Raw genomic sequence first — 52947 nt, forward strand, 5'->3', positions numbered from 1 at the left:
GCCGGACAGAACAACCGGAGGACAGCCCAGCAGGGCGTCAGTCAGTGGTGGAGCCACGACCACCGGAACCCGGCTACGAGTATCAATGTCAGTGGTCGGGGATAGGGTCGCCAGACATCGGTACGGACCGGCGATCGGGAGGTGGGGGACGGATGACCGGACAGAACTGCCTGGTGACGAACGACTGGATCTGCGGCGAGTATCTCCGTTCCCGTAGCCAGGAGTTGACCGATGCGACTGTTCAGCACATCTGGCTCACCGCTGTCTCGGTGGTGATCGGACTCCTGGTGGCATTTCCGCTGGCGCTGCTCGCGCGCCGCAGCCGGCGTATTGCGGGGCCGGTGCTCGGACTGACGACGGTGCTCTACACCGTGCCGTCGCTGGCGATGTTCTCGCTGCTGCTGCCGCTGTTCGGGCTCTCGGCCGCGCTGGTCGTCACCGGACTGGTGCTGTATTCGCTGACCATTCTCGTACGGAACATCCTGGCCGGGCTCGAAGCCGTGCCGCAGGAGGCGAAGGACGCCGCGAAGGGCATGGGATACGGGCCGGGCCGACTCCTGTGGGAGGTCGAACTCCCGCTCGCTCTGCCCGCGGTGATGGCAGGGATCCGGATCGCCACCGTCTCCACCATCGCGCTGACCACGGTCGGCTCGATCGTCGGCAGAGGCGGCCTCGGCAACCTCATCGAGGACGCCCTGCCGAGCTTCTTCAAGGCACAGGTGCTCACCGCTTCGGTGCTCTGCGTGCTGCTCGCGGTGGTGGCGGACCTGCTGCTGCTCGGGGTGCAACGGCTGCTGACGCCCTGGACCCGCATACGCACGACGCGCGACGCCGTGGGTGCGGTCGCCAAGGTGAAGGCGGTCTGACCCATGGGAGTACTCGGCGAGGCCTGGACCTGGCTGACCACCGGCGCCAACTGGTCGGGGGAGAGCGGGGCGGGGCACCGGCTCGGCGAGCATCTGTACGTCAGCGGGGTGTCACTCGCGTTGGCCTGCGGGATCGCGCTGCCGGTCGCTCTGTACCTGGGGCACATCGGGAAGGGCGGTGCACTGGCCGTGAACCTCTCCAATGTGGGGCGGGCGATCCCGGTCTTCGCGGTGCTGGCCCTGTTCATGGTGTCGCCGCTGCGCAACGCCGGTTATGTGCCGACGATCACCGCGCTGGTCCTGTTCGCCGTGCCGCCGCTGCTGACCAACGCCTATGTCGGGATGACGGAGGTGGACCGGTCGGTGGCCGAGGCGGCGCGCGGCATGGGGATGTCGGGCGTCCAGCTCTTCGTACGGGTCGAGCTCCCGCTCGCCTACCCGATGATCATGACCGGTCTGCGCTCGGCGGCGGTCCAGGTGATCGCCACGGCGACGATCGCCGCCATGGTCGGTCAGGGCGGGCTCGGCCGCATCATCACCGCCGGCTTCAACACGTACAACACACCGCAGGTGGTTGCCGGAGCGCTGCTCGTCGCCGTGCTCGCCCTGGCGGTGGAGGCCGTGCTGGTGGGGCTGGACCGGGCCCTGTCGCCGCTCCGCCGCCGCCGGACCGCCTGACCCATCCGATTTACCCGACACGACTCGTAATCAGCCCTGTTGCTGTGGACGGAGAACATCATGAGCAAGACCTCGCGCATAGCGGGCGCGGTCATCGGCATGGCCGCACTGGCCGGCTCGCTCGCCGCCTGCGGCGGCGACAGCCTGGAGAAGGACAAGGGCGGCTCCGCCGCGTCCGGTGACTCGGGGAAGAAGGGCTCGCTCGTCGTCGGCGCCGCGGCCTTCACCGAGTCCAAGGTGCTCGCCGAGCTGTACGCACAGATCCTCGCCGACGCCGGTTACAGCACCTCGGTCACCACGGTGAAGAACCGGGAACTGTACGAGCCGTCCCTGGAGAAGGGCGAGATCGACGTCGTACCGGAATACGCCGCGACGATCGCCGAATTCCTCAACGCCAAGGCGAACGGCGCGAAGACGGCGGAGAAGAATCCGGTCGCCTCCGGTGACGCGGCGGCCACCACCGCCGCGCTGGAGAAGCTCGCCGCCCCGCGCGGACTGAAGGTGCTCCCGTACGGCGAAGCGGTCGACCAGAACGCGTTCGCGGTGACCAAGGAATTCGCAGACAGGAACAAGCTCAAGACCCTTTCGGATCTGGGTGCGTCCAAGCTGAAGGTGAAGATCGCGGCGGGTGACGAGTGCGAGGTGCGGCCCTTCTGCGCACCGGGTCTGAAGAAGACGTACGGCATTGATGTCACCGGTGTCGACCCGAAGGGAGTCGGCACCCCGCAGTCCAAGCAGGCCGTCAAGGACGGCAAGGACCAGCTGGTCCTCACGACCACCACGGACGCGGTGCTGGACAGCTTCGACCTGGTGTTCCTGGAGGACGACAAGAAGCTCCAGAATGCGGACAACGTCGTTCCGGTTCTCAATGCCAAGGACGCCGGAGCGCAGGACATCGCCGATGCGCTCGGCAAGCTCACCAAGACGCTCACCACCGAGGACCTCGCGGAACTGAACCGCAAGGTCGACGCCGAGCGTGCCAAGCCGGCCGATGTGGCCAAGGACTATCTGCAGTCGAAAGATCTGATCAAGAAGTAGGAGGGGGACCGCTTCGGGGGCCGCCGGGTAACCCGTCAGGTAACCGCCGTGGAACAGATTGCCGGGCGGCCTCCCAAGCGACCCGCACGCACGGTAAATTTCAGGCCATGCCACGCGGACGTCATCGCCATTCGCCACCTCTGCACAGAATCCTTCCGCCTTCGGTCGTCGCCGGAGCGTCGGTCGTCTGTGCTGCGGGCGCCTGGCTCCTCGCCGAGCCCCTGGTCCTGCGCGGACTGGTCGCCGCCGCTGCGGCCGCCGCCGTCACCGGTGCGTATCTGATGCGCTCCTGGGACCGGGAGGCCGGCCGTCGCGTCGCGGAGCTGATGCGTGCCCGCACAAGCGATGAATGGAAGACCGAGGAGCGCATCGCGGAGCTCGAGGCCGACCTGGAGCAGTCGCGGGCCCTGCGCGTCCGACTGGAGACGAAGCTGCGCGGCAAGCGTGTGGAGCTCGCCGGTCTGCGCGGCGAGCACGCCGACCTGCTGCGCCGTTACGCCAACGCCGAGACCGAGCGGGCCAGCGCACTGGAGGGACGCAGGCAGCTCGCGCTCGAAGCAGCCGCCTCGCCCCGGGAGCTGCCCGACGCCCGCTCCGCACCGACACCGGCCGCGTACGCGCGCGCCGCCCAGGCCCTGCAGGACCTCACTCGCAACGCCGCGCTCCAGGAGGCCCGCCGCACCGCCGAGCAGGCCAGGAAGCGCGATCTCGCGGAGCGCGCCCAGGAGGCGGAGGAGCGCAAGGGGAAGCACGCGGCGGCCGCCGCCGAGCAGCACCGCCGCCCGTCGGCCGCCCTGTCCCCGGCCCGCCCGTCCACCGCGCTCCCCGCGCAGCGCGCCGTCCCGGCCGCCAGCGCGGTCGTTCCGTACGCCGCGTCCCGCCGTCATCCGGTGCCGCAGGGCAGCTTCGACTTCTTCGGTACGCAGAAGGCGCGCGCCGCGATCGAGTCCGTGCAGAACGAGGACCTCGCGGACGTGGTCGGCGAGGAGGCGCTGGCAGCGCACCGCACGGGGACGGCACAGAACCGCGCCGTCGGCAAGGTCATCGACCTGACCGCGCACGACGAGACGGAACAACTGGACGTCGTGGAGCTGCGCAGCGCGATCTCGTAGGCCCTGCCCCGCCGCCGGTCGTCGGCGGAGCTACTTGTCGATGTCGCCGACGACGAAGAACAGCGAGCCCAGGATCGCGACCATGTCGGCGACCAGCGTGCCCGGCAGCAGCTCGGTGAGCGCCTGGATGTTGTTGTACGAGGCGGAGCGGAGCTTCAGCCGGTACGGGGTCTTCTCGCCCTTGGACACCAGGTAGTACCCGTTGATCCCGAGCGGGTTCTCGGTCCAGGCGTAGGTGTGGCCCTCGGGGGCCTTCAGCACCTTGGGCAGCCGCTGGTTGATCGGACCGGGCGCCAGCCCGGCCATCCGGTCCAGGCAGGCGTCCGCCAGGTCCAGCGAGTTGTGGGTCTGTTCCAGCAGGCACTCGAACCGGGCCAGGCAGTCGCCCTCGGTGCGCGTGACGACCTTGAGGGTGTCCTGCAGTTCCCCGTACGCCAGATACGGCTCGTCGCGCCGCAGATCGAAGTCGACCCCGGAGGCGCGGGCGATCGGCCCGGACACCCCGTACGCGTGCACGGTCTCGGCGGACAGCACACCGACATCGCGGGTACGGCCCCGGAAGATCTCGTTGCCGAGCACCAGCCGGTCGTACACGTCCATCCGTGAGCGGACCGACGCGACGGCGTCCCGGGCGCGGCCGAGCCAGCCCGCCGGGAGGTCCTCCTTGAGGCCGCCGACCCGGTTGAACATGTAGTGCATCCGGCCGCCGGAGACCTCCTCCATCACGGCCTGGAGCTCCTCGCGTTCCCGGAAGGCGTAGAACACCGGGGTGATGCCGCCCAGTTCGAGCGGGTACGAGCCGAGGAACATCAGGTGGTTCAGCACCCGGTTCAGCTCGGCGAGCAGCGTCCGCGTCCAGACCGCGCGCTCCGGGACCTCCATGCCGAGCATCCGCTCGACAGCCATCACGACACCCAGTTCGTTGGAGAAGGCCGACAGCCAGTCGTGACGGTTGGCGAGCATCACGATCTGCCGGTAGTCGCGCGCCTCGAAGAGCTTCTCCGCACCGCGGTGCATATAGCCGATGACCGGCTCGGCGTGCTGGATCCGCTCGCCGTTGAGAACGATCCGCAGACGGAGCACACCATGGGTCGAGGGGTGCTGCGGCCCGATGTTGAGCACCATGTCGGTGCTCTCCGCCGCGCCACCGATGCCGACCGTCGTCTCCGTCATACGGCCAGTATTCCCTGCGCGCCGCACAGCGCGCTCCGGGCCCCGGGCTTTCCGGCCCGTCCGCCCGGCACCCCGGGCCGCGTTGCCTCCGGGGCGCTGCCGCGGAGCCTGCTCGTCAAACGCCGGAGGGGCTCGACAGGCTCGCCCCGACCCGTTGCATCAGCCACCCGAAATCGCCCAGCCCGCCCCGTGCGGTCAGCTCGGCCGCCTCGCCCGCCGACGCCAGCGCCCGCACATACGCCGCCGGGTCGGTCGAGGCGAGTGCGAGCGACGGCCGCTCCCCGCTGACCCCCAGCCCCCGCAGCGCCTCCCGCTGATCCACCACCTCCGGCTCCGTCCCGCCCCCCGCACCCGCCGCCGCGCACGCGTCCAGCGCCACGTGCGAGGTCAGGTCGCAGCTGCCGTCCGGCACCGGCCGCACCTCGCGCCCGGCCCGGAAACCGGTCAGCGTGCCGAACAGCGGCCGCGCCTCCCGTACGTGGGCGTAGTCGACCGCCACCGCGAGCCCTTCGGACAAGGTGGCGACCGCCCGCGCCCACGCCTCGTCGCGCGGCCGCCCGATCTCCGCGCGGCTGCCGGGACCGGCCGACGGCCACCAGCGGCGCAGCCACTCGGCGTCCGCTCCGGTCACCGGTGCGCCCAGCCGTTCCGTGCCGTCCGCCGTCCGGACAAGCACATACCGGTCGACGCCGTCCGCGTCGGTCTCCGCGACCGGCGTCGGCACGTTGTCCAGCCACTCGTTGGCGAACAGCAGCCCCCGTACCCCCTGCGGCGGCTCGGCGCACCACTCGATCCGGGGGTCAAGACCCGGCGGCCGGGCGGCGATCTCCACCGCGTACGCCCGTACCGCGAGCCCCGCCGGGGCGATGCCCGGCAGCGCCGCCAGCACCCCCGTCAGCAGCTCGCCCCGCCCGGCCCCGAGGTCGACCAGATCGACCCGGTCCGTTCCCAGCTCCCGCGCCGTCCCGGCCAGCAGCCTGGCCACGGCGGCGGCGAACAGCGGCGAGGCATGTACGGAGGTACGGAAATGCCCGGCAGGCCCCTCGGGGCTCCGGTAGAACCCCCCGTCCCCGTACAAAGCGGCCTGTGCCGCCTCCTGCCACCCACGCCACTCATCCGTCACGGAGCCAAGTCTCCACCCTGGGGAGTATGGTCCCGGGAACCGGATCGGCCCTTCGGCTGACCCAGTCACCTGTCGGCCTTCCCTACGCTGGGTCACGTGCAGCGCCTCTACGACTTCATCCGCAGACACCCGACGGGCGTCGACATCTTCTGGGCTGTCGTGCTCCTCGGTCTCTCCGGCCTGTCCGTGGTGGCCGACCCGAGCCGCGGGTCGGAGCGGCTGCCCGCCGTGCCGGTCATCATGGGCCTCTGCCTGGTCGTCGCGCTGCGCCGCAGGGCACCGGAGAAGATGCTGCTGCTCGCCGTCGCGATGGGCGTCGCGCAGCTGGCGTTCGGTGTCAGGCCGAACGTCGCGAACTTCGCCATGCTGGTGATTATCTTCACCGTGGCCACGGTCGGTGAGCGCTGGGCGTCCCGGCTCGCGCTGGTGTGCAGTCTCTGCGCGGCCGGTGTCTCACAGCTGCGCTGGCCGAACGAGATGCGGGGCGGCTGGGCGCAGGAGGTCTTCGTCGCCGTCGTCATGACGGTGCCGTTCGTGCTCGCCTGGGTGCTCGGCGACTCGATGCGGACCCGGCGGGCGTACTTCGACCAGCTGGAGGAGCGCGCCGCCCGGCTGGAGCGGGAGCGCGAGGCGCAGTCGAAGGTCGCGGTGGCCGCCGAGCGGGCCCGTATCGCCCGCGAACTGCACGATGTCGTCGCGCACAACGTCTCCGTCATGGTGGTGCAGGCCGACGGTGCGGCGTACGTGATGGACGCGGCGCCCGACCAGGCCCGGCAGGCCCTGGAGACGATCTCCAGCACCGGCAGGCAGGCCCTCGCCGAGATGCGCCGGCTGCTCGGCGTGCTGCGGACCGGCGACGCCCGGGAGAGCGGGGAGTACGTCCCGCAGCCCGACGTCGAGCAGATCGAGGAGCTGATCGAGCAGGTCAGGCAGACCGGCCTGGCAGTGGACTTCAAGATCGAGGGCACCCCGCGCCCGCTCCCCAGCGGGGTCGAGCTGACCGCGTACCGCATCGTGCAGGAGGCCCTGACCAACACCCGCAAGCACGGTGGCCCGGACGCCGGTGCGAGTGTGCGGCTGGTCTACTTCGACGACGGGCTCGGGCTGCTGGTCGAGGACGACGGCCGGGGCGCCGCGCACGAACTGTACGAGGACGGCGGCGCCGACGGCGCGGGCCACGGAATGATCGGCATGCGGGAGCGGGTCGGCATGGTCGGCGGCACGCTCGACGCCGGGCCGCGCCCCGGTGGCGGTTTCCGGATCAGCGCGCTGCTGCCGCTCAAACCCGCCCACTAGCCCACTGACCCGTGCTGGACAGGAACAGGAGACAAGAACCCTCATGGCGATCCGCGTGATGCTCGTCGACGACCAGGTGCTGCTGCGCACCGGTTTCCGGATGGTGCTCGCAGCCCAGCCGGACATGGAGGTCGTCGCCGAGGCCGGCGACGGCGCGGAGGCGATCGAGAACCTTCGTTCCACCGCCGTGGATGTGGTGCTGATGGACGTCCGCATGCCGAGGCTGGACGGCGTCGAGGCGACCCGGCGCATCTGCGGCGGGCCCGATGCGCCCAAGGTGCTCATCCTGACCACCTTCGACCTCGACGAGTACGCCTTCTCCGGACTGAAGGCGGGAGCCAGCGGCTTCATGCTCAAGGACGTGCCGCCGGGTGAGCTGCTCGCCGCGATCCGTTCGGTGCACAGCGGAGACGCGGTCGTCGCCCCGTCCACCACGCGGCGACTGCTCGACCGCTTCTCGTCCCTGCTGCCGAGCAGCGGCAGCGAACCGCAGCACAAGGACGTCGGCAAGCTCACCGAACGCGAACGCGAGGTGATGCTGCTGGTGGCGCAGGGCCTGTCGAACGGCGAGATCGCGGCACGCCTGGTGCTGTCCGAGGCGACGGTGAAGACGCACGTCGGCCGCATCCTCACCAAGCTGAACCTGCGCGACCGGGTGCAGGTCGTCGTCCTCGCATACGAGACGGGGCTGGTGCGGGCCGGCGGGGGCGGGACGGGCTGACCGGCGTCGCGGTCTGACCGCGGGACCCGTCCGGGCTTACGCACAGGCGGCGGCACCGGGCCCACGGCGCCCGGTGCCGCTTACCGCAGAACACCCTCCAGGAAGTCGCTGCCGAGCCGGGCCACCACGGTCAGGTCCAGCTGGTGCAGTACGTAGCGGCCGCGGCGTCGCGTGGTGACCAGGCCGGCCTTCTTCAGTACCGAAAGATGCCGGGAGACCTCGGGTGCCGTGATGCCGTGCGAGTCGGCGAGTTCACCGGTGGTGTACGGGGAACGGGCGAGGTTGCGGCACAGGCGCATCCGCATGGGGTGGGCCAGCGCCTCCATCCGCAGCTGCAGGAGCTCGACCGAGGCGGGGGACGGCAGCTCCGGGCGGTGCACCGGGTAGTGGATCACCGGGCGCCAGCCGGGTGCGTGCAGCACCATCAGATGCGGCCAGCCGAAGCTGGACGGGATGAGGGTCAGCCCGGCGCCGATGGACGGGTCGGTCGCGGTGGTCGAGCCCTCGGTCATCTTGTCGACGCTGATCCGGCTGCCGCTCTCGTCGAGCGAGAGTGCTGCGGACACCGCGCCCAGCGCCTCGCCGGCGCCCTTGCGGCGCAGCAGATCCGTCTTGTGCCGGGCGTCGGCGACCAACTGGACCTGGACCCGGCGCCAGGTGTCCGCGAAGAACGCCTCGTCGCAGTCCTCGAAGAGGCGCCGGACCCAGCGGCGTACGGGGGCGGGGTCGGCCAGCAACTGCCGGGTGAACTCCACCTGCCGCAGACCGCGCGCCGCCGCCATGTCCAGGGCCCGGGCGCGCATGCCCGGGTCGCTGAGCGGGGAGGGGGCGCCGATCCCGTACAGGCTGGCGCAGGTGAACTCCAGGGCGGAGGCGACGAACCGCTCGTCGTCCAGCCGGTCGAGGATGTCGAGGTCCTCGGCGAGCGTCGCCCCGGTCCTGCCGTCACCGCCACGGACCCCGGCGAACGCCATGAAGACGTCCGAGAACGTGTTCCGCCACAGGAACTCGGCCTCGTGCAGCCGGTCGGCCAGGTCCGGCTCCAGCGCACTGCCGGTCGCCGTCGCCCAGCCGTGCAGGCCGGGGTGGTGCCCCGGCTCGGAGAGCGCATGCAGCGCGAGCCCCAGTTCGGCGAGGGGCGAGGTCTCGAAGACGATGCGCTCGGACGGCAGTCCCGCGATGTCGATGTTCACGCTCACCCCTCCATAGTGCGGGGTGCGGAGAGAGCGTCACGCGCCATTTGACGGTGGTCGTCAATCGACGGGCCGGACCCGCCGGAGCGGCCCAGGCTGAGGTCATGGACGCGATGCAGCAACACATGATCGACAGCTACCGCGCGGCTCAGCACGGGGAAGCGCCGCCGCCCCTGCCTGGCCGGCACGACTGGGAGGTCGTGCGGGAGGCCCGCGACGCCCGCCGCTTCGAAGCGGTGATCGAAGGCCGTCCGGCGAACCGCCGCTGGAGAACGGCCCTACGGGAACGCCTCACCCGCCGCATGCCGGGCATCCTCGGCCGGTCCGGCAGCCCCGCCCGGCCCGTCGGTCCCGGCCCGTCCGGCCCGTCCGGCGTGTGAGGACGGAACGGGTGCTCGGACGACCGGGGCGCCCGCCGACCGGGGCGGCGGCCCTGGCGCCACCGGTCGGTCTAAGCCAGCCGTCGCACGAACTCCCCCACAGCCTCCCGTACATCCCGTTTCGTCCACTCCAGTCCCTCCTCCGCCACCGTGACCTCCGTGAACGACATCCCGGGCGGCCCCGCGGCGGCCGGGTGCCACCTGTGGAAGAGCGCCATGCCCGTCTCCTCCGCCTGCCGCACTCCCGCCTCCGTCAGGACATCCGCCGGGTACGGCAGCCACACCTGGAACTGATGCGTGTGAGGCGGCTCCGGATGCACCCGGAACCACGGCACCGCGGACTCCGCGAACCCCTCGGCCAGCGCCCCGGCCACCACCTTCGCCTGCGCCACGTACGAAGCCAGCTTCGGCAGCTCCCGTTCCAGGCCGATCAGTGCGGCCAGCGCCGCCGGGAACTGCTGGAAGAGCTGCCCGCCGTACCGGTGGCGCCAGGTGCGCGCCTCCTCGATCAGGGACTCGGGACCGGCGAGCGCCGCCCCCGACAGCCCGCCGAGGCTCTTGTAGAACGACACGTACACGCTGTCCGCCAGCGCCGCGATCTCCGGCAGCCCGCGCCCGAACCGGGGGGCGCACTCCCACAGCCTCGCGCCGTCTATGTGCACCACCGCGTCACGTTCGCGCGCGGCCGCCACCACGGCCTCCAGCTCCTCCCACTCCGGCAGGACGAATCCGGCGTCGCGCAGCGGCAGCTCCAGCATCAGCGTGCCGAACGGTTCGGCGAAGTCGCGGATCTCCTCCGCGGTGGGCAGCCGCGGCGCGGACGTCGGATGGACGGTGCGCAGCCCGCTCACCACCCCCAGCGCGCCGCGCTCGTGCACCTCGGGGTGGGCGAGCGGGTGCAGCGCCACGGTCGGATTGCCGGTGCGCCCCGCCCAGCAGCGCAGGGCGACCTGCTGCGCCATCGTCCCGGTAGGGAAGAATGCCGCCGCCTCCATGCCGAGCAGCCCGGCGATCCGCGTCTCCAGCTGGGCGACGACGCCGTTCCCGTAGATGTCCGCGGGCTGGTCCGGGTCGGCGACGGACGCGGCGTGCGCGGCGAGGTCGGCCAGCTGTTCTCCGAGGGTGCGGTCGGGCTGCGGCCGCGCCAGGATCCGCTCGGCCCGCCGCCAGGCGTCGAACCGGCGAAGGCGCTGCGCCTGTTCGTCGTCCGGGGAGCCACCCCGTACCTCGTCCCGTACCTGCACCTGCACCTGCTCATCCGTGTCTGACATGGGACGATCATCACGCAGAACGCCGCCCCTGCCCACACCTTTGCGCGGCCCCTGCCCCGCCGGCGATCCACGTGTTCGTCCACAGCCTGTGGACGGCCGGGAGTCCGGACGAAACGCTGGCGTAGCATGCAGAGAAATCGTCCGGTACCCCCCGCGGACTGGAACGGAAGGCCATCGCCGCGTGAACGCAACAACACCCAGGGAGCCCCTCGACGCGAGGGACCGCCCCGCCCGCCTCACCGTCGGCGTCGTGGGCGCCGGCCGCGTCGGCCCCGCCCTCGCCGCATCCCTGCAGCTCGCCGGACACCGCCCGGTCGCCGTCTCGGGTGTCTCCGACGCGTCCGTGCGCCGCGCCGCCATGCTTCTGCCCGACGTGCCCCTCGTGCAGCCCGCAGAGGTGCTCGCCCGCGCCGAGCTGGTGCTGCTGACCGTCCCCGACGACGCCCTGCCCGGCCTGGTCGAGGGCCTCGCCGAGACGGGCGCGGTCCGCCCGGGACAACTGATCGTCCACACGTCGGGGCGCTACGGGACCCGGGTCCTGGACCCCGCACTGCGGGCCGGTGCCCTGCCGCTCGCCCTGCACCCGGCGATGACGTTCACCGGCACCGCTGTCGACGTACAGCGGCTGGCCGGCTGCTCCTTCGGAGTCACCGCCCCCGAGGAGCTGCGGCTCGCTGCCGAGGCTTTGGTCATCGAGATGGGCGGCGAACCCGAATGGATCGCGGAGGAGTCCCGTCCGCTCTACCACGCGGCGCTCGCCCTCGGCGCGAACCACCTGGTCACCCTGGTCGCCCAGTCGATGGAGCTGCTGCGCGCGGCAGGGGTCGCGGCCCCCGACCGGATGCTCGGCCCGCTCCTCGGCGCCGCACTCGACAACGCGCTGCGCTCCGGTGACAACGCGCTGACCGGCCCGGTGGCCCGCGGCGACGCGGGCACGGTCGCCGCGCACATCGGCGAGCTGCGCAGGCACGCCCCGCAGACCGTGGCCGGTTACCTCGCCATGGCCCGTGCCACCGCCGACCGGGCGCTCGCGCACGGCCTGCTCAAGCCGGAACTGGCGGCGGACCTGCTCGGCGTCCTGTCCGACGGCGGGACAGGTTCGGGCGGCGCGGGCAGCACCGAACCGGGAGGGACCCGATGAACACGACCGGAGCGACCACGCTGCTGCGTACGGCGGCCGAACTCGACGCGTTCGGCGCACGCACGGGACCGCGGGCCGTCGTCATGACGATGGGCGCCCTGCACGAGGGCCACGCCACCCTGATCCGTGCCGCACGCACCGCCGCGGGCCCGGACGGCCAGGTCGTCGTCACCGTCTTCGTCAACCCGCTGCAGTTCGGTGAGGCGGCGGACCTCGACCGCTACCCCCGTACCCTCGACGCCGATCTCGCCGTCGCGGGCGCGGCCGGCGCCGACGCCGTCTTCGCCCCGTCCGTCGACGAGGTCTACCCCGGCGGCGAACCGCAGGTCAGGATTGACGCGGGCCCGATGGGCGAGCGTCTGGAAGGTGCGTCCCGCCCGGGACACTTCGACGGGATGCTGACCGTCGTCGCCAAGATGCTGCACCTCACCCGCCCCGATGCCGCGTTCTTCGGACAGAAGGACGCCCAGCAGTTGGCGCTGATCCGCCGCATGGTGCGCGATCTGAACTTCCCGGTGGAGATCGTCGGCGTGGAGACGGTCCGCGAGCCCGACGGACTCGCGCTCTCCAGCCGCAACCGCTTCCTCGACGCCGAGGAGCGCCGCACCGCCCTCGCCCTCTCCCGGGCCCTGTTCGCCGCCCGGGACCGGCTCGCCGCCCAGCAGGCGCTGCACGCCCGCGCGCAGACCACTACGGCGACGACGGGCCGGGCCGCCGCGCTCACCCGCCTCGGTGAGGTCCGCGCGGCCGCCGACACCCAGGCGGTGGCCTGGGCCCGGCCCGGCGACGGACCCGCGGCGGTACGCGCCGCCGCGCGGACGATCCTCGACGACGCGGCCGCCGCGCAGCCCCCGCTCGCACTGGACTATCTGGCGCTCGTGGACCCGGCCGACTTCACCGAGATCCCCGATGACCGGACCACCGGCGACGCGATCCTCGCCGTTGCCGCGCGGGTGGGTGCCACCCGACTCATCGACAACATCCCGCTGACCTTCGGAGCCGACACGTGACCGGAATACGGCTGACCGCCCCCGCCCCCGGCTGGGCCATCGACGCGGATGTCGTGGTGGTCGGCTCCGGCGTCGCCGGCCTCACCACCGCGCTGCGCTGTGCGGCCGCGGGCCTCGCCACCGTCGTCGTCACCAAGGCCCGCCTCGACGACGGCTCCACCCGCTGGGCGCAGGGCGGCATCGCGGCGGCGCTCGGCGAGGGCGACACCCCCGAACAGCACCTGGCCGACACCCTGGTCGCGGGCGCGGGGCTGTGCGACGAGTCCGCGGTGCGGACCCTGGTCACCGAGGGCCCCGACGCAGTACGCCGCCTGATCGAGACCGGCGCGCAGTTCGACACCAGCGACACCGGCGACATCGCGCTCACCCGCGAGGGCGGCCACCACCGCCGCCGTATCGCCCACGCGGGCGGGGACGCGACGGGCGCCGAGATCTCCCGCGCCCTGGTCGATGCGGTCCGCTCCGCCGCCCTCCACACCGTGGAGAACGCCCTGGTGCTGGATCTGCTGACGGACGCCGAAGGGCGTACCGCGGGCGTCACCCTGCACGTCATGGGCGAGGGCCAGCACGACGGCGTCGGCGCGGTCCACGCCCCCGCGGTGATCCTTGCCACCGGCGGCATGGGCCAGGTCTTCTCCACCACCACCAACCCGCCGGTCTCCACCGGCGACGGTGTCGCACTCGCCCTGCGGGCCGGTGCGGAGGTCTCCGACCTCGAGTTCGTCCAGTTCCACCCGACGGTCCTCTTCCTCGGCGCGGACTCAGAGGGCCAGCAGCCCCTCGTATCGGAAGCGGTACGGGGCGAGGGCGCCCATCTGGTCGACGCGTCCGGTACGCGGTTCATGGTCGGGCAGCACGAACTGGCGGAGCTGGCACCCCGCGACATCGTCGCCAAGGCCATCACCCGCCAGATGCAGCTGCACGGCACCGAGCACATGTATCTCGACGCCCGCCACTTCGGCGCCGAGATGTGGGAGCAGCGGTTCCCCACGATCCTGGCGGCCTGCCGCGCCAACGGCATCGACCCGATCACCGAACCTGTCCCGGTGGCGCCCGCCGCGCACCACGCCTCCGGCGGCATCCGCACCGACCTGCGCGGCCGGACGACGGTCCCGGGCCTGTACGCGTGCGGAGAGGTCGCCTGCACGGGCGTGCACGGCGCGAACCGGCTGGCGTCCAACTCGCTCCTGGAGGGGCTGGTCTTCGCCGAGCGCATCGCTGCGGACATCGTCGCGAACGGTCCGCGCACCGCGCAGGCACCGGCCTCCGAAATGCCGGCCGCCGGACTCCCCGCCCCCTCCCCGCTCCTTGACCCCGAGGTGCGGCCGCAGATCCAGCGGATCATGACCCAGGGCGCCGGAGTTCTCCGTTCCGCAGCCAGCCTCGCCACCGCGGCCGACGAGCTGGAGGCCCTGCACCGCAGCGCCGCCGTCGACGCCGAGGCGGCCGAGCCCAAGGTCGCGGTGCCCGGCGTCGAGGCATGGGAGGCCACCAACCTCCTCCTCGTCTCGCGCGTCCTGGTCGCTGCCGCCCGGGAGCGTGAGGAGACCCGCGGCTGCCACTGGCGCGAGGACCGGCCCGAGCGCGACGACGAGACCTGGCGCCGCCACCTCGTCGTCCGGCTCACCCCCGACCGGCAGCTGGTCCTGGTCCCTACGGAGTCCGAGGCATTCCCGCCCGTACGCGCGACGGGGGCACCAGACTGCGCAACAGCACCCACGAACCACCCCACTCCCGAGGAGCCGTAACCGTGAGCACGCCCGAAGAGAATCCGCGCCCCACACCCGTGGACGTACCGCTGATCCAGATCGGCGCGCCCGCACCGGCCGCGGGCGGCTGCGGCGACGCCTGCGGCTGTGGCGGGGAGGAAGGCTACGAGCTGGACCCCCTGGAGTGCGGTCTCGACCCCGACCTCGCCCAGCTGCTCGCCGACGCGGGCCTCGACCCGGTCCAGGTCGAGGACGTCGCGCACGTCGCCATCGAGGAGGACCTCGACGGCGGTGTGGACGTCACGACCGTCGCCACGGTCTCCGAGGAGGCCATGGCCACCGGTGACTTCACCGCCCGCGAGGCCGGTGTCGTCGCGGGTCTGCGCGTCGCCGAGGCCGTTCTCTCCATCGTCTGCACGGCCGAGTTCGAGGTCGAGCGCCATGTCGAGGACGGCGACCGCGTCGCCCCCGGCCAGAAGCTGCTGACCGTCACCACCCGCACCCGTGACCTGCTCACCGGCGAGCGCAGCGCGCTCAACCTGCTCTGCAGGCTCTCCGGCATCGCGACCGCGACCCGCGCCTGGGCCGATGTGCTCGAAGGCACGAAGACGAAGGTCCGCGACACCCGCAAGACCACCCCGGGCCTGCGCGCCCTGGAGAAGTACGCGGTGCGCTGCGGCGGCGGCGTCAACCACCGGATGTCGCTCTCCGACGCCGCGCTGGTCAAGGACAACCACGTCGTCGCGGCGGGTGGCGTCGCCGAGGCGTTCAAGCGGGTGCGGGACGAGTTCCCGGACGTACCGATCGAGGTCGAGGTCGACACCCTGGACCAGGTCCGCGAGGTCCTGGAGGCGGGAGCCGACCTGATCCTGCTGGACAACTTCACCCCGTCCCGGACCGAGGAGGCCGTCGCGCTCGTCGGCGGCCGCGCGGTCCTGGAGTCCTCCGGCCGGCTCACCCTCGACACCGCCAGTGCCTACGCCGCCGCAGGCGTCGACTACCTGGCCGTGGGCGCGCTCACCCACTCCTCGCCGATCCTCGACATCGGCCTGGACTTCCGCGACACCGACGGGGCCGGCGTCTGATGCTGCTCACCATCGACGTCGGCAACACCCACACCGTCCTGGGCCTGTTCGACGGTGAGGAGATCGTCGAGCACTGGCGGATCTCCACCGACGCCCGCCGCACCGCGGACGAGCTCGCGGTGCTGCTCAACGGCCTGATGGGCATGCACCCGCTGCTCGGCGAGGAGCTGGGCGACGGCATCGAGGGCATCGCGATCTGCTCCACGGTCCCGGCCGTCCTGCACGAGCTGCGCGAGGTCACCCGCCGCTACTACGGCGACGTGCCCGCCGTGCTCGTCGAGCCGGGCATCAAGACGGGCGTCCCGATCCTGATGGACAACCCGAAGGAGGTCGGCGCGGACCGCATCATCAACGCGGTCGCGGCTGTCGATCTCTACGGCGGCCCGGCGATCGTCGTCGACTTCGGCACGGCGACCACCTTCGACGCGGTCTCCGCCCGGGGCGAGTACGCGGGCGGGGTCATCGCCCCCGGCATCGAGATCTCGGTCGAGGCGCTCGGCGTGAAGGGCGCCCAGCTCCGCAAGATCGAGCTGGCCCGGCCGCGCAGCGTGATCGGCAAGAACACGGTCGAGGCCATGCAGGCGGGGATCGTGTATGGCTTCGCGGGTCAGGTCGACGGCGTCGTCGAGCGCATGAAGAAGGAGCTGGCGGCCGACCCGGACGACGTCACCGTCATCGCGACCGGCGGCCTTGCTCCGATGGTGTTGGGGGAGTCCTCCGTCATCGACGAGCACGAGCCCTGGCTCACGCTCATCGGGCTGCGACTGGTGTACGAGCGCAACATCGCCCGGATGTAGGGCACGCGCCGGGTACCTGCGGGAACGGCGCGGCGGCGCGGAGGCTGCCGCCGCGCCGCCGTCGCCCAGCTAAACGGATTTTGTCCATTTAGCACGTATTGTCGCGTTATGCCCACGCCTTACGGATCACGCGGCGGTATGGCGTTCAGCGCGGACGAGCTGCGTGTGCTCCGACGCGCCCTCGCCAACGCCCTCCGCCCCACGCCCCTGCCCGACGAGGACGTCCAGGACTGCCTGCGGCTCGCGAGTTCCCTGGACGAGGCGGTCGGGGAGGCGGGACGGCTGCGTGCGTTCCTCCTCGCCGACCTCGTCCGCTACCGCGACGCCCTGCCAGGCTCGGTCGCCCGCTATCTGGAGCTGCTCCAGGATGCCCTGGCCGCCGGATACGACCCCCGCCCGGAGGATCTGGCAGCCCTGCGCACCCAACGGGGCAGACCGGTGGCCGCAGCGCTCCTGGAGCGCTGTCACGTGCTCGCCGAGCGGTCGGTGCGGGCCCGTCTCGCCGGACGCGCCGTCCCCACGACAGCACCCGCCCCGCGCAGCCGTCTGCTCGCCCTCCCCGGCGGCCGGGCCGCGACCACGGAACCCGAAAAGCCGAAGACCCCGGCCCGTCCCGTGCCACCGTCCGAACGTCCCGCCCCGAAGCCCTCGGAAGTCTTCCCTCCTCGCCGTCGGCCCGTACCGCCCTCGCAACAACGCGCCGCGGGGTAGCCGCGCCGGACGACGGAGGGGTCGCGCGGAAGTCCGTACCGGGATCGTTACTCTGGATCCCATGGACTACGTATCCGCGCTCGTGCCCCCCGTGGTGATGGCCGCCTTCTTCATCGGCCTCGTCGTGACGATCGTCAAGAGCCAGGGCGGCCCGAACAAGGCCAAGGAGGACGCGGCCGTGGACTCGGCGCTCAGCCGCGCCGAGGCGGCGCAGCAGGCACCGCGGACCGAAGGCGTCTGACCGGTACGGCGCGTACCGCACCTCGCGCACCGCATGAAGGGCGTGCGGCTCATCAGGAGCCGCACGCCCTTTTGTTGCACAAATAACCGGTCATTCCAGACATCTAGCACTAAGGTGACGCTGTGCCTCGCCAATTGGGAGAGCTGGAAGACGCCGTGATGACACGGGTCTGGCAATGGAACCGTCCGGTCACCGTGCGGGAAGTCCTTGAGGACCTTCAGAAGGAACGGTCCATCGCGTACACGACCGTCATGACGGTAATGGACAATCTCCATCAGAAGGGCTGGGTGCGCAGGGAAGTCGAAGGCCGCGCATATCGATATACGGCGGTCTCCACCCGCGCCGCCTACTCGGCCGCACTGATGAACGAAGCCTGGTCCCACAGCGACAACCCCGCCGCCGCTCTTGTCGCCTTCTTCGGCATGATGTCCGCCGAGCAGCGGGAAGCACTCAGTGACGCGATGCGGATCGTATCGCCGGAGCTGCCGGAGACCGGCGATCGCCCGGCCGACGACGCGGACACGGAGTCCGGGCGATAGCGTCGGGCCATGTCCTCAGAGCTTCCGCATACCGATTTCCGTACCGAACCGTCGGTTATGAACGCGGCCATCACCGTCCGGCGTGCCCGGACGGGCGATGTACCCTCGGTCCGCCGTCTCCTCGACGGGTACGTGCGCGAAGGCATCCTGCTCGACAAAGCGACGGTGACGCTTTACGAGGACATCCAGGAGTTCTGGATCGCGGAACGCGACGAGGACGCCCGCGTCATCGGCTGCGGCGCACTCCATGTGATGTGGGAAGACCTTGCGGAAGTCCGTACTCTTGCGGTCGATCACAGCATCAAGGGCGCCGGAGTGGGGCATCAAGTGCTGGACAAGCTGTTGCAGACCGCCCGCTGGCTGGGCGTGCGCCGGGTTTTCTGTCTGACCTTCGAAGTCGACTTCTTCGCCAAGCACGGCTTCGTGGAGATCGGAGAGACGCCGGTCGACACAGATGTCTACAGCGAGCTGCTGCGTTCCTATGACGAGGGCGTGGCAGAGTTCCTCGGTCTCGAACGCGTGAAGCCGAACACCTTGGGTAACAGCCGGATGCTTCTGCACCTGTGACCGTCGGAAGACACCGGAAGACACCGGAGCCCTATGTCCGAATCGCGCATGTTTCCCGTGTTCTTGCGCTCCTGAACCTCTCCCAGGGGTTTGTGTTTTCCGGGGAAAAGCGGTTTCCTTTCCGCGTACTGCATTTTCGATGAAAGGAAATCCCGTGGCACAGAAGGTTCAGGTCCTTCTTGTCGATGACCTCGACGGTGGCGAGGCGGACGAGACGGTGACGTTCGCTCTGGATGGCAAGACGTACGAGATTGACCTCACCACGACCAACGCGGACAAGCTCCGTGGTCTTCTTGAGCCGTACACCAAGGGTGGCCGGCGTACCGGTGGCCGTGCCGCGGTGGGTCGTGGCAAGGGTCGCGCCGTTACCGGTGGCAACAAGGACACCGCTGAGATCCGTAAGTGGGCGCGCGAAAACGGTCACAATGTGAATGACCGTGGTCGTGTTCCGGCAGAGATCCGCGAGGCTTACGAGAAGGCCAACGCCTGAACTGCCGACCGATCCGTCGACAGTTCCTTTGCCGACAGCTCCGCTGCCGGTTGCAGCGTTGCCGTCCGCCCCGTCCGGGCATGCATCAACCGGGCCCGGTGGCATTCCGTTGCCACCGCGTCCACGAGCCGTACGAGATCGGGAGCATCCCCACCCCTGCTCCCGAGGCCGGCGAGGGCCGGGAGCTCCGGCTTCCCCTCGTGCCGCAGCTCGGGGGGCCGCAGCCACGCGGCGGCCCCCGGCGAGCCAGGAGCCCAGCCGGGCGGCATCGGTGCGATGATCCGCCCGCCCGTACCGACGGCGGTCAGCGCGAGGGAGACCCCGCCCCACTCCAGCCAGTCGAGCAGCCCCGGTAGCTCGTCGGCGCTCCCCGCGGCCACCAGCAGCCCCATGGTCCGCCCCGTCAGCGCCACGGGTCCCGTGTGCCCCAACCGCCGCAGCGCCGCGTACCCCGCGGCCGCAGGCAGTTCCAGGACGTCGAACCGCAGCCCGGTCGGCAACTGCACCGGAGCGATCCCTTCCGTCGGCCAGCCGAGTTCGTGCTCGTACCACCACGCACAGTCACCCTTGCGCTCGTCGGCGGGCGCTGCGCGTGGGGGCGGGACGGTGAGGGCCATACCCGAAGAACTGCCGGACCGCCCCAAGGGTTACGCAGAGTCGGCAACTGTGTGCACAGTGTGTTCATGATGGGGGCGCACGAGCGCATTTCCGCGCGCAGGAATGTTCGCCCGTAGCGGAGGGAACCGGCGCGCGCCGCATGGACTGTCTGTAATTGCGGGTAAGAACATCCCTAGTGGGGAGGGGCGACACGCGGCGCGGCACGTCTCACGTTCGCCATCGGCGTACTGGCGATAGGGGTATCTGCCTGGCCTGCGGGAACATCGTCTCGCACCATCGGGTTGGAGCAGTTGTCGGCGTTCGGGGCAGGAGGCCAAGGACGGGTGTCGGCAGTTGGAATGAGCGGTCCCCGCTTGCGGGACTAAGCTGCGGAAGGACAGGGAGGGGACCGACCCCTTACTGCCTGACCGCTCTGAGGAGCGATTAACGATGTTCGAGAGGTTCACCGACCGCGCGCGGCGGGTTGTCGTCCTGGCTCAGGAAGAAGCCCGGATGCTCAACCACAACTACATCGGCACCGAGCACATCCTCCTGGGCCTTATCCACGAGGGTGAGGGTGTCGCCGCTAAGGCCCTGGAGAGCCTCGGGATTTCGCTCGAGGCGGTCCGCCAGCAGGTGGAGGAGATCATCGGCCAGGGCCAGCAGGCCCCGTCCGGGCACATCCCCTTCACTCCCCGAGCCAAGAAGGTCCTGGAGCTGTCGCTCCGCGAGGCTCTTCAGCTTGGCCACAACTACATCGGCACGGAGCACATCCTGCTCGGCCTGATCCGCGAGGGCGAGGGCGTCGCCGCCCAGGTCCTCGTGAAGCTGGGCGCCGACCTGAACCGGGTGCGGCAGCAGGTCATCCAGCTGCTCTCCGGGTACTCGGGAGGCAAGGAGGCGGCCACCGCTGGCGGCCCCGCGGAGGGCACGCCCTCCACGTCCCTGGTGCTCGACCAGTTCGGCCGGAACCTCACCCAGGCCGCTCGCGAATCCAAGCTCGACCCGGTCATCGGGCGCGAGAAGGAGATCGAGCGGGTCATGCAGGTGCTCTCCCGCCGTACCAAGAACAACCCGGTCCTCATCGGCGAGCCCGGCGTCGGCAAGACGGCGGTCGTCGAGGGCCTGGCGCAGGCCATCGTCAAGGGCGAGGTGCCCGAAACCCTCAAGGACAAGCACCTCTACACCCTCGACCTCGGCGCGCTGGTCGCCGGGTCCCGCTACCGCGGTGACTTCGAGGAGCGCCTGAAGAAGGTCCTCAAGGAGATCCGCACCCGCGGCGACATCATCCTGTTCATCGACGAGCTCCACACCCTCGTGGGTGCGGGCGCCGCCGAGGGCGCGATCGACGCCGCCAGCATCCTCAAGCCCATGCTGGCGCGAGGTGAGCTCCAGACGATCGGTGCGACGACGCTCGACGAGTACCGCAAGCACCTGGAGAAGGACGCCGCTCTCGAGCGCCGCTTCCAGCCGATCCAGGTCGCGGAGCCGTCGCTGCCGCACACCATCGAGATCCTCAAGGGTCTGCGCGACCGCTACGAGGCCCACCACCGCGTCTCCATCACGGACGAGGCGCTGGTCCAGGCCGCGACGCTGGCCGACCGCTACATCTCGGACCGCTTCCTGCCGGACAAGGCGATCGACCTGATCGACGAGGCCGGTTCCCGGATGCGTATCCGCCGGATGACCGCGCCGCCGGACCTCCGCGAGTTCGACGAGAAGATCGCGGGTGTCCGCCGCGACAAGGAGTCGGCCATCGACTCCCAGGACTTCGAGAAGGCAGCGTCCCTCCGCGACAAGGAGAAGCAGCTGCTGGCGGCGAAGGCCAAGCGGGAGAAGGAGTGGAAGGCCGGCGACATGGACGTCGTCGCCGAGGTCGACGGCGAGCTCATCGCCGAAGTCCTGGCCACCGCCACCGGCATCCCGGTCTTCAAGCTGACGGAGGAGGAGTCCTCCCGACTGCTGCGCATGGAGGACGAGCTCCACAAGCGCGTCATCGGCCAGAAGGACGCCATCAAGGCCCTCTCGCAGGCGATCCGCCGTACGCGAGCCGGTCTGAAGGACCCGAAGCGCCCCGGTGGCTCGTTCATCTTCGCCGGCCCGTCCGGTGTCGGTAAGACCGAGCTCTCCAAGACGCTCGCCGAATTCCTCTTCGGCGACGAGGACGCGCTGATCTCCCTCGACATGTCGGAGTTCAGCGAGAAGCACACGGTTTCCCGCCTCTTCGGTTCTCCCCCCGGTTACGTGGGTTACGAAGAGGGTGGCCAGCTCACCGAGAAGGTGCGCCGCAAGCCGTTCTCCGTCGTCCTCTTCGACGAGGTCGAGAAGGCCCACCCCGATATCTTCAATTCCCTGCTCCAGATTCTGGAAGACGGTCGCCTGACCGACTCCCAGGGCCGGGTCGTGGACTTCAAGAACACGGTCATCATCATGACGACCAACCTCGGGACCCGGGACATCTCCAAGGGCTTCAACCTGGGCTTCGCCGCCCAGGGCGACGTCAAGACCGGCTACGAGCGGATGAAGAACAAGGTCAACGAAGAGCTCAAGCAGCACTTCCGCCCTGAGTTCCTCAACCGTGTCGACGACACGGTCGTCTTCCACCAGCTCACCGAGGAAGACATCATCCAGATCGTCGACCTCATGATCGCCAAGGTGGACGAGCGCCTGAAGGACCGCGACATGGGCATCGAGCTCAGCTCGGAAGCCAAGTCGCTCCTGGCGAAGAAGGGCTACGACCCCGTGATGGGCGCCCGGCCGCTGCGCCGGACGATCCAGCGCGAGATCGAGGACATCCTCTCCGAGAAGATCCTCTTCGGTGAGCTGCGCCCCGGTCACATCGTGGTCGTCGGCACCGAGGGCGAGGGTGAGGAGAAGAAGTTCACCTTCCGCGGCGAGGAGAAGTCGGCGCTGCCCGACGTCCCGCCGATCGAGCAGGCGGCAGGCGGCGCCGGCCCGAACCTGACGAAGGACGTGTAAGGGCGCGCTGAGCGTCCGAGCATCCGAAGGGGGCTGCCCCGGGACCGTTTCGTACGGTCCCGGGGCAGCCCCCTTCGCCGTGCCGTCAGGTGCGCACGATGAGCCCCTCGCCGCCGATGATCTGCGAACCGCCGATGAGGTCCACCCGGAGGCCGGGCAGAGCTTCGAGCGGGGACAGATCGATGAGCCCCCGCGTGGGGCCGGGGCGAGCAGGAGCGACTCCCCTGCGGGAAAGATGCGGGGAATCTGCTCCAGCCCGCCCTCGCCCGTGGTGAAGCGGAGCACCGGATCCCTGACGGAGGGAAGGGCCGCCCCGGCTTCGAACTCCGCCGGTGACACCACAGGTACGGCCGGGCGGGTCACCTGAGGCGCCCGTGAGACGGTGTCGCCCGGCCCGGGTTCCACATCCAGCGGTCCGTTGACCGGAGCGGGGTGTTCACGGCGGCCGCAGTGGCCGGCCGTCAGGCGAGGAGGCCTTGTGGGTGCGGCCCGTCGCACGGGACGCGTCGGCGCCCGCGTCCACCACCCAGGCCGGGTCAGCGCGGTCGCTGGTCATCGCTCTCCCGCCCCGGGAGCTGAGTTCTGCCGTGACAGCGCAGTCAGGTTGCATGCCGAATGTCCCGAATCGGACGGTCTTCGGTCCTCGCGGCAGTGACAAGGCGCACACCCCCTTTGGGCCCTCCTACGAGACATAGGAGACGGGTCCGTGATCGCGGACGGGGCCCTCGCCCCGCAGTGGAACGGGACCTTCGGTGCGACGGGAGGAGGGGACCGAAACACTGCAACATGTCCGTTTCGGGCGGTTTGGAACTGGGGTTAAACCAGTTTGGTCGAGGAGATTCGGCCGAGTTGCGTGCCGGGGGTCCGGGGCCCGTGACAACGAGTTCCCTGGGGCGCGAATACGACTTTTCTTAGTAGATGGGGTGTTTGAGCACAAGTGGGGCGGCGGGTTACCAAGGGATGGCCAGCCCGGCGGACAAGCCGGGTCCACTCGCATCCGGAGGATCCCCGCTTATGTCGAAGCGCGTTACGTTCCAGCACTCCCGCCGCCCGTCCATGTCCCGTGTCCGTGGCGCCGTGGTGGCAGCCGGCCTGGGAACGTCGATGGTTCTCGGCGCGGGCGCTGCGTTCGCGGCCGCCCCGGCGAGCGTCCCCGGCACCGCGAGCCTGATCGGCAACACGGCGGCCGACTCGGTCGCCGCGCAGGCGGCGGCGCAGGCCAAGGCGGCGGTCAAGAAGGCCGGTGCGGCGGAGCAGGCCGCGCGCAGCTCCGCCAAGGAAGCCGCCGGCAAGGCCGCTTCCTGGATGACGCCGGTCCGCCACTACGCGCTGAGTGCCAGCTTCGGCACCGATGGCAGCCGCTGGGCTCACAAGCACTCCGGCCAGGACTTCGCCGTGCCGATCGGGACCACTGTCCAGGCCGCGCACTCCGGCACCGTCGTGAAGGCCGGCCCGAACGGCGGCGGCGACGGTCCCGCGTACGGCAACGCCATCGTGATCAAGCACGGTAACGGCACGTACTCGCAGTACGCGCACCTGTCGCGGATCGACGTGCGCATAGGCCAGACCGTGGGCACGGGCGAGAAGATCGCCCTCTCGGGCAATACCGGTAACTCCAGCGGCCCGCACCTGCACTTCGAGATCCGTCACACCGCCAACTACGGTTCGGCGATCAACCCGGTCTCGTTCCTGTACCGGCAGGGCGTCACGGTCTGACCCGACCTGACGGCCGCACCACGGCCCGGATCCCGCTCGCGCCCCTCCCGGCAGGCTCTGCCCCGTCGCAAACACTGCCGGTCACGGCACTAGCTCGCGGGGCCCGGGCTGTGGGCTTGGGTGATGAGGTCGAAGGCGACTTCGAGGACGGCTTTGCGCTTGTCCTCGGGGTCGCCGTCGAAGTCCTTGAGGGCGAACATGCCCGCGTGCAGTGTGAAGAGTGCGGTGAAGCAGCGCACCTGGTCGGTCAGCGGCGCGTCGGGTTCCTTGATCAGATCGAGGAGGGTCACGACGCGGCCCTTGATGGTCTCCCCGATGCTGAGTTCCCGTACGGTCGCCTGGTTCTCCTGCATGAACCGGAAGAGCGGCGCCGCTGCGGCCAGTGCGTCGCTGTAGCGGACCAGGATCTCCTTCTTCGTCTCCAGGGTGCGCGGCTGTTCCTTGCCCCAGGCGATCAGCTCCTCGACGGGCCGGTTGAGGTCCTCGAAGATGCTGATGAGGATGTCTTCCTTGGTCTTGAAGTGGTAGTACAGCGCCGCCTTGGTGACGTCCAGCTTCTCGGAGATCTCGCGCAGCGAGGTCTTCTCGTAGCCCTGCTCGGCGAAGAGCTCCAGGGCGACGTCCTGGATGCGCTGGCGCGTATTGCCCCGGCGTGGCTGCGGCGTGCTGCCCATGGTGCGCTCCCCAAACAACTTACTTGACGCCCGGCTAGTTGCGGGTCTATTTTCCCCAGTGTAGTCAACTAGCCGGGCGGCAAGTAAGGGCCCGGCTAACAGGGGATCAGGGGAGTTGGGAACCATGTCGGACCTGAAGAAGGCGGCGGACGGGAAGCCGGACGGCCGAGCAGCCGAGAAGACTGCCGACGAGCCGCCCGCCGCACCCGAACCGCAGCAGCGCAGCGTCCGGGTGGTGATGCTCGCCCTGATGATCACCATGCTGCTGGCCATGCTCGACAACCTGATCGTCGGCACCGCCATGCCGACCATCGTCGGTGATCTCGGCGGCCTGGAGCATCTGTCCTGGGTCGTCACCGCGTACACCCTGGCCACCGCGGCCTCGACCCCGATCTGGGGCAAGCTCGGCGACATGTACGGACGCAAGGGCATCTTCCTCACGTCCATCGTGCTCTTCCTGATCGGCTCCGTACTGAGCGGCATGGCCCAGGACATGGGCCAGCTGATCGGCTTCCGCGCGGTCCAGGGGCTCGGCGCGGGCGGCCTGATGGTCGGTGTCATGGCCATCATCGGCGACCTGGTGCCGCCCCGCGAGCGCGGCAAGTACCAGGGAATGATGGCCGGTGTGATGGCGATCGCCATGATCGGCGGGCCGCTGGTCGGCGGCACCATCACCGACCACCTCGGCTGGCGCTGGAGCTTCTACATCAACCTGCCGCTGGGCGCCGTCGCCCTCGCCATGGTCACCGCCGTACTGCACCTGCCGAACGGGAAGCGCACCCGGGCGAAGGTCGACTACCTCGGCGCCGGGCTGCTGACCCTCGGCATCACCGCGATCGTGCTGGTCACCACCTGGGGCGGTTCGGAATACGCCTGGGATTCCGCCGTGATCATGGAGCTCATCGCGATCGGTGTCGTCTCGCTCGTCGGCTTCCTCTTCGTCGAGACGAAGGCCGCAGAACCGATCATTCCGCTGCACATCTTCCGCAACCGCAACTTCACACTGATGTCGGTCGTCGGCTTCATGACCGGCTTCGTGATGTTCGGAGCGGTGCTCTTCCTGCCGCTTTTCCAGCAGTCCGTCCAGGGTGCGTCCGCGACCAACTCCGGTCTGCTGCTCCTGCCGATGCTGCTGTCGATGATGGTCGTCTCGCTGATCGCCGGACGGGTCACCACCAGCAGCGGCAAGTACAAGATCTTCCCCATCGTCGGCTCCATCCTGATGGTGGCCGGCCTGTTCCTGCTCTCGCAGATGGACACCGGCACCACCCGCTTCACCTCCGGCGTCTACATGGCGGTCCTCGGCGCGGGCATGGGCTTCCTGATGCAGATCACGATGCTCGTCGCACAGAACAGCGTCGAGCTGAAGGACATGGGCGTCGCCTCCTCCGCGACCACCCTCTTCCGTACGCTCGGCAGCTCCTTCGGCGTCGCGATCATGGGTGCGCTGTTCACCGGACGGGTGCAGGACGAGATGATGGCCCGCGGCGGCGGAGCGGCCACCTCGAAGTCCGCGCAGCTGGACGCGGCGAGCCTGGCGAAGCTGCCGGACGCGGTGCGTGAGGCGTACCAGTTCGCGGTGTCGTCCGGCACCCACATCGCCTTCCTGGTCGGCGCATCGGTCGGTGTGATCGCGCTGGTGGCGGCGGTGTTCGTCAAGGAGGTACCGCTGCGGGGGGCGGGCCCGGAGGCCAAGCCCACCGCCGAGAGCGGCGTGGAGGCACCGGAGCCGGTGACCGACGCCAAGCAGAGCGAGAACGTCTGACCCGACAGTGACCAGGGGCCCCGGGGTGCGCGGACCGCGCACCCCGGGGCCCCTTCGTCGCTGCCCGGCCGGATCAGCTGCCGAACGGTGTGCCGTCCGACGGCGCGACCGCCCGCGAACTCTCGGGCCTGCGCTGTTCGGCGAGGTGCACGATCGGGAAGCTGCCGGTGTTCGTCGGGGCGTGCTCCGGCAGCCACAGCACGGCGATCGCCCCGCCGGTCCCCTCCGCCACACCCTGCGGCGCCGCGTTGCGGAACGTCAGCCGGGCGCCGAGCACCCGGGCCTGACCGGCCGCGATCGTCAGCCCCAGGCCGTGCCCGCGCCCGGAGCGGTCGCTGCTTCCGGTGCGGAACCGGCTCGGGCCCTCGCGCAGCAGCGCCTCCGGGAAACCAGGCCCGTGATCGCGGATGCGCACCACCCGTCCCTCGACCGTGACCTCCACCGGAGTGGAGCCGTGCTTCGCGGCGTTCCCCAGCAGATTGCCGAGGATGCGCTCCAGCCGGCGCGGATCGGTGCTGACCCACGATTCGTGCACCACCTGGACCCGCACATCGGGGTCCAGCAGCGCGACCCGGCGGCTGACGAACTCACCGAATGCGATCTCCTGCAGCTCGGCACGCTCCGACGCGCTGTCCAGCCTGGCCACCTCCAGCACGTCCTCGACGAGCGTGCGCATCGCCTGCGCCCTGTCCCGTACGAGCTCGGTGGGGCGGCCCGGCGGCAGCAGCTCGGCGGCGGTCAGCAGTCCGGTCACGGGGGTGCGCAGCTCGTGCGCGATGTCCGCGGTGACCCGGCGCTCCGCCTCGATCCGTTCGTTCAGCGCGTCCGTCAGGGCATCCACCGCGCGGGCCAGCTCGTCGGTCTCGTCCCGGATGACGCCGCCGATGGCCTCCCGGACCCGTACCTCCGTTTGGCCCTGCGCGACCTTGCCGGCCGCAGCCGCCGCCTTGCGCAGCCTGCGTGACAGCTGCCCGCCGACCAGCACGCCCAGCGCGCAGCCACCGAAGACCACCGAGACGGAGCCGATGATCAACGCCCGGTCGAGATCGCCCATGATCGTGACGGAACGGTCCGCGAAGCGGGTGTGCAGGGACAGCACATCGCCATTGGCCAGCGGCACGGCGGCCCACACATCGGGCACCCCGTTCCCGTACTCGTCGACATGCGTGGCGCGCCGGTTCTTACGGATCTCCGCCCGCAGGCTCTGCGGCATCGTCGGGTCATTGAGCTTGGCGCCGAACTTGGGATCGGCCTTCTTCGTCTTCGTCGCCTCATACAGCAGCTGCGCGTACGTCAGCCGCTCCAGCTGGACCTCACGGGCGTTCTCCAGCATCGAGACGCGGGCGGCGTTGTGGACGACGAGGCTCAGCGCCACGGCGATGAGCGCGCCCACTACGGCGATCGCGATACTGATCTTCCAGCGGACCCCCGTCCGCAGTGCCAGCCGCTTCATGGCCTGAGTTTGTAGCCGAAACCGCGGACCGTGTCGATCCGGTCCTGCCCGATCTTGGTACGCAGCCGCTGCACATGGACATCCACGACCCGGGTGTCTCCTCCCCAGCCGTAGTCCCAGACCCGTTCGAGCAGTTTGTCGCGCGAGAGCACCGTGCCGGGCGCGGACGAGAACTCCAGCAGCAGCCGCATCTCGGTCGGGGTCAGCGCCACGGGCGCGCCGCCCTTGCGTACCTCCATGCCCTCGGTGTCGACCTCCAGGTCGCCGAAGACCAGTACCCCGCCGACGGGCTTCGACTCCGCCTCCGCGCCGCCCTGCTGCCCGCCCGACGCATGGCCGAAGCGGCGCAGCACGGCTCGGATCCTGGCGACCAGAACAGCGCCGTCGAACGGCTTGGTGACGTAGTCGTCGGCGCCGGCCTCCAGGCCGAGCACCACATCGATCGAATCGGCGCGGGCGGACAGCATGATCACGGGCACGGTCGACTCGTCGCGAATACGGCGGCACAGACTGACCCCGTCCAGGCCCGGCACCATCACGTCGAGCAGGGCGATGTCCGGCCGGTCGGCCCGGAACGCCGCCAGACCGGAGAGGCCGTCGGGCATCGCGGTGACCGCGAAACCATCACGCTCCAGCGCCAGCTGGGTGGCCTCGCGGATGACATCGTCGTCCTCGACGAACAGGACGTGGGTCTCGGCCATCGACTGCTCTCAGTTCTTCGTCGGTTCCGTGGGCTCCGGGAGATCCCCTTCTCCGTTGCCGACGGCTCTGTTGAAGTCGTTGTGCACCCGGTCGTGCTCGGCGAACCGGTTGTCGGCCCAGCGGTACGTGACCACTTCCTCGCCCGACGGGTACGCGACCGCGTCCTTCTTCTCGTACACCTGCGTCGTCACGACCAGATCACCCCGGTCGATGGTGCCGTAGACCGCGGGCTGCTCGGTGGTGAAGATGTTCTCGTACGTGCCGTTGCTCTGCCGGCGGTACACGTAGGTGCCGACACCCACCGAGTCGCCGCAGGTCATCACGTTCACCACGATGTCGGGTGCGGAGCCGCCCGTCAGCCTGCCGTACGAGGAGTCGACCGGGTACTCGTGGCCCGTGCAGGGCTTCAGGTCCGTCCTGACCCGCTCGCTCACCCGGGAGTCCCGTTTGACCAGCTGGACGGGATCGACCCGCGGGGTGGGGTTCGCCGTGGACGGCGCGGTGACCGACGGCGTGACATGGGCGGCCGACTGGGAGCCTGCCGGGCCCTCGTCACGGGTGCCCGTACCACCGGTGGAACAGCTGACGGTGAGCAGCGCCAGAACGGCGAGCCCGACCAGCGCCGTGCTGCTCGCCGCCCACCGGGTCCGCCGGCGACCACCGCTGCGGGCCGCCCCGCTTCCGCCGGTCGCCGTGTTCCCGCCGGTGGTACCGCTGCTGCCGTCCCCGCGTCCACCGCTGCCTGTCAGGCCGCGCACTGCTCCCGCCCCCGTTCGTCATGACGCCGGTCCGCCTGTCCGCGGAGCTGCGCCCCTGCCCGCGCACGCTGCGCGGCGCCGGTGGCAGGAGCCCGGTCGCCCGCCGTGCGGCCCTGGGCCTCACGGATCCTGGCTTCCCTGCTCATGGCCTCGCGGCTCTCCAGTTCCTGGCGCAGCCGTGCCAGCGCACGGTGCAGCGTGCTCTTCACCGTACCCGGCGACATGCCGAGCGCCGCGGCCGTCTCCTCCGTGGTCATCTGCTCCCAGTGTCGCAGCACGACGACGCTGCGCTGCTTGGGAGCCAGCACACCCAGGACGTCCATCAGGAGAGCACGGTCGGCGCGCTGCTCGGTGCCGTCCTCGATGCTGGCGTCGGGCAGCTGCTCGGTGGGCACCTCCTCCAGTTTGCGGGCCCGCCACCACTCCGTACGGGTGTTGATCATGACGCGGCGCAGGTAGGCATCGGCCAGGGACTTGTCGGCGATGCCGTCCCAGCGGCCGAAGGTACGGGCCAGGGCGGTCTGCAGCAGGTCCTGCGCGTCCACCGGGTCGGGGACCAGGCGGCGCGCACTGCGCAGCAGTGCGTCCTGCCGGGTGCGTACGTACTCTTCGAATTCGAGCACCTCGCCCTGCGCCATTCCAACCGCCTCCGTCCCCGTCGATCCCCGTTTGCCCTCTGCCGGCCACTGGTGCGTGGCTGACGGTCGGAGACGTTACGGAGCGGTTGTCACGGCGCTGTGCGGAGCAGCCATACGCCGACGCGCGGCTGTCCATCGGTTGTGTAACAGCGGAGCGGGAGGACCTTCCTGCTCTGTTCCCAGGGGGTGTCCGGCGGATCAGGGCTGTGCCAGGCGTCGCGGCCCCGATCCGCCGGACACGGCACTGGAGCACCTCCCGGCAAGCTTTGCCCCGCGCTTGCCGCATGGGCCAAAAGTCCTGGTAGCGGAGCTACCAGGACTTTTGGCCGCCTTGCGATCGCACGCACCGGACGACGTTCCTCATGGGCGGACATCGCCGGTCACGGCACTAGCTCTGCGGAAGTCGGTACTGGCCGCCCGGGAGCGGCTCGACCAGGCCGTCGGCGACCAGGCCGTCCAGCGCCCGTGCCCGTTGCACCGGCTCGTCCCACACAGTGTCCAGTGCCGCCTGCGACACCGGGGTCACCGCCTCACGCAGAACGGCGAGCAACCGTCCGCGCACCTGCCGGTCCGTACCGGCGTAGGTCTGACCGCGGCGCGGAGGCCCCTCGTGCGCGGGCTTCCCGGCCAGCCGCCAGGCGCACTGCGTCGCGATCGGGCAGTGCGTGCAGTCCTCGTTCTTGGCGGTGCAGACGAGCGCGCCGAGTTCCATCGTGGCTGCCGCCCAGCGGGCCGCGCGTTCGTCCTCGTCGGGGAGGAGCGCGCGGGCGAGTTTCCGCTCGGCGGCGGTGGTCGCGTTCGGCGGGTACTGAATGCCGGTCGCGGCCCGGGCGAACACCCGGCGGACGTTCGTATCGAGCACGGGATGCCGCTGCCTGTACGCGAACGAGGCCACGGCCGCCGCTGTGTACTCACCGATCCCGGGCAGTGCGAGCAGTTGGCTGTGCTCGCTCGGTACGTCGCCGCCGTGCCGTTCCGTTATTGCCTGCGCGGCGCCGTGCAACCGCAGCGCACGCCGCGGGTAGCCGAGCCGGCCCCACGCGCGGACCGCTTCGCCGGGGGGCTCGGCGGCCAGGTCGGCGGGGCGCGGCCAGCGGGCCAGCCACTGTTCGTACACCGGGATGACCCGGTTGACGGGGGTCTGCTGCAGCATGAACTCGCTGACCATCACACCCCAGGCACCCGCCTCGGGGCGGCGCCAGGGCAGATCGCGGGCGTGCTGGTCGAACCACCCGATCACGGGAGTGTGGAGGGATGTGGGGGGCGTCTGTGTCGCAGTCATGGCAGTCATCGCATGTCGATCCTGACACGGAAGGGCAGACGATGGTCATGGTCACGGTGGTGTCGCCCCGCTTGAGGGCCCTTGGGGTGATAACGCCACCCGTCTGTCCCCACGACGAGACCCGGTCAGCGCCTTCGCCCGGGCTGCCGCACGTGCTTTCGCCCGGGCCCCGGCCCGATCAGTGACCTGTGCTGTGTTCCCGGGCCGGGCCGCCCGCCCCCGGGCCGGATATCCAGACCGCGAGGGATACCAGGCCGTCCCGCACCGTCCGGGCGAGCGAGCGCGTCGGACGGGACAGCAGGACGGTCACCAGCGCCGCCACGGATCCGCCCACCAGCAGCAACACCGCGACATCGTGCGGGCAGCGCACCCCGACAAAGACCCCGGAGAGCGCCATCAGCAGCGCCATCGGCACTGTGAACCAGGCCGTGCGCGGCCGGGCGCACGCCAGTGCGACAGCGGCGGCGCCGGCTATGGCCGCGTGATTGCTCGGGAACGACCGGTCGCCCGTCGACAGGCAGGGCGCCGACGAGGCTGCCGCGCCGACGACCGCACGACACGGGCGCTCCTCGTTCACGACCGTCTTGAGCACCTCGCTGACGACATACGGCCTCCCCCGCGAGGGGCGCAAGCACCGAGCGGGCCAGGGCTCCCGTCTGCTCTCCGCGCGCCCGCCATCAGCCCACGACGAACAGGACGCCGAGGACCAGCCGCCCGAGCTCCGTCCGCATTTCGGCGAGATGCTGCACCCAGGGTGGCGCGCCGTGCGCGAAGTCGGTGATGTCCCTGTACGCGGCCTCAGTGGTCGAACTCCTCATGTGACTGTCCGTAGGCATCAGCGCACGGTCGTCACATTGCGCGATCGTCAGGGACCGCACCTGGCGAAAGTTGGGGTCGGAATCCGGCCACCCCATGATGATGATCCGCAAAACTTGGGGGTCGGAGCGGCGGGTGCGGCGGGAGTTGGCGCGGATCTCTCGTACAGTTTGCGCCGTGGGATCTCTGCGCAATCCGATCGGGCCGCTTCCCTCCACCATCTACTGGCGACGGAGGGCTGTAGCGGCGACGCTGATTGCGCTGCTCGCGCTGCTGATCGTATGGGCCGTCACCTCCGGTGGGAGCAAGGGAAACAAGGACGATTCCCGGCCCAACGGGTCCGGTCCCGCACACTCCATCGGTCCTGGACCTGCCAGTTCCGGACCGGCCTACAGCCAACAGCCGGGCGGACGCGACGAGTCGGGCACCACTGACGGTGGCGGCGACGGCAACGGCGGTACCGGCGCGGGCTCCGAGGACACCACGGGCGGGACAGGCGACGGCAGTAACGGCGACCCCGGCACCGGATCGGATTCCGGCGGTGCGTCCGGCGGCGGAACCGAGGGCCGACAGGTCCCGGCCGGCTCCTCGATCCCCGACTGCACTGCTTCCGCACTGCAGTTGACCCTGCGCACCGGGCTCAGGTACGGCCCCGGCGAGAAGCCGAAGTTCCAGTTGATCGTGAAGAACACCTCGTCCACCGCCTGCAAGGCCGACTTCGGACCGAAGAGCGCGGTGCTCACCATCACCGAGGCCGGTGGCGACGACGCCGAGGTGTGGTCCTCCAAGGACTGCCCGCGCAACGCGGGCAGTGTGCTGCTGGAGGTCCCGGCGGGCGCGACCATCGTTCACACCGTGGAGTGGGACCGGCAGAAGAGCGCTCCGCAGTGCGCGACGCCATCCGCGGGATCCGTGGGTCCGGGTACGTACCTCGTCGAGGCGAAGGCCTCCGGCGAGCCCCTGCAGCGCGCGTCGTTCGTCCTCGCGAAGGACTGACGCGAAAGGCCCGCGTGCGAAGTACCGGTGTACGAAGGGCCAGTTCGAGAAGGACGGGTCCGCGAGGAGCCGACGCGAACGGCCGACGGCAATGACCGGCTCGCGCAGGACCGGCCCGCCAAGTGCCGACGTGCTGAGCAGGACGTGAACACGGTCCCGCACGCACGTCGGGGCCCGGTCGACCGACCGGGCCCCGAGCCGACGTGAGACCCGCCCCCTACACGTACCGCTCAAGAATCGACGACTCGGCCAGCCGCGAGAGCCCCTCGCGCACGCTCCGCGCCCGCGCCTCGCCGACCCCGTCCACCGTCTGGAGATCGTCCACGCTCGCGGCGAGCAGCTTCTGGAGTCCTCCGAAGTGCTCCACGAGCCGGTCGATGATCGCCCCGGGCAGTCGCGGCACCTTCGCCAGCAGCCGGAAGCCGCGCGGCGAGACCGCCGAGTCCAGGGTCTCGGGCGAGCCGCTGTACCCCAGGGCCCGTGCCACGACGGGCAGTTCGAGCAACTCGGTGTGAGAGAGCGCGTCCAGCTCGGTCAGTGCCTCCGAGACCGTACGGGACCGCTTCGCGGTCGGCTCCGGCACATAGTCGCGCACGACCAGCTCGCGCTCCGGCTCGACGCCCGCGATCAACTCGTCGAGCTGGAGCGAGAGAAGCCGGCCGTCGGTGCCCAGCTCCACCACGTACTCGGCGATCTCGGTCGCGATCCGGCGTACCATCTCCAGCCGCTGTGCGACGGCCGTCACATCGCGGACCGTCACCAGGTCCTCGATCTCGAGCGCGGAGAGCGTGCCCGCCACCTCGTCGAGCCGGAGCTTGTACCGCTCCAGGGTGGCGAGGGCCTGATTGGCGCGCGACAGGATCGCGGCGGACTCCTCCAGGACCCGGCGCTCCCCGTCCACGTACAGCGCGATCAGACGCATCGACTGCGAGACCGAGACGACAGGGAAGTTGCACTGCTTGGAGACCCGGTCCGCCGTGCGGTGGCGGGTTCCGGTCTCCTCGGTGGGGATGGAGGCGTCCGGGACCAGCTGCACGCCGGCCCGGAGGATCTTGCTCATGTCCTTGTCGAGGATCAGCGCCCCGTCGAGCTTGGCCAGCTCGCGCAGTCGCGTCGCGGTGAACTCGACGTCCAGCACGAAGCCGCCGGTGCACATGGACTCGACGGTCTTGTCCATGCCCAGCACGATCAGTCCGCCGGTGTTGCCGCGGAGAATGCGCTCCAGGCCGTCCCGCAAGGCCGTTCCGGGCGCGACGGCGCTCAGCGAGGCGCGCATCAGCGCCTCGTTACCGGTGCCTTGGCCGGACTTTCCGGGCGATGCTGCCCGGTCGTTGGCTGCCACTGCACTCCTCCGGTTACAGGTTTGCGGTGCCCTTACGTCCTTCATGCCGTTCGTACGGACGGGCGAGACCAGGGCAAAGTCTACCGGCGCGCGTTGTCCTCCCGTGGGGCCTCCGTACGAGACCGGCGCGGGAGTACTCTCAGCGCGTCGCCCATGTTGGCGACTTCCGTGACCTTCATACCGGCCGGGACCTTCCCCGGGTCGGTCGGGACCAGTGCGTGGGTGAAGCCCAGCCGGTGTGCCTCGGCCAGTCTGCGCTGCACCCCGGTCACGCGTCTGACCTCGCCCGCGAGGCCCACTTCGCCGATCGCCACCAGGTTCTTGGGCAGTGGTGTGTCGCTTGCCGCACTGGCCAGCGCCAGTGCGACCGCGAGGTCGGCGGCGGGCTCGGAGAGCTTCACACCGCCGACCGTCGCGCTGTAGATGTCCCGCTTTCCGAGCGAGCTGATCCGGCCGCGCTGCTCCAGAACCGCCAGCATCATCGAGACCCGGGACGTCTCGAGCCCGGAGGTGGTGCGCCGGGGCGACGGGATCTGCGAATCGACCGTCAGCGCCTGCACTTCGGCGACGAGCGGGCGACGTCCCTCCAGGGTGACTGTGAGACAGGTGCCGGGTACGGGTTCGTCGCGCCGGGTGAGGAAGAGCCCGGACGGGTCGGCGAGGCCGGTGATGCCCTCGTCGTGCAGTTCGAAACAGCCGACCTCGTCCGTCGCGCCGTACCGGTTCTTCACGCCGCGGACCAGCCGGAGGCGCGCATGACGGTCGCCCTCGAAGGACAGCACCACGTCGACGAGATGCTCCAGCAGCCGCGGCCCGGCGATCGCGCCGTCCTTGGTGACATGGCCGACCAGCAGCGTGGACATGCCGCGATCCTTGGAGGCGCGGATGAGCGCTCCGGCGACCTCCCGGACCTGCGCCATACCGCCGGGCGCACCGTCGATCTCGGGCGAGGCGACGGTCTGTACGGAGTCGAGGATGAGCAGGGACGGCTTGACCGCGTCCAGATGGCCGAGGACCGCGGAGAGGTCGGTCTCGGCCGCGAGGTAGAGGTGGTCGTTGATCGCGCGGATCCGGTCGGCACGCAGCCGCACTTGGCTCGCGGACTCCTCCGCGGTGACATAGAGGGTGCGGTGCTCGTCACTGGCCGCCTTGGCTGCCACGTCCAGCAGAAGCGTCGACTTGCCCACGCCCGGCTCGCCCGCGACCAGCACCACGGCGCCGGGGACCAGCCCGCCGCCGAGCACCCGGTCCAGCTCGTCGACACCGGTCGACCGGGCGGTGGCCTGCCGGCTGTCGACCTGGCCGATGGGGAGAGCGGCCGTGCTCACGCGGCCGGCTGCCGTCGTCCGTACGGCAGGGGCACCGCCGAATTCCTCGACCGTCCCCCATGCCTGGCATTCGGGGCAGCGGCCGAGCCATTTGGCGGTGGTCCAGCCGCATTCGGTGCAGCGGTAGGACGGCCGGTCCTTCGCGGATTTCGTACGGGCAGCCATGGCGCCACCGTATAGGTGAGGACTGACAACACCGCCCGGCGCGGGTGCACGGGCGGTCGCGGTGGCAGGAAACGGGGAGGAGGCTCCGGCGGAATCAGGGGCTCCTGTCCCATTTTGAGCGATACGTTCACCCGTACGGGTTAAAAGTGGGCAAGAGGCGCCAAGAACATGCCTTGCCCTGCCTACGGTCGCCGGGTGACGAGCAGCAGGCTGGAGACCTCTACATCCACCACCGGCGCACACCGGACGCAGCACCGTGCGCCCCACTCGTCGCCGCGGAGACCGCCCGCCCGTTACGAGCCGCATCTCGACGGCCTGTTCACCTACTGCCTCTCGGTGCTCTGCGACCACGACGGCGCCGTCGAGGCGCTCGGGACGGTGCTCGCCGTCGCGGAACGGCAGGACGGGCGGTGCCCCGCGGGTGAGGAGGAACGTAAAACCTGGCTGTACGCGCTGGCCAGGTGGACGTGCCTGCGCAAGCTCACCGAGCAGAAACGGGGTCGTCAGGCGCATCGCCACCAGCCGGGGAAGCAGTCGGGCGGGAAGTCCCCCAGGGGGGCGCGTCCGGAAAGCCGTACGCTCCCGGCCGTCACCCCACCCCCGGCCACCAGCGGGGCGGGCCCCACGACCACCGCTGCTCCGACCCCCGATTCCGCCCCGGCCGCCGAAGCGCGCCGCCGAGAACTCGCGCAGCTCGCCTGGCCCGAAGCGGCCGGCACCACCCCCGAACAACGCGAAGCGCTCGAACTGGCCGTACGCCACCGCCTCGCCCCGAGCGCCGTGGCCGCCGTCCTCGGCCTCGAAGCCGCGACCGCCCACGAGATCCTCGCCGCCGCGGCCTGCGAGGTGGAACGCACCCGCGCCGCCCTCGCCGTCGTCGAGACCGGCAACTGTCCCACCGTCGCCCGCCTCACCGGCGACCACCGGGTCCTGCTCTCCACCGCCCTGCGCCGCGAACTCGTCCGTCACGTCGACGACTGCCCCCGCTGCCGTCGCGCCGCCGAACGGGCGGGCGCCGAGGGCCCCTGGCCGGGCGGTGCCTTGACCCCTGCGGCCGCGCTGCCGATCGTGGAGGCGCCGCGGCCGTCCGCATACGTCGCGATGATCCATGCCCAGAGGAATCGGTCCGGCAGTCCGCGCTTCGACCGGGCGGGCTTCCCGATGGATCCCAAGGACCACGCCGCGCGCCGGGACCGGCTCCGGGCGCGAGTCGTGACGACGACGGTGGTGGCGACGGTTGTCGCCGCCCCCGTGATTGCCCTGTGGTCCGCCTATCGGGGGGCGCCGCTGACCGGCGAGGGGCACGAAGGAGCGCCGGTCTCCGCGGCCGGGACGGACGACCGGCGCGGTCTCGACGGCGACCCGCACGACCGCTACGAGAATGCGGGCAACGCCAGCCCCGAGCCCGGCGCCCGCTTCAAGGACGGCAGCCGTACACCGGATGTCTCCGCCGAGGTCATCAGCTCGGCGAGGGGACAGCACGGCCCCGGCAGGATCCGGGTCACGGCCCGTTCCTCCGGTGGCGCGACGCTGATCACGCTGACCGCCTCGGGCGGCGCGCCCGTGGCCTGGTCCGCGCGGGCGGATGCGCCCTGGCTGCGCCTCAGCAGGTCCTCCGGCACCCTTGCCGCAGGTGAGAGCGTCACGATCCGCGTCCTCGTCGACCATAGGAGAGAACCGGCGGGTGCCTGGGGTGCCCGTATCGGCCTCGCCCCATCGGGCTCGGCGGTGGCGATCAGCGGGTACGGAGCGACGTCGTCCGGCGGCCCGTCCGCCCCGCCGCCGCCCTCACCCGGTCCCACGGCCCCGTCGCCGCACCCGACGGAGCCCACCCCCTCGCCGACGGAGCCCACCCCCTCGCCGACGGACCCGTCACCGACCGACCCGTCGCCGGACCCGACGGAGCCCACTCCCTCGCCGACGGACCCGACTCAGCCACCGTCACCGGACCCGTCGAACTCGTCCAGCCCGTCCGACCCCGGGACAAGCCCGTCCGACCCGGCACCGACGGGCTGAATGCCGACCTCGGCCCGTCGGCCCTCAGCCCAGCGGGCCAGTGGGCCCCTGGGCCTTTGCGGGTCCTACCGGATCCGCCGGATGCGGCGCCATCGGCAGCAGCGAGGACAACCGCTCCTCGCACAGCTCGACCAGCCGCTCGTACGCCTCCTTGCCCATCAGCTCGGTGAGCTCGGGCCGGTACGAGACGTAGACCGGTTCCCCGGCCCCGTGCGCCGAGGTCGCCGACGTGCACCACCAGTGCAGATCGTGACCGCCCGGACCCCAGCCCCGGCGGTCGTACTCGCCGATCGAGACCTGGAGCACACGCGTGTCGTCGGGGCGGTCGATCCACTCGTACGTACGCCGGATCGGCAGCTGCCAGCACACGTCCGGCTTGGTCTCCAAGGGCTCCTTGCCCTCGCGCAGCGCCAGGATGTGCAGCGAGCACCCGGCTCCGGCCGCGAATCCGGGCCGGTTCTGGAAGATGCAGGACCCCTTCCAGCGGCGCGTCTGGCGTTCGCCGTCGTCGTCGACCTCGACCCAGCCCGTCTCCGTACCGACGTCGTGGAACTGCCACAGCTCCGGGGTCAGCCGGGAGACGTGGTCCGCCACCCGCTTCTCGTCGTCCTCGTCGGAGAAGTGCGCACCCAGCGTGCAGCATCCGTCGTCCGCACGGCCCGCCTGGATGCCCTGGCAGCCACTGCCGAAGATGCAGTTCCACCTGGAGGTCAGCCAGGTCAGGTCGCAGCGGAAGATCTGCTCGTCGTCCGCGGGATCGGGGAACTCGACCCAGGCGCGTGCGAAGTCGATCCCCTTCTCGTCTTCGGACCGGTCAGGTCCGGTCTTTTCTGGCTGCTGCATCTCCTGCTTCGTTCTCTGTTTCTTCGTGACTTTGCCCGGCTTCGCCTTTTTCGTCTTTGCCACGGGCCAAGGGTAAGTCCGCAGGAGCAGTAGCGTTCCGCGTATGAGACTCGGAGTCCTCGACGTGGGGTCGAACACGGTTCATCTGCTGGTGGTGGACGCGCATCCCGGCGCCCGCCCGCTGCCCGCGCACTCGCACAAGGCGGAGCTGCGCCTGGCCGAACTTCTCGATGCGGACGGAGCGATCGGCCCCCAAGGCGTGGACCGGCTCGTCTCGACGATCGCCGGTGCGCTGCAGGCCGCCGAGGACAAGGGCTGCGAGGACGTGCTGCCGTTCGCCACGTCCGCGGTGCGGGAAGCGAGCAACGCCGACCATGTGCTGACCCGGGTACGGGAGGAGACGGGCGTCGATCTCGCCGTCCTCAGCGGCGAGGAGGAGGCCCGGCTCACCTTCCTCGCGGCCCGCCGCTGGTTCGGCTGGTCGGCGGGGAAGCTGCTGGTCCTCGACATCGGCGGTGGCTCGCTGGAGATCGCGTACGGCATCGACGAGGAGCCCGACGCCGCCGTGTCGCTGCCGCTCGGGGCCGGGCGCCTCACCGCCGGCTGGCTGCTGCACGACCCGCCGGACCCGACGGAGGTGAAGGTGCTGCGCCGCCACGTGCGGGCCAGCATCGCCCGTACGGTCGGCGAGTTCAGCCGCTTCGGCCGCCCCGACCACGTCGTGGCGACCTCCAAGACGTTCAGGCAGCTCGCCAGGATCGCGGGCGCCGCGCGCTCCGCCGAGGGTCTCTACGTGCAGCGCACCCTCACCCGGAAGGCCCTGGAGGAATGGGTGCCGAAGCTGGCGGCCATGACAGCCGACCAGCGCGGCCGGCTGTCCGGTGTCTCCGAGGGGCGGGCCGCGCAGCTGCTCGCCGGGGCGATGGTCGCCGAGGGGGCGATGGATCTCTTCGGTGTGGAGGAGTTGGAGATCTGCCCGTGGGCGCTGCGCGAGGGAGTGATCCTGCGCCGCCTGGACCACCTTCCGACGGCGGCGTCCGCCGCCCTGAACTGACCGCGCGTTCCGTCGGAGGACCGGGGCGACGGGGGAGCGCGGAACGCCGGGAGCGGAGTCATGGCCCTTCTCACTTTCCGTCGCGACGCCTCGGTGGCGCGCACACCTGCCCCGTACGCTGTCTGCGTGGCAGAACCAGTGGTGCGCATCCCGGATGCGAAGGTCGCCCTGTCGACGGCTTCCGTCTATCCGGAGTCGACGGCGACGGCCTTCGAGATTGCCGCGCGTCTGGGCTACGACGGTGTCGAGATCATGGTCTGGACCGATCCCGTCAGCCAGGACATCGAGGCGCTGCGACGCCTCTCGGACTACCACCGGGTGCCGATCCTCGCCGTTCACGCGCCCTGCCTGCTGATCACCCAGCGGGTCTGGTCCACCGATCCATGGGTGAAGCTCCAGCGGGCCCGCGCGGCCGCGGAGAAGCTCGGAGCGACGACCGTCGTCGTCCATCCGCCGTTCCGCTGGCAGCGCCAGTACGCGCGCGACTTCATCACCGGCATCTGGCGGATGGCGGACGAGACGGATGTGCGCTTCGCCGTCGAGAACATGTACCCGTGGCGGTACCGGGACCGCGAGATGCTCGCGTACGCCCCCGACTGGGACGTCACCAACAACGACTACCGCCACTTCACCGTGGACCTCTCGCACACCGCGACCGCCCGCACCGACGGCATGGCCATGGTCGACCGGATGGGCGACCGGCTCGCCCACATCCACCTCGCCGACGGCAAGGGCTCCAACAAGGACGAGCACCTGGTGCCCGGCCGCGGTGACCAGCCCTGCGCGGAACTGCTGGGGCGCCTGGCGCGTACGGGCTTCGACGGCCATGTCGTCATCGAGGTCAACACCCGCCGCGCCATGTCCGCAGTGGAACGTGAAGCCGACCTGGCGGAAGCGCTCGCCTTCACCCGGCTCCACCTCGCGTCCTCGTCGGCGCGGGTCCCGCGCTCATGACCCCCGGCAGGACGGGCGGGAACACCGGCGGGGAGGGCACGGCACACACCCCCCCCGAGCGCCCGAAGCGCCGAGGCCGCCCCGCCCGTACGACGGCAGACACCGGCCCCGGCGCCCGCGAACGCATCCTGGAAGCGGCCCGCACCGAATTCGCCGAGCGGGGCTACGACAAGACGTCGATCCGGGGCATCGCCAGGGCGGCAGGCGTCGACGCCGCACTCGTCCACCACTACTTCGGTACGAAGGACGAGGTCTTCGCGGCGGCGATCGAGGTCTCCTTCGAACCCGCCCTGGTGATCCCGTCCGTCCTGGGCATGGGCACGGACGGTCTGGGGGAGCGGCTGGCCCGCTACTTCATCGGCGTGTGGGAGAACCCGGCGTCCAGAGCCCCCCTGCTGGCGATCATGCGCTCCGCCCTGACGCACGAAGGGGCGGCGAAGGTACTGCGCGGCTTCGTCCTGCGACGGCTGCTGGAGCGGATCGCGGAGGCGCTGGACGTCCCGGACGCGACGTTCCGTGCGGAACTGGCCGCGTCGCACATGCTCGGGATCGCGATGCTGCGGTACGTGATCCAGGCGGAGCCGCTGGCTTCGGCAGACCCCGAGAAGATCATCGCCATGGTCGCACCGACGCTCCAGCGTTATTTGACGGAGACCTGACCGCCCCCGGGTGACCTTTCCGTCGGTCCGGCGTTCGAGGACCGGGGTCCCGGGTGGAGCCCCGGTTCCAGGAAAGCGGCGGGCAAGGGGAACGGGCCCCGCGCGGCGACCCCCACCCATCGAGCCGCACCCGCCCACTCACTGAGCACCCCGTCCCGCATTCCGGACACAGTGTCCAGATCTTGGAGTCGAGGCGTAGGCTCGATGACAGTCTTTTCTGTCGAAGGAGCGAGAGACGATGCCCCAGCTGAGGTCCCGCACTGTCACCCACGGCCGCAACATGGCGGGCGCTCGCGCCCTTATGCGGGCCTCGGGCGTAGCCGGCGAGGACATCGGCAAGCCGATCATCGCGGTCGCCAACTCGTTCACCGAGTTCGTCCCCGGCCACACCCACCTCGCCCCCGTGGGCAGGATCGTCTCCGACGCCGTCAAGGCCGCAGGCGCAGTCCCCCGTGAGTTCAACACGATCGCCGTCGACGACGGCATCGCGATGGGCCACGCCGGGATGCTCTACAGCCTCCCGTCCCGCGACCTGATCGCCGACTCCGTCGAGTACATGGTCGAGGCGCACTGCGCGGACGCGCTGATCTGCATCTCCAACTGCGACAAGATCACCCCCGGCATGCTGATGGCCGCGATGCGCCTCAACATCCCGACGGTCTTCGTCTCCGGCGGCCCGATGGAGGCCGGCAAGGCCACCCTCGTCGACGGCACGGTTCGCAAGCTCGACCTGATCAACGCGATCAGTGACGCCGTCAACGAGAACGTCTCGGACGAGGACATCCTCCGTATCGAGGAGAACGCCTGCCCCACCTGTGGCAGCTGTTCCGGCATGTTCACCGCCAACTCGATGAACTGTCTGACCGAGGTCCTCGGCCTCTCCCTCCCCGGCAACGGCTCCGTCCTTGCCACGCACACCGCCCGCAAGGCGCTGTACGAGGAGGCCGGCCGCACGGTCGTCGAGATCACCAAGCGCTACTACGAGCAGGACGACGCGACGGTCCTGCCGCGCTCCATCGGCACCCGCGCCGCGTTCGACAACGCGATGGCGCTGGACATCGCCATGGGCGGCTCCACCAACACGATCCTGCACCTGCTCGCCGCCGCGCAGGAGGCCGAGCTGGACTACGACCTCGACGACATCAACGAGGTCTCGCGCCGCGTTCCCTGCCTGTCGAAGGTCGCCCCCAACGTGGCCCCCGGTGGCACGTACTACATGGAGGACGTCCACCGGGCCGGCGGCATCCCCGCCATCCTCGGTGAGCTGCACCGCGGCGGCCTGCTCGACGAGGACGTGCGCTCGGTGCACTCCGCCACCCTCGGCGAGTGGCTGAAGAACTGGGACGTTCGCGGCGGCTCCCCGTCCCCCGAGGCCGTCGAGCTGTGGCACGCGGCCCCCGGATGCGTGCGTTCCGCGACGGCCTTCTCGCAGTCCGAGCGCTGGGACACCCTCGACCTGGACGCGGCGGGCGGCTGCATCCGTGACCTGGAGCACGCGTACTCCAAGGACGGCGGCCTCGCGGTCCTGAAGGGAAACCTCGCCGAGGACGGCTGCGTCGTGAAGACGGCGGGCGTCGACGAGTCGATCTGGACCTTCGAGGGCCCGGCGGTCGTCTGCGAGTCGCAGGACGAGGCCGTCGACAAGATCCTCCGCAAGGAGATCAAGGAGGGTGACGTCGTCGTCATCCGTTACGAGGGTCCGCGCGGCGGCCCCGGCATGCAGGAGATGCTCTACCCCACCTCCTTCCTGAAGGGCCGCGGCCTCGGCAAGAGCTGTGCACTCGTCACCGACGGCCGCTTCTCCGGCGGCACGTCGGGCCTGTCGATCGGCCACGCATCGCCGGAGGCGGCGTCGGGCGGCACGATCGCACTGGTCGAGGACGGCGACCGAATCCGGATCGACATCCCGAACCGCTCGATCGAGCTCCTCGTCCCCGAGGCCGAGCTGACCACCCGCCGTGACGCGCTGAACGGCGTGTACGCGCCGAAGAACCGCGAGCGCAAGGTTTCGGCGGCGCTGCGGGCGTACGCGGCGATGGCGACGAGCGCGGACCGCGGCGCGGTGCGGGACGTGTCCAAGCTCGGCTGAACCAAGGCTGACCGAGGCAGCCGCGAACGCCGCCGGACCCCGTTCTCACCAGTGGGCGGGGTCCTGTCCGTCGACGGCGAACACGGACCCGTCGGGCGCGGTACCGAAGACGGTCCGGCCGACGGCGACAGGCGCGGGCAGCGCCGATGCGTACGTGAGCTTCCCATCCCGGAGCCGGGGGCTCGTCTGGCCCAGCAGCGTTCCGCGCTCGGTGTCCACGGCGAGCAGCCGCCCGTCCGCCGCCGAGAAGTACAGCCGGTTCCCGATGGCGAGAACGGGCGCCGACGTCCGCCCGGCAGCGGTCTCCAGCTGCCAGCGGACAGCCCTGTCGCCCGCCGGGCGCGTGTCGACGGCGACCAGGGTCCCGCCGTGCGCCAGCAGATACGCGGTGTCCCCGCCCACCACGACCTCCGGTTCGTTCATCCGGAACGGCAGCGCCACCCGTGCGACGCGCCCCCCTTCCGGGTCGTAGCGGACGAGCCCGACGGTCTGGGCGTCCCCGTTCATGGACGTCAGGACGAGCGCACCGTCCGAGGTCCCCGCCGGGGTGAGCATTCCGTCCAGCCGCCGCTGCCACGCCGCGTGCCCCGTTGCCGCATCGACGGCCGTGACCAGCGTGGTGGACCCGTAGGCCGAGTGCTCGAATGCGTAGGCCAGCCCCGATTTTCCGTCGTACAGCGCGTAGTCCGGCCGCTGGTGCCCGGTGAGCGGATGCCGCCAGAGGGACACGCCGGTCGCGGAGTCGAGCGCTTCGGTCGTGCCGTCCTCACTGACCAGCAGCAGCGTGTCACCCGCGGCGAAGGGGGCGCCGAGGTACGGGGAGAGATCCGCGTCCCAGACCTGTTCGCCCTTGGCGGGGTCGTACGCCCGGAGCTTCCCGCCCGGCACCGCCGTATGCACCAGACCGCCGGAGACCGACACCACGCCGACCGACGGAGCGTCCCCGGCGGGGCCGTGACGGGACCACAGCACCCGGCCGTCCGCGGGATCCAGCCGGGCGGCGCCGATACCGCCCGCCGCGCAGTACAGCGCTGCGGACGGGCCGGACGCCTCCTCGTCGGCACCGCCGGCCGAGGAACAGACCGGCGTGGAGCTGCCCGAGGTCGGCAGCGGCGTCCGCCACGGCGCGAACGCCGCTGCCGAGCCCTTCGTGCCGCCCGACTCACTCGACTCACCCGAGCCACCTGAGCCGCCCACCACCCCGGCAGCCCACACCCCACCGGCACCCATGACGAGCAGCGCCGCAACGGCTGCCAGCCACCGCCGCTTGCCGCCACCGCTCGCGGTCGCCTTCCTGCCCCGCGCCGCGCCCACGCCTACATGCGTGTCCGCATCCGCATCCGCCCCCGTCGCGATCTCCGGCCCCGATACCGCCGGAGCTTCGACAGCACCCGGCCGCCGTTGCGACGGTATGAACGCGGCGGCGTCGTACGAAGGAGGGCGCAGCGCCGCCATGATGTCGTCCGGAGTGGGCCGCTCCGCAGGGTCCTTCGCCAGGCACTGGCCGATCAGCGGCGCCAGATCCGTCGGCACCCCCGTCAGATCGGCCTCGTCGTGGACCACCTGGTAGGCCACGATGTACGGGCTGTCGGAGTCGAAGGGCCCCCGGCCGGTCGCCGCATGGACGAGCACGGCCCCCAGGGCGAACACGTCTGCGGCGGGCCCGACTTCACGCGGCCGCTGGAACTGCTCGGGCGCCATGTACGGCGGCGAGCCGATCAGCTTGCCCGTCTCGGTGCGCAGATCGCTGTCGTACGGCCGGGAGATCCCGAAGTCGATGACCTTGGGCCCGGAGTCGGAGAGCAGCACATTGCTCGGCTTGAGGTCGCGGTGGATCACTCCGGCCCGATGGATGTCGCGCAGCGCCTCGGCAAGTCCCGCCGTCAGTCTGCGCAGTTCGGCGGGGGCCATCGGCCCGTTCCGCTTCACCTGGTCGGAGAGTGTGGGGCCGGGCACGTACAGAGTGGCCATCCACGGCCGTGCGGCGTCCGGATCGGCGTCGACGACCGGTGCCGTGAAGGCCCCGCTGACCCGCCTCGCCGCCCCGACCTCCTGCCGGAAGCGTGCCCTGAACTCAGGGTCTGCCGAATAGTGCCGGTGCACCACCTTGACGGCGAGCTGCAGCCCCGAGGTGGAGCGCGCCAGGTGCACGACACCCATGCCGCCCGCGCCGAGACATGCCTCAAGGCGGTAGTGACCGGCGTAATCCGGATGCTCCGCTTCCGGATTGGCTCCGGTACCTCGCAGCGGCGGCATCGCCCACCCCCGTGTGTTCGTCCGCAAGCGCGACGCACGGAGCCTAGTCGATGATGCGTGCGAAACGGCCGGGGCTTGTAGTCTGCGCGTCGTACACACCGTCTCTCAACGGGGGAGGGCCTCACGGCCATGGAAGAGCACACCGACATCACCACCGGCACCACCGACGCGGCCGAGGACGTGGCCGCGCTCGCCGGCGCCGACGACGTCACCAGGTACCCCATCGCACCGGGCTACCGGGTCAACGTCCGCACGGGACCGGGCACCCAGTACGGCATCGTCAGGACGCTTCCGTACGGAATGAAGGTTCCGGTCTACTGCCAGAAGCCGGGCGAGCGGGTCACCGGCCCGTACGGCACCTCGAACATCTGGGACAACATCGCCAACGGCCAGTTCGTGGCGGACGCCTACGTCCACACGGGCAGCGACGGCTACATCGCCCCGCGCTGCGACTGACCGGGAGCGGGACCCGGACCGCGACGGGACGGCGACCGGGACTGTGACGGGGACGGCGATCGGGACCGAAACCACCCGGGGATAATCGACCTCGTGAGCGAGAACAGCGAAGCCCCCGGCCCCGGCGCCACGCCCGGCTCCACCACGCCCGGCCCGCAGCCCGAGCCCCTGCTCTTCTTCGGTACGACCTGGGTCGACCACGACGGGGGCTACGGGCTGCGACGCGTCGGGGCGGCGGTGGGCTCCCTCGCGGCCGCGGTCGCCGCCTGCTTCGTACTCCGCTTCGCCTTCCAGGGACTGGAGATCGCCGACGTGGGCAACCTTGTCGGCATCCTGGTCGTCCTGATGTTCGCCATCTGCAGCGCCATCGCCTTCCGCAAGACGCGGGAAGGCTTCAGCCGCCGCCCGGCCGATCCGGCGCGCGAGGCCAATCTGCGCGGCCTCAAGACCATCGGCTTCGTCGGCTCACTGATCGCGTACTTCCTCCGTACGTTCAAGGAGGCACCGGGCGAGCAACTGCGACGCACGGAGTACGAGACGGCCCTGGCCGGCTACGCGAAGCGCCGCTCGGCCCGCACCGGAAACCCGGCCGCCCGCAAGACCGCCAAGGGAAAGCGACCCAAGCGCAAGTAGGGCGGCCCCACGAGAGCAGGGCCCCACGAGTGCGGGTCAAGTGCCGCGAGTACCGGCGCAAGGCCCCTGCGCGGGCCACGATGGCCCCATGTTTCCTTCCGGCTCCGGCTCCGATTTCCGGGCACGCACCGCCTCACCCGCCTCCCCGGCCCCATCCCGCGCCCTCTCCTTCGACCGCGCAGCCGCCCAGTACGCCGCGGCCCGCCCCGGCTACCCGCCCGCCCTCTTCGACACCGTCGAGGAACTGGCCGGCCGCACCCTGCGTGGCGCCCGCACCATCGACGTCGGCGCGGGCACGGGTATCTCCACCCGGCTTCTCCACGACCGGGGCGCCCGGGTCACCGCGGTCGAACCGGGCCACGGCATGGCGGAAGAACTGCACCGGGCACTCCCGTACGTGCCGATCGTGCGCGGCGACGGCAACCGCCTCCCCATCGCCACCGCATCGGCCGACCTGATCACGTATGCCCAGTCCTGGCACTGGACCGACCGGAGCCGCGCCGCCCCCGAGGCCCTGCGCGTCCTGCGCCCCGGCGGCGCACTCGCCCTCTGGTGGAATGTCTCCGACCATTCCGTCCCCTGGATCGCAGAGCAGGACGCCCGTCTTCGCCGTTTCTTCGGTGCCGACGAGGGCGCCCACGGCTCGCCCGTCCGCTCCCGCGATCTGCCGTCCGAGCTCGGCTTCGTACACCGCACGGTGCCCTGGACCCGACGGGTGTCCCTCGACGCCCACCTCGCCAACCTCGGCAGCCACTCCGCCTTCCTCGTCCTCGGTGAGGGACCCACGCACCGATTCCTCAACGAGGAGCGCGACCGGCTGGCGGAGCGCTTCCCGGACGGCACGGTCGAGGAGAGTTACGTGGTCGACCTGAGCGTGGTGATCCGCCCGGGCTCGACCCCGGTCCCACCCCCACCGCGCTCCTGATCCGCACGCCCGAGGGCCTCGCGCGCCTCCCGCTCCGCGGCCCAGCCCTCCAGGACCGCGGCACATGCGTGGTCGGTGTGGTGCAGCCCACTGAGGTCCAGCACGACGGCCCGGCCGTGCTCTTGACGGACAGACACCGCCAGGATCAAAATTCACCGCATGATGAATTATTCGGGTGCCGCCATCGAGGCCCGCGGCCTCACGGTCGTACGAGGCAACCGCACCGTCCTGCGCGGCCTCGACTTCACCGTCGAACCCGGCAGGATCACCGGCCTCCTCGGCCCCTCGGGGTGCGGCAAATCCACCCTGATGCGAGCCGTCGTCGGCACCCAGGCCAAGGTCACCGGCACCCTCGACGTCCTCGGCAACCCCGCGGGCCACCCCACCCTCCGCCCGCGCATCGGGTACGTGACCCAGGCGCCGTCGGTCTACACCGACCTCAGCGTCCGGCAGAACCTCGACTACTTCGCGGCGATCCTTCAGCCGGGCCGCAGACACCGGGACGCCCGCCGCGCCGCCGTCGCCCGCGCCGTCACCGATGTCGACCTGACCAGCCACGCGGACGCTCTCGCCGGCACCCTCTCCGGCGGCCAGCTGACCCGTGTCTCCCTCGCCGCCGCCCTGCTCGGCACTCCCGAGCTCCTCGTCCTCGACGAACCGACCGTCGGCCTCGACCCGGTACTCCGCCGCGACCTGTGGGGCCTCTTCCACACCCTCGTCGCCGACCACGGCACCACGCTCCTCGTCTCCTCCCACGTCATGGACGAGGCCGAGCGCTGCCACCGCCTGCTCCTCATGCGCGAGGGCGAGATCCTCGCCGACGGCACCCCCGAGGCACTGCGCACCCACGCCCGGACCGCCACCGTCGAAGAAGCCTTCCTCCACCTGGTCGACGAAGCCGCCACTTCTCAGGAGAACGCCCGATGAGCACGACCAACACGCCGCAGCAGGCCCCCGCCACCCCGCAGGTCCGCACCGGCGGCCGCGCCCGGCCCGAGTCCCAGGTACTCAGCCCCGCCCGCACTCTCGCCACCGCCGCCCGCGTCCTGCGCCAGCTGACCCATGACCCCCGCACCGTCGTGCTGCTGCTCCTCATCCCGGTCGTGATGATCACGCTGCTCCGGTACGTCTTCGACGGCAGCCCGCAGACCTTCGATGCCATCGGCGCCTCGCTCCTCGGCATCTTCCCGCTGATCACGATGTTCCTGGTGACCTCGATCGCCACCCTCCGCGAACGCACGTCAGGCACTCTGGAACGCCTCCTCGCCATGCCACTCGGCAAGGGCGACCTGATCGCCGGCTACGCCCTCGCCTTCGGCGCCGTCGCGATCCTCCAGTCCCTCCTGGCCACCGCGCTCTCGGTCTGGGTGCTCGGGCTCGACGTGGTCGGCTCCCCCTGGCTGCTGCTCCTCGTCGCCCTGCTCGACGCCCTGCTCGGCACGGCCCTCGGTCTCTTCGTCTCCGCCTTCGCCGCGTCCGAATTCCAGGCCGTCCAGTTCATGCCGGCCGTGATCTTCCCGCAGCTCCTGCTCTGCGGACTGTTCATCGCGCGCGACCGGATGGCACCCGCCCTCGAAGCGATCTCGAACGTCCTGCCCATGTCGTACGCGGTCGACGGCATGAACGAAGTCCTCCACCACACCGAGGTCACCGGCAACTTCGTCCGCGACGTCCTGATCGTCTCGGGCTGCGCCCTCCTCGTCCTCGCCCTCGGCGCAGCCACCCTCCGCCGCCGCACCACCTGACGTGCCGGTGCGAGGATGGCGGCGACGACGCACCACCAGAACCGCGTACCACCGCACCGTCCGGAGGGTGAACCGCATGACCCAGACAGTCGCAGTCCTCGGCACCGGCAAGATCGGCGAGGCCCTGCTCAGCGGCATGATCCGGGCGGGCTGGCGCCCTGCCGACCTGCTGGTCACCGCCCGCCGCTCCGAGCGTGCCGAGGAACTCCGTACCCGTTACGGCGTCGAGTCCGTCACCAACGCCGAAGCCGCCAAGCGCGCCGACGTCCTCATTCTTGCGGTCAAGCCCCAGGACATGGGCCGTCTCCTCGACGAACTCACCTCCCACCTCACGGCCGACCGGCTGGTCATCAGCGCCGCCGCCGGTATCACGACCGCCTTCATCGAGGACCGCCTCGCCGCGAAGACTCCGGTCGTACGGGTCATGCCGAACACCCCCGTCCTCGTCGACGAGGGCATGTCCGTCATCTCGGCGGGCAGCCACGCCACCGCCGAACATCTCGCCACCGCCGAGGCGATCTTCGGCGGTGTGGGCAAGACCCTCCGCGTCCCCGAGTCGCAGCAGGACGCCGCGACCGCGCTGTCCGGATCGGGACCCGCGTACTTCTACTTCCTCGTCGAGGCGATGACCGACGCGGGCATCCTGCTCGGCCTGCCCCGCGCCCAGGCCCACGACCTGATCGTGCAGGCCGCCATCGGCGCGGCGGTGATGCTCCGGGACAGCGGCGAACACCCGGTCAAGCTCCGCGAAGCCGTCACCAGCCCGGCCGGCACCACCATCAGTGCCATCCGGGAGCTGGAGAACCACGGCGTACGCGCCGCCCTGATCGCTGCCCTCGAAGCAGCCCGCGACCGCAGCCGCGAGCTGGCCTCGGGCAACGGCTGACCCTCACTTCCCGGCGGCAGCCACCAGCTCCGCACTGGTCACGACCTTCGCGAACCCACCGCTGTGCAGCGAGACAGCGGTGGCCCGCGCCAGCTCGTCCGCGCTCAGCGCCCACCCCCACGGCCCGACCCCGTCGAACGTGTACGTGGCATCGAACGCGAAGAACACCTCGTACCCGAGATTCCCGCCCATCCGCGCCGTCGTCTCCGCGCACATATTGGTCTGGATCCCGGCCACCACGATCTGCCGCACCCCGCCCTCACTGAGCCACGCCCCGAGACCGGGTGTGCCGAGGAAGGCGGAATTCACGGTCTTCGTCAGGAACAGCTCGGGCCCGCTGCCCTTCCCCCGCCGCTCCTCCACGTATCCCTTGAACGCGTTCCCCGAGTACCCGGGCCGCAGCGGCGAATCCGGCTTCGTCGAGTCATGCCGTACGAACACGACGGGCCGCCCACTCGTCTGCCAGGCATCGATGAGCTCCGCGATGTTCCGATCCGCCTCGGGATTGTTCCGCGGCCCCCAGTGAGCCTCCTCCTCAAAGCCTTCCTGCACGTCCACCACGACCAGCGCTGCGTTCTCTGCGATCTCCATACGGACGATGCTGCCGCCCCGGACCGGTATCCCCCAGAGGTCAAAAAGTCATCGATCGATGCTTTACTGCCAGCATGCCGCCCCGCCTCTCCTCCACCCCCACGCGCATCGCGCTGGTCGCGTTTCCCGGCATCCGCGCGTTCGACGTCTCGGTCATCACCGAGGTCTGGGGCGTGGACCGCACCGACCGCGGTGTCCCGCCCTTCGACCTGCGCCGCACCGCGGCCGACCCGGTCCCGATCCCGCTGCGCGGCGGCCTCTCCCTCGCCCCGGACCGCACCCTCGCCTGGCTGGCCGGCGCCGACCTGATCGTCGTCCCCGGCCTCGACGACCACCTGACGCCCGCTCCCGCACCGGTCCTCGACGGCCTCCGCCGCGCCCACACCCGAGGGACCCTCATAGCCGCGCTCTGCGGTGGCGCCTTCACCCTCGCCCAGGCCGGACTCCTCGACGGCCGCCAAGCCGTCACCCACTGGAACCTCACCGACCTCCTCCGCACCCACCACCCTCAGGTGACGGTCGTCCCGGATGCCCTCTTCCTCGAGGACGACAACGTCTGGACGTCAGCCGGCACCGCGGCCGGTATCGACCTCTGCCTCCATCTCGTCCGTACGGCCCATGGCGCCGAAGCCGCAGCGGCGATCGCCCGTTCGATGGTCACGGCCCCGTTCCGCACGGGCACCCAGGCCCAGTTCATCGAGCACCCCACCCCGCACACGGACCGGGACGCCGACACCCTTGCCGCAGTACGGGCCTTCGCCCTGACCCACCTGGCCGAACCCCACACGGTGGCCGGCCTTGCCGCCCACGCGGGCATGTCCTCCCGCTCCTTCGCCCGCCACTTCCAGGCGACCACGGGCACCACGCCGCTGCGCTGGCTGATCACCCAACGCATCGCCGCAGCCCAGAAGCTTCTGGAGCGGACCGACCTCCCGCTTCCCGAGGTGGCCCGCCGTACGGGATTCGGCAGCGAGATCACCATGCGCCAGCACTTCGCGACCCACCTGGCCACCAGCCCCCGGGACTACCGCCTGGCCTTCCGTCACACCCCGGGCCAGCCGGAGGTTGACACGGGCCGCCCGCAACCGTAATATTCTCCGAGTTGTCCGACGTGAGCGCCGACCCCGGTCGGTCCCCGGACAGCCATTCCGTAGGAACCACATCGAGCAAGCGACATCTGTCGCCCAGCTTTCTGTGCGCATGTGCGAAATGAGGAATCCGCGTTCGAAGGAGCGCGACCCCGATTGGCGTCGGGGCCCAGGATTCCGCTAACGTCTCACTCGTCGGAACGGCCCAACAGCCGGGAAGACGAACCCCGCTGACTGGGAATCAGGCCCGAAAGGATCTGATAGAGTCGGACTCGCCGGAAAGGGAAACGCGAAAGCGTAGAACTGGAAAGCGCAGTAACAAATCTTCTGCTTCGCAGAGGGCCCGCTTCGACCGGGAATCGGACACGAAAGAGTCTGATAGAGTCGGAAACGCAAGACC

General features: G+C 70.7%; 51 protein-coding genes. 33 read left to right on the forward strand and 18 right to left on the reverse strand.

The annotated features are described in order from the left end of the window. Positions 1-152 precede the first annotated feature (152 nt). The 4 genes from ACGFSA_RS27715 (at position 153) to ACGFSA_RS27730 (ending at position 3694) form a co-directional block, all read left to right on the forward strand. Positions 153-866, forward strand: coding sequence for an ABC transporter permease (locus ACGFSA_RS27715; RefSeq protein WP_393308718.1), 714 nt, complete (start codon positions 153-155; stop codon positions 864-866). A 3-nt stretch (positions 867-869) separates the two neighbouring features. After that, positions 870-1544: an ABC transporter permease gene (locus ACGFSA_RS27720; RefSeq protein WP_393308720.1), complete on the forward strand. Its 675-nt coding sequence runs from the start codon at positions 870-872 to the stop codon at positions 1542-1544. Positions 1545-1604: 60 nt separating this feature from the next. After that, the gene (locus tag ACGFSA_RS27725; RefSeq protein WP_393308722.1) at positions 1605-2582 is read left to right on the forward strand and encodes an ABC transporter substrate-binding protein; all 978 of its coding nucleotides are present in this window, start codon (positions 1605-1607) and stop codon (positions 2580-2582) included. Between the two features lie 107 nt (positions 2583-2689). Then, positions 2690-3694, forward strand: a complete 1005-nt coding sequence (locus ACGFSA_RS27730) for a hypothetical protein (RefSeq protein ID WP_393308724.1) — start codon at positions 2690-2692, stop codon at positions 3692-3694. A 30-nt stretch (positions 3695-3724) separates the two neighbouring features. Here the strand turns inward: ACGFSA_RS27730 and ACGFSA_RS27735 are convergent, their stop codons facing one another. Further along, positions 3725-4867: an NADH-quinone oxidoreductase subunit D gene (locus ACGFSA_RS27735; protein WP_393308726.1), complete on the reverse strand. Its 1143-nt coding sequence runs from the start codon at positions 4865-4867 to the stop codon at positions 3725-3727. A 115-nt stretch (positions 4868-4982) separates the two neighbouring features. Further along, positions 4983-5990, reverse strand: coding sequence for an SAM-dependent methyltransferase (locus tag ACGFSA_RS27740; RefSeq protein ID WP_393308728.1), 1008 nt, complete (start codon positions 5988-5990; stop codon positions 4983-4985). A 96-nt stretch (positions 5991-6086) separates the two neighbouring features. Here ACGFSA_RS27740 and ACGFSA_RS27745 point away from each other — a divergent pair, with 96 nt between their 5' ends. Together ACGFSA_RS27745 and ACGFSA_RS27750 are read left to right on the forward strand one after the other, a co-directional pair. Further along, positions 6087-7286 carry a sensor histidine kinase gene (locus ACGFSA_RS27745; RefSeq protein ID WP_393308730.1) on the forward strand — a complete coding sequence of 400 codons (1200 nt, stop codon included), beginning with the start codon at positions 6087-6089 and terminating at the stop codon, positions 7284-7286. Between the two features lie 43 nt (positions 7287-7329). Beyond that, positions 7330-8007 carry a response regulator gene (locus ACGFSA_RS27750; protein WP_393308732.1) on the forward strand — a complete coding sequence of 226 codons (678 nt, stop codon included), beginning with the start codon at positions 7330-7332 and terminating at the stop codon, positions 8005-8007. A gap of 80 nt (positions 8008-8087) precedes the next feature. Here ACGFSA_RS27750 and ACGFSA_RS27755 read toward each other — a convergent pair whose 3' ends face one another. Then, positions 8088-9200, reverse strand: a complete 1113-nt coding sequence (locus ACGFSA_RS27755; protein WP_393308734.1) for a DUF5937 family protein — start codon at positions 9198-9200, stop codon at positions 8088-8090. 104 nt (positions 9201-9304) lie between these two features. On the opposite strand from ACGFSA_RS27755, the gene ACGFSA_RS27760 reads away from it, so the two are divergent. Continuing rightward, the gene (locus tag ACGFSA_RS27760) at positions 9305-9580 is read left to right on the forward strand and encodes a hypothetical protein (protein WP_393308736.1); all 276 of its coding nucleotides are present in this window, start codon (positions 9305-9307) and stop codon (positions 9578-9580) included. 71 nt (positions 9581-9651) lie between these two features. Here ACGFSA_RS27760 and ACGFSA_RS27765 read toward each other — a convergent pair whose 3' ends face one another. Further along, positions 9652-10851, reverse strand: coding sequence for a threonine aldolase family protein (locus ACGFSA_RS27765; RefSeq protein ID WP_393308738.1), 1200 nt, complete (start codon positions 10849-10851; stop codon positions 9652-9654). Positions 10852-11032: 181 nt separating this feature from the next. Here ACGFSA_RS27765 and ACGFSA_RS27770 point away from each other — a divergent pair, with 181 nt between their 5' ends. From ACGFSA_RS27770 to ACGFSA_RS27815, 10 genes are all read left to right on the forward strand, one after another. Beyond that, complete coding sequence (locus ACGFSA_RS27770; protein WP_393308740.1) at positions 11033-11992, forward strand: Rossmann-like and DUF2520 domain-containing protein; 960 nt, start codon at positions 11033-11035, stop codon at positions 11990-11992. Continuing rightward, positions 11989-13002, forward strand: coding sequence for a pantoate--beta-alanine ligase (gene panC / locus ACGFSA_RS27775; RefSeq protein WP_393308742.1), 1014 nt, complete (start codon positions 11989-11991; stop codon positions 13000-13002). The genes ACGFSA_RS27770 and panC overlap by 4 nt, the downstream gene beginning before the upstream one ends. Further along, complete coding sequence (locus ACGFSA_RS27780; RefSeq protein ID WP_393308744.1) at positions 12999-14750, forward strand: L-aspartate oxidase; 1752 nt, start codon at positions 12999-13001, stop codon at positions 14748-14750. The genes panC and ACGFSA_RS27780 overlap by 4 nt, the downstream gene beginning before the upstream one ends. Before the next feature lie 2 nt (positions 14751-14752). Further along, positions 14753-15796, forward strand: coding sequence for a carboxylating nicotinate-nucleotide diphosphorylase (nadC, locus tag ACGFSA_RS27785; RefSeq protein ID WP_393308746.1), 1044 nt, complete (start codon positions 14753-14755; stop codon positions 15794-15796). Further along, positions 15796-16593, forward strand: a complete 798-nt coding sequence (locus ACGFSA_RS27790) for a type III pantothenate kinase (RefSeq protein WP_266984380.1) — start codon at positions 15796-15798, stop codon at positions 16591-16593. Before nadC ends, ACGFSA_RS27790 begins: the two co-directional genes overlap by 1 nt. Positions 16594-16731: 138 nt before the next feature. After that, positions 16732-17304: a hypothetical protein gene (locus ACGFSA_RS27795; protein WP_393308810.1), complete on the forward strand. Its 573-nt coding sequence runs from the start codon at positions 16732-16734 to the stop codon at positions 17302-17304. Positions 17305-17365: 61 nt separating this feature from the next. Next, entirely contained in the window at positions 17366-17545 is a 180-nt protein-coding gene (locus tag ACGFSA_RS27800; protein WP_366689403.1) for a hypothetical protein, read from the forward strand. A gap of 122 nt (positions 17546-17667) precedes the next feature. Further along, the gene (locus ACGFSA_RS27805; protein WP_393308749.1) at positions 17668-18084 is read left to right on the forward strand and encodes a BlaI/MecI/CopY family transcriptional regulator; all 417 of its coding nucleotides are present in this window, start codon (positions 17668-17670) and stop codon (positions 18082-18084) included. 57 nt (positions 18085-18141) lie between these two features. Next, positions 18142-18651 carry an amino-acid N-acetyltransferase gene (locus ACGFSA_RS27810; RefSeq protein ID WP_366133586.1) on the forward strand — a complete coding sequence of 170 codons (510 nt, stop codon included), beginning with the start codon at positions 18142-18144 and terminating at the stop codon, positions 18649-18651. A 154-nt stretch (positions 18652-18805) separates the two neighbouring features. Further along, positions 18806-19141, forward strand: a complete 336-nt coding sequence (locus tag ACGFSA_RS27815) for an Lsr2 family protein (protein ID WP_393308751.1) — start codon at positions 18806-18808, stop codon at positions 19139-19141. On the opposite strand, the gene ACGFSA_RS27820 is transcribed toward ACGFSA_RS27815, so the two are convergent. Next, positions 19120-19758, reverse strand: a complete 639-nt coding sequence (locus ACGFSA_RS27820; protein WP_393308753.1) for an SCO3374 family protein — start codon at positions 19756-19758, stop codon at positions 19120-19122. The genes ACGFSA_RS27815 and ACGFSA_RS27820 overlap by 22 nt on opposite strands. A gap of 430 nt (positions 19759-20188) precedes the next feature. Here ACGFSA_RS27820 and ACGFSA_RS27825 point away from each other — a divergent pair, with 430 nt between their 5' ends. Together ACGFSA_RS27825 and ACGFSA_RS27830 are read left to right on the forward strand one after the other, a co-directional pair. After that, entirely contained in the window at positions 20189-22717 is a 2529-nt protein-coding gene (locus tag ACGFSA_RS27825) for an ATP-dependent Clp protease ATP-binding subunit (protein ID WP_366133555.1), read from the forward strand. A 1014-nt stretch (positions 22718-23731) separates the two neighbouring features. Further along, entirely contained in the window at positions 23732-24433 is a 702-nt protein-coding gene (locus tag ACGFSA_RS27830; RefSeq protein ID WP_393308755.1) for a M23 family metallopeptidase, read from the forward strand. Between the two features lie 89 nt (positions 24434-24522). Here the strand turns inward: ACGFSA_RS27830 and ACGFSA_RS27835 are convergent, their stop codons facing one another. After that, on the reverse strand, positions 24523-25107 hold the full coding sequence (locus ACGFSA_RS27835) for a TetR/AcrR family transcriptional regulator (protein WP_393308757.1): 585 nt from the start codon (positions 25105-25107) through the stop codon (positions 24523-24525). Between the two features lie 124 nt (positions 25108-25231). On the opposite strand from ACGFSA_RS27835, the gene ACGFSA_RS27840 reads away from it, so the two are divergent. Further along, positions 25232-26872: an MDR family MFS transporter gene (locus ACGFSA_RS27840; protein ID WP_393308759.1), complete on the forward strand. Its 1641-nt coding sequence runs from the start codon at positions 25232-25234 to the stop codon at positions 26870-26872. A 73-nt stretch (positions 26873-26945) separates the two neighbouring features. Here ACGFSA_RS27840 and cseC read toward each other — a convergent pair whose 3' ends face one another. The 7 genes from cseC to ACGFSA_RS27875 form a co-directional block, all read right to left on the reverse strand. Then, complete coding sequence (gene cseC, locus ACGFSA_RS27845; protein ID WP_393308761.1) at positions 26946-28325, reverse strand: two-component system sensor histidine kinase CseC; 1380 nt, start codon at positions 28323-28325, stop codon at positions 26946-26948. Then, entirely contained in the window at positions 28322-29026 is a 705-nt protein-coding gene (gene cseB, locus ACGFSA_RS27850; RefSeq protein ID WP_393308763.1) for a two-component system response regulator CseB, read from the reverse strand. Before cseB ends, cseC begins: the two co-directional genes overlap by 4 nt. Positions 29027-29035: 9 nt before the next feature. Next, entirely contained in the window at positions 29036-29785 is a 750-nt protein-coding gene (locus tag ACGFSA_RS27855) for a hypothetical protein (RefSeq protein ID WP_393308765.1), read from the reverse strand. Continuing rightward, entirely contained in the window at positions 29773-30423 is a 651-nt protein-coding gene (locus ACGFSA_RS27860) for a SigE family RNA polymerase sigma factor (protein ID WP_393308767.1), read from the reverse strand. The genes ACGFSA_RS27855 and ACGFSA_RS27860 overlap by 13 nt, the downstream gene beginning before the upstream one ends. Before the next feature lie 388 nt (positions 30424-30811). Next, complete coding sequence (locus tag ACGFSA_RS27865; RefSeq protein ID WP_393308769.1) at positions 30812-31714, reverse strand: A/G-specific adenine glycosylase; 903 nt, start codon at positions 31712-31714, stop codon at positions 30812-30814. A gap of 169 nt (positions 31715-31883) precedes the next feature. Beyond that, positions 31884-32297, reverse strand: coding sequence for a phosphatase PAP2 family protein (locus ACGFSA_RS27870; RefSeq protein WP_393308771.1), 414 nt, complete (start codon positions 32295-32297; stop codon positions 31884-31886). An 85-nt stretch (positions 32298-32382) separates the two neighbouring features. Beyond that, positions 32383-32523: a hypothetical protein gene (locus ACGFSA_RS27875; RefSeq protein WP_393308773.1), complete on the reverse strand. Its 141-nt coding sequence runs from the start codon at positions 32521-32523 to the stop codon at positions 32383-32385. A 175-nt stretch (positions 32524-32698) separates the two neighbouring features. Here ACGFSA_RS27875 and ACGFSA_RS27880 point away from each other — a divergent pair, with 175 nt between their 5' ends. Beyond that, on the forward strand, positions 32699-33517 hold the full coding sequence (locus tag ACGFSA_RS27880; RefSeq protein WP_393308775.1) for a hypothetical protein: 819 nt from the start codon (positions 32699-32701) through the stop codon (positions 33515-33517). A 217-nt stretch (positions 33518-33734) separates the two neighbouring features. On the opposite strand, the gene disA is transcribed toward ACGFSA_RS27880, so the two are convergent. Both disA and radA read right to left on the reverse strand, forming a co-directional pair. Next, entirely contained in the window at positions 33735-34859 is a 1125-nt protein-coding gene (gene disA / locus ACGFSA_RS27885) for a DNA integrity scanning diadenylate cyclase DisA (RefSeq protein WP_393308777.1), read from the reverse strand. Positions 34860-34939: 80 nt separating this feature from the next. Continuing rightward, positions 34940-36352 (reverse strand): DNA repair protein RadA, encoded by a 1413-nt coding sequence (radA, locus tag ACGFSA_RS27890; protein ID WP_376333178.1) that lies wholly within the window; start codon positions 36350-36352, stop codon positions 34940-34942. Positions 36353-36520: 168 nt separating this feature from the next. Between radA and ACGFSA_RS27895 the strand changes: the two genes are divergently transcribed. After that, positions 36521-38368 carry a hypothetical protein gene (locus ACGFSA_RS27895; RefSeq protein WP_393308780.1) on the forward strand — a complete coding sequence of 616 codons (1848 nt, stop codon included), beginning with the start codon at positions 36521-36523 and terminating at the stop codon, positions 38366-38368. A 24-nt stretch (positions 38369-38392) separates the two neighbouring features. On the opposite strand, the gene ACGFSA_RS27900 is transcribed toward ACGFSA_RS27895, so the two are convergent. After that, complete coding sequence (locus ACGFSA_RS27900) at positions 38393-39274, reverse strand: hypothetical protein (protein WP_393308782.1); 882 nt, start codon at positions 39272-39274, stop codon at positions 38393-38395. Positions 39275-39314: 40 nt separating this feature from the next. On the opposite strand from ACGFSA_RS27900, the gene ACGFSA_RS27905 reads away from it, so the two are divergent. From ACGFSA_RS27905 to ilvD, 4 genes are all read left to right on the forward strand, one after another. Continuing rightward, positions 39315-40265, forward strand: coding sequence for a Ppx/GppA family phosphatase (locus ACGFSA_RS27905; RefSeq protein WP_393308784.1), 951 nt, complete (start codon positions 39315-39317; stop codon positions 40263-40265). A gap of 126 nt (positions 40266-40391) precedes the next feature. After that, positions 40392-41219, forward strand: coding sequence for a sugar phosphate isomerase/epimerase family protein (locus ACGFSA_RS27910; protein ID WP_393308786.1), 828 nt, complete (start codon positions 40392-40394; stop codon positions 41217-41219). Beyond that, on the forward strand, positions 41216-41878 hold the full coding sequence (locus ACGFSA_RS27915; protein WP_393308788.1) for a TetR family transcriptional regulator: 663 nt from the start codon (positions 41216-41218) through the stop codon (positions 41876-41878). Before ACGFSA_RS27910 ends, ACGFSA_RS27915 begins: the two co-directional genes overlap by 4 nt. Before the next feature lie 238 nt (positions 41879-42116). After that, positions 42117-43967, forward strand: coding sequence for a dihydroxy-acid dehydratase (ilvD, locus tag ACGFSA_RS27920; protein WP_393308790.1), 1851 nt, complete (start codon positions 42117-42119; stop codon positions 43965-43967). A 45-nt stretch (positions 43968-44012) separates the two neighbouring features. Here ilvD and ACGFSA_RS27925 read toward each other — a convergent pair whose 3' ends face one another. After that, entirely contained in the window at positions 44013-46223 is a 2211-nt protein-coding gene (locus tag ACGFSA_RS27925; protein WP_393308792.1) for a serine/threonine-protein kinase, read from the reverse strand. 129 nt (positions 46224-46352) lie between these two features. Between ACGFSA_RS27925 and ACGFSA_RS27930 the strand changes: the two genes are divergently transcribed. The 6 genes from ACGFSA_RS27930 to proC all read left to right on the forward strand — a co-directional run bounded on the left by ACGFSA_RS27930 (position 46353) and on the right by proC (position 50868). After that, positions 46353-46679, forward strand: a complete 327-nt coding sequence (locus ACGFSA_RS27930) for an SH3 domain-containing protein (RefSeq protein WP_393308794.1) — start codon at positions 46353-46355, stop codon at positions 46677-46679. A 93-nt stretch (positions 46680-46772) separates the two neighbouring features. Further along, positions 46773-47312 carry a hypothetical protein gene (locus ACGFSA_RS27935; RefSeq protein ID WP_393308796.1) on the forward strand — a complete coding sequence of 180 codons (540 nt, stop codon included), beginning with the start codon at positions 46773-46775 and terminating at the stop codon, positions 47310-47312. An 88-nt stretch (positions 47313-47400) separates the two neighbouring features. After that, positions 47401-48237, forward strand: coding sequence for a class I SAM-dependent methyltransferase (locus ACGFSA_RS27940; protein WP_393308798.1), 837 nt, complete (start codon positions 47401-47403; stop codon positions 48235-48237). A gap of 159 nt (positions 48238-48396) precedes the next feature. After that, positions 48397-49164, forward strand: coding sequence for an ABC transporter ATP-binding protein (locus ACGFSA_RS27945; protein ID WP_393308800.1), 768 nt, complete (start codon positions 48397-48399; stop codon positions 49162-49164). After that, positions 49161-49982 carry an ABC transporter permease gene (locus tag ACGFSA_RS27950; RefSeq protein WP_393308802.1) on the forward strand — a complete coding sequence of 274 codons (822 nt, stop codon included), beginning with the start codon at positions 49161-49163 and terminating at the stop codon, positions 49980-49982. The genes ACGFSA_RS27945 and ACGFSA_RS27950 overlap by 4 nt, the downstream gene beginning before the upstream one ends. Before the next feature lie 76 nt (positions 49983-50058). After that, positions 50059-50868: a pyrroline-5-carboxylate reductase gene (gene proC, locus ACGFSA_RS27955; protein WP_393308804.1), complete on the forward strand. Its 810-nt coding sequence runs from the start codon at positions 50059-50061 to the stop codon at positions 50866-50868. Between the two features lie 3 nt (positions 50869-50871). Here the strand turns inward: proC and ACGFSA_RS27960 are convergent, their stop codons facing one another. Continuing rightward, positions 50872-51459: a cysteine hydrolase family protein gene (locus ACGFSA_RS27960; RefSeq protein WP_393308806.1), complete on the reverse strand. Its 588-nt coding sequence runs from the start codon at positions 51457-51459 to the stop codon at positions 50872-50874. Between the two features lie 74 nt (positions 51460-51533). Here ACGFSA_RS27960 and ACGFSA_RS27965 point away from each other — a divergent pair, with 74 nt between their 5' ends. Continuing rightward, positions 51534-52550: a GlxA family transcriptional regulator gene (locus ACGFSA_RS27965; RefSeq protein WP_393308808.1), complete on the forward strand. Its 1017-nt coding sequence runs from the start codon at positions 51534-51536 to the stop codon at positions 52548-52550. Positions 52551-52947: the final 397 nt, after the last annotated feature.

The organism is Streptomyces sp. NPDC048496, from assembly GCF_043200055.1.
GTDB lineage: Bacteria > Actinomycetota > Actinomycetes > Streptomycetales > Streptomycetaceae > Streptomyces.

What these genes read in the sequence shown, in the direction of transcription:
- ACGFSA_RS27715 (WP_393308718.1), top strand. Translation starts at nt 153, where the DNA reads ATGACCGGACAGAACTGCCTGGTGACGAACGACTGGATCTGCGGCGAG.
- ACGFSA_RS27720 (WP_393308720.1), top strand. Translation starts at nt 870, where the DNA reads ATGGGAGTACTCGGCGAGGCCTGGACCTGGCTGACCACCGGCGCCAAC.
- ACGFSA_RS27725 (WP_393308722.1), top strand. Translation starts at nt 1,605, where the DNA reads ATGAGCAAGACCTCGCGCATAGCGGGCGCGGTCATCGGCATGGCCGCA.
- ACGFSA_RS27730 (WP_393308724.1), top strand. Translation starts at nt 2,690, where the DNA reads ATGCCACGCGGACGTCATCGCCATTCGCCACCTCTGCACAGAATCCTT.
- ACGFSA_RS27735 (WP_393308726.1), bottom strand. Translation starts at nt 4,867, where the DNA reads ATGACGGAGACGACGGTCGGCATCGGTGGCGCGGCGGAGAGCACCGAC.
- ACGFSA_RS27750 (WP_393308732.1), top strand. Translation starts at nt 7,330, where the DNA reads ATGGCGATCCGCGTGATGCTCGTCGACGACCAGGTGCTGCTGCGCACC.
- ACGFSA_RS27760 (WP_393308736.1), top strand. Translation starts at nt 9,305, where the DNA reads ATGGACGCGATGCAGCAACACATGATCGACAGCTACCGCGCGGCTCAG.
- ACGFSA_RS27765 (WP_393308738.1), bottom strand. Translation starts at nt 10,851, where the DNA reads ATGTCAGACACGGATGAGCAGGTGCAGGTGCAGGTACGGGACGAGGTA.
- panC (WP_393308742.1), top strand. Translation starts at nt 11,989, where the DNA reads ATGAACACGACCGGAGCGACCACGCTGCTGCGTACGGCGGCCGAACTC.
- ACGFSA_RS27790 (WP_266984380.1), top strand. Translation starts at nt 15,796, where the DNA reads ATGCTGCTCACCATCGACGTCGGCAACACCCACACCGTCCTGGGCCTG.
- ACGFSA_RS27795 (WP_393308810.1), top strand. Translation starts at nt 16,732, where the DNA reads ATGGCGTTCAGCGCGGACGAGCTGCGTGTGCTCCGACGCGCCCTCGCC.
- ACGFSA_RS27800 (WP_366689403.1), top strand. Translation starts at nt 17,366, where the DNA reads ATGGACTACGTATCCGCGCTCGTGCCCCCCGTGGTGATGGCCGCCTTC.
- ACGFSA_RS27810 (WP_366133586.1), top strand. Translation starts at nt 18,142, where the DNA reads ATGAACGCGGCCATCACCGTCCGGCGTGCCCGGACGGGCGATGTACCC.
- ACGFSA_RS27820 (WP_393308753.1), bottom strand. Translation starts at nt 19,758, where the DNA reads ATGGCCCTCACCGTCCCGCCCCCACGCGCAGCGCCCGCCGACGAGCGC.
- ACGFSA_RS27825 (WP_366133555.1), top strand. Translation starts at nt 20,189, where the DNA reads ATGTTCGAGAGGTTCACCGACCGCGCGCGGCGGGTTGTCGTCCTGGCT.
- ACGFSA_RS27830 (WP_393308755.1), top strand. Translation starts at nt 23,732, where the DNA reads ATGTCGAAGCGCGTTACGTTCCAGCACTCCCGCCGCCCGTCCATGTCC.
- ACGFSA_RS27835 (WP_393308757.1), bottom strand. Translation starts at nt 25,107, where the DNA reads ATGGGCAGCACGCCGCAGCCACGCCGGGGCAATACGCGCCAGCGCATC.
- ACGFSA_RS27840 (WP_393308759.1), top strand. Translation starts at nt 25,232, where the DNA reads ATGTCGGACCTGAAGAAGGCGGCGGACGGGAAGCCGGACGGCCGAGCA.
- cseC (WP_393308761.1), bottom strand. Translation starts at nt 28,325, where the DNA reads ATGAAGCGGCTGGCACTGCGGACGGGGGTCCGCTGGAAGATCAGTATC.
- cseB (WP_393308763.1), bottom strand. Translation starts at nt 29,026, where the DNA reads ATGGCCGAGACCCACGTCCTGTTCGTCGAGGACGACGATGTCATCCGC.
- ACGFSA_RS27860 (WP_393308767.1), bottom strand. Translation starts at nt 30,423, where the DNA reads ATGGCGCAGGGCGAGGTGCTCGAATTCGAAGAGTACGTACGCACCCGG.
- ACGFSA_RS27865 (WP_393308769.1), bottom strand. Translation starts at nt 31,714, where the DNA reads ATGACTGCCATGACTGCGACACAGACGCCCCCCACATCCCTCCACACT.
- ACGFSA_RS27875 (WP_393308773.1), bottom strand. Translation starts at nt 32,523, where the DNA reads ATGAGGAGTTCGACCACTGAGGCCGCGTACAGGGACATCACCGACTTC.
- radA (WP_376333178.1), bottom strand. Translation starts at nt 36,352, where the DNA reads ATGGCTGCCCGTACGAAATCCGCGAAGGACCGGCCGTCCTACCGCTGC.
- ACGFSA_RS27895 (WP_393308780.1), top strand. Translation starts at nt 36,521, where the DNA reads ATGCCTTGCCCTGCCTACGGTCGCCGGGTGACGAGCAGCAGGCTGGAG.
- ACGFSA_RS27905 (WP_393308784.1), top strand. Translation starts at nt 39,315, where the DNA reads ATGAGACTCGGAGTCCTCGACGTGGGGTCGAACACGGTTCATCTGCTG.
- ACGFSA_RS27915 (WP_393308788.1), top strand. Translation starts at nt 41,216, where the DNA reads ATGACCCCCGGCAGGACGGGCGGGAACACCGGCGGGGAGGGCACGGCA.
- ilvD (WP_393308790.1), top strand. Translation starts at nt 42,117, where the DNA reads ATGCCCCAGCTGAGGTCCCGCACTGTCACCCACGGCCGCAACATGGCG.
- ACGFSA_RS27925 (WP_393308792.1), bottom strand. Translation starts at nt 46,223, where the DNA reads ATGCCGCCGCTGCGAGGTACCGGAGCCAATCCGGAAGCGGAGCATCCG.
- ACGFSA_RS27930 (WP_393308794.1), top strand. Translation starts at nt 46,353, where the DNA reads ATGGAAGAGCACACCGACATCACCACCGGCACCACCGACGCGGCCGAG.
- ACGFSA_RS27940 (WP_393308798.1), top strand. Translation starts at nt 47,401, where the DNA reads ATGTTTCCTTCCGGCTCCGGCTCCGATTTCCGGGCACGCACCGCCTCA.
- ACGFSA_RS27945 (WP_393308800.1), top strand. Translation starts at nt 48,397, where the DNA reads ATGATGAATTATTCGGGTGCCGCCATCGAGGCCCGCGGCCTCACGGTC.
- ACGFSA_RS27950 (WP_393308802.1), top strand. Translation starts at nt 49,161, where the DNA reads ATGAGCACGACCAACACGCCGCAGCAGGCCCCCGCCACCCCGCAGGTC.
- proC (WP_393308804.1), top strand. Translation starts at nt 50,059, where the DNA reads ATGACCCAGACAGTCGCAGTCCTCGGCACCGGCAAGATCGGCGAGGCC.
- ACGFSA_RS27960 (WP_393308806.1), bottom strand. Translation starts at nt 51,459, where the DNA reads ATGGAGATCGCAGAGAACGCAGCGCTGGTCGTGGTGGACGTGCAGGAA.
- ACGFSA_RS27965 (WP_393308808.1), top strand. Translation starts at nt 51,534, where the DNA reads ATGCCGCCCCGCCTCTCCTCCACCCCCACGCGCATCGCGCTGGTCGCG.